The sequence below is a fragment of the Acinetobacter sp. YH12072 genome (assembly GCF_013419565.1).
Classification (GTDB): domain Bacteria; phylum Pseudomonadota; class Gammaproteobacteria; order Pseudomonadales; family Moraxellaceae; genus Acinetobacter.
The window spans coordinates 1-57,671 of the sequence record NZ_VOZV01000021.1 but is presented as its reverse complement, the minus strand read 5'-3'; the positions used below and the strand labels follow the sequence as shown (position 1 = coordinate 57,671).

The 57,671-nt window shown below is 41.6% G+C and carries 48 protein-coding genes and 1 tRNA gene (1 of these 49 running past the window's edge); 22 read left to right on the top strand and 27 right to left on the bottom strand.

Features of this window, described 5'->3' with window-relative positions; translation table 11 throughout:
• From FTU19_RS10360 to cysD, 3 genes are all read right to left on the bottom strand, one after another.
• A protein-coding gene (locus FTU19_RS10360) for a DEAD/DEAH box helicase (protein WP_373684953.1) crosses the window boundary here: on the bottom strand, window positions 1–1,204 show its 5' portion. It extends 917 nt beyond the left edge of the window; 1,204 of the gene's 2,121 nt are visible here — the first part of the coding sequence; its start codon is at window positions 1,202–1,204; its stop codon lies off the left edge, out of view.
• A 109-nt stretch (window positions 1,205–1,313) separates the two neighbouring features.
• Complete coding sequence (gene cysN, locus FTU19_RS10355) at window positions 1,314–2,927, bottom strand: sulfate adenylyltransferase subunit CysN (RefSeq protein ID WP_180131073.1); 1,614 nt, start codon at window positions 2,925–2,927, stop codon at window positions 1,314–1,316.
• A 169-nt stretch (window positions 2,928–3,096) separates the two neighbouring features.
• Window positions 3,097–4,011: a sulfate adenylyltransferase subunit CysD gene (cysD, locus tag FTU19_RS10350; protein ID WP_034170514.1), complete on the bottom strand. Its 915-nt coding sequence runs from the start codon at window positions 4,009–4,011 to the stop codon at window positions 3,097–3,099.
• A gap of 317 nt (window positions 4,012–4,328) precedes the next feature.
• On the opposite strand from cysD, the gene FTU19_RS10345 reads away from it, so the two are divergent.
• The 3 genes from FTU19_RS10345 to FTU19_RS10335 all read left to right on the top strand — a co-directional run bounded on the left by FTU19_RS10345 (window position 4,329) and on the right by FTU19_RS10335 (window position 7,547).
• Window positions 4,329–4,871, top strand: coding sequence for a hypothetical protein (locus tag FTU19_RS10345; RefSeq protein WP_180131071.1), 543 nt, complete (start codon window positions 4,329–4,331; stop codon window positions 4,869–4,871).
• A 270-nt stretch (window positions 4,872–5,141) separates the two neighbouring features.
• Window positions 5,142–5,777, top strand: a complete 636-nt coding sequence (locus FTU19_RS10340) for a YqiJ family protein (protein ID WP_004782965.1) — start codon at window positions 5,142–5,144, stop codon at window positions 5,775–5,777.
• A 51-nt stretch (window positions 5,778–5,828) separates the two neighbouring features.
• Complete coding sequence (locus FTU19_RS10335) at window positions 5,829–7,547, top strand: flotillin family protein (RefSeq protein WP_179992111.1); 1,719 nt, start codon at window positions 5,829–5,831, stop codon at window positions 7,545–7,547.
• Window positions 7,548–7,648: 101 nt separating this feature from the next.
• Here FTU19_RS10335 and sucD read toward each other — a convergent pair whose 3' ends face one another.
• The 9 genes from sucD to sdhC all read right to left on the bottom strand — a co-directional run bounded on the left by sucD (window position 7,649) and on the right by sdhC (window position 19,705).
• Window positions 7,649–8,539 carry a succinate--CoA ligase subunit alpha gene (gene sucD / locus FTU19_RS10330; protein ID WP_004782969.1) on the bottom strand — a complete coding sequence of 297 codons (891 nt, stop codon included), beginning with the start codon at window positions 8,537–8,539 and terminating at the stop codon, window positions 7,649–7,651.
• A gap of 11 nt (window positions 8,540–8,550) precedes the next feature.
• On the bottom strand, window positions 8,551–9,717 hold the full coding sequence (gene sucC, locus FTU19_RS10325) for an ADP-forming succinate--CoA ligase subunit beta (protein ID WP_004782971.1): 1,167 nt from the start codon (window positions 9,715–9,717) through the stop codon (window positions 8,551–8,553).
• Between the two features lie 184 nt (window positions 9,718–9,901).
• The gene (gene lpdA / locus FTU19_RS10320; protein ID WP_180131069.1) at window positions 9,902–11,332 is read right to left on the bottom strand and encodes a dihydrolipoyl dehydrogenase; all 1,431 of its coding nucleotides are present in this window, start codon (window positions 11,330–11,332) and stop codon (window positions 9,902–9,904) included.
• Window positions 11,333–11,427: 95 nt separating this feature from the next.
• Complete coding sequence (gene odhB / locus FTU19_RS10315) at window positions 11,428–12,642, bottom strand: 2-oxoglutarate dehydrogenase complex dihydrolipoyllysine-residue succinyltransferase (RefSeq protein WP_179992113.1); 1,215 nt, start codon at window positions 12,640–12,642, stop codon at window positions 11,428–11,430.
• Between the two features lie 18 nt (window positions 12,643–12,660).
• Window positions 12,661–15,483: a 2-oxoglutarate dehydrogenase E1 component gene (locus tag FTU19_RS10310; RefSeq protein ID WP_005234618.1), complete on the bottom strand. Its 2,823-nt coding sequence runs from the start codon at window positions 15,481–15,483 to the stop codon at window positions 12,661–12,663.
• 822 nt (window positions 15,484–16,305) lie between these two features.
• Entirely contained in the window at window positions 16,306–17,016 is a 711-nt protein-coding gene (locus tag FTU19_RS10305; protein WP_004782977.1) for a succinate dehydrogenase iron-sulfur subunit, read from the bottom strand.
• Between the two features lie 14 nt (window positions 17,017–17,030).
• Window positions 17,031–18,929, bottom strand: a complete 1,899-nt coding sequence (locus FTU19_RS10300; protein ID WP_004782979.1) for an FAD-binding protein — start codon at window positions 18,927–18,929, stop codon at window positions 17,031–17,033.
• A gap of 12 nt (window positions 18,930–18,941) precedes the next feature.
• Window positions 18,942–19,307 carry a succinate dehydrogenase, hydrophobic membrane anchor protein gene (sdhD, locus tag FTU19_RS10295; RefSeq protein ID WP_004782980.1) on the bottom strand — a complete coding sequence of 122 codons (366 nt, stop codon included), beginning with the start codon at window positions 19,305–19,307 and terminating at the stop codon, window positions 18,942–18,944.
• A complete protein-coding gene (gene sdhC / locus FTU19_RS10290) occupies window positions 19,307–19,705 on the bottom strand; it encodes a succinate dehydrogenase, cytochrome b556 subunit (protein WP_034705238.1) in 399 nt (132 codons plus the stop codon). The genes sdhD and sdhC overlap by 1 nt, the downstream gene beginning before the upstream one ends.
• Window positions 19,706–20,709: 1,004 nt before the next feature.
• On the opposite strand from sdhC, the gene gltA reads away from it, so the two are divergent.
• The 3 genes from gltA to FTU19_RS10275 all read left to right on the top strand — a co-directional run bounded on the left by gltA (window position 20,710) and on the right by FTU19_RS10275 (window position 24,656).
• Window positions 20,710–21,984: a citrate synthase gene (gene gltA / locus FTU19_RS10285; RefSeq protein WP_004782984.1), complete on the top strand. Its 1,275-nt coding sequence runs from the start codon at window positions 20,710–20,712 to the stop codon at window positions 21,982–21,984.
• A gap of 169 nt (window positions 21,985–22,153) precedes the next feature.
• A complete protein-coding gene (locus tag FTU19_RS10280; RefSeq protein WP_180131067.1) occupies window positions 22,154–22,657 on the top strand; it encodes a hypothetical protein in 504 nt (167 codons plus the stop codon).
• A gap of 373 nt (window positions 22,658–23,030) precedes the next feature.
• A complete protein-coding gene (locus tag FTU19_RS10275) occupies window positions 23,031–24,656 on the top strand; it encodes an NAD+ synthase (RefSeq protein WP_180131065.1) in 1,626 nt (541 codons plus the stop codon).
• A gap of 204 nt (window positions 24,657–24,860) precedes the next feature.
• Here FTU19_RS10275 and FTU19_RS10270 read toward each other — a convergent pair.
• A tRNA-Met gene (locus FTU19_RS10270) sits at window positions 24,861–24,937 on the bottom strand.
• 325 nt (window positions 24,938–25,262) lie between these two features.
• Between FTU19_RS10270 and FTU19_RS10265 the strand changes: the two genes are divergently transcribed.
• The gene (locus FTU19_RS10265) at window positions 25,263–25,676 is read left to right on the top strand and encodes a hypothetical protein (protein WP_218955203.1); all 414 of its coding nucleotides are present in this window, start codon (window positions 25,263–25,265) and stop codon (window positions 25,674–25,676) included.
• Window positions 25,677–26,093: 417 nt separating this feature from the next.
• Window positions 26,094–26,534: a universal stress protein gene (locus FTU19_RS10260; protein WP_004782991.1), complete on the top strand. Its 441-nt coding sequence runs from the start codon at window positions 26,094–26,096 to the stop codon at window positions 26,532–26,534.
• 38 nt (window positions 26,535–26,572) lie between these two features.
• Here FTU19_RS10260 and FTU19_RS10255 read toward each other — a convergent pair whose 3' ends face one another.
• Window positions 26,573–26,869, bottom strand: a complete 297-nt coding sequence (locus FTU19_RS10255; protein ID WP_125278749.1) for an MGMT family protein — start codon at window positions 26,867–26,869, stop codon at window positions 26,573–26,575.
• 65 nt (window positions 26,870–26,934) lie between these two features.
• On the bottom strand, window positions 26,935–28,434 hold the full coding sequence (locus tag FTU19_RS10250; RefSeq protein ID WP_179992115.1) for a sodium:proton antiporter: 1,500 nt from the start codon (window positions 28,432–28,434) through the stop codon (window positions 26,935–26,937).
• A gap of 216 nt (window positions 28,435–28,650) precedes the next feature.
• Here FTU19_RS10250 and FTU19_RS10245 point away from each other — a divergent pair, with 216 nt between their 5' ends.
• The gene (locus FTU19_RS10245) at window positions 28,651–29,205 is read left to right on the top strand and encodes a hypothetical protein (protein ID WP_180131063.1); all 555 of its coding nucleotides are present in this window, start codon (window positions 28,651–28,653) and stop codon (window positions 29,203–29,205) included.
• A 49-nt stretch (window positions 29,206–29,254) separates the two neighbouring features.
• Here FTU19_RS10245 and FTU19_RS10240 read toward each other — a convergent pair whose 3' ends face one another.
• Complete coding sequence (locus FTU19_RS10240; RefSeq protein ID WP_179992117.1) at window positions 29,255–30,157, bottom strand: neutral zinc metallopeptidase; 903 nt, start codon at window positions 30,155–30,157, stop codon at window positions 29,255–29,257.
• Between the two features lie 48 nt (window positions 30,158–30,205).
• Window positions 30,206–31,132, bottom strand: a complete 927-nt coding sequence (locus FTU19_RS10235) for a DUF808 domain-containing protein (protein ID WP_180053110.1) — start codon at window positions 31,130–31,132, stop codon at window positions 30,206–30,208.
• A 190-nt stretch (window positions 31,133–31,322) separates the two neighbouring features.
• Between FTU19_RS10235 and trpS the strand changes: the two genes are divergently transcribed.
• A complete protein-coding gene (gene trpS / locus FTU19_RS10230) occupies window positions 31,323–32,336 on the top strand; it encodes a tryptophan--tRNA ligase (protein WP_005234596.1) in 1,014 nt (337 codons plus the stop codon).
• Between the two features lie 344 nt (window positions 32,337–32,680).
• On the opposite strand, the gene FTU19_RS10225 is transcribed toward trpS, so the two are convergent.
• Both FTU19_RS10225 and lysS read right to left on the bottom strand, forming a co-directional pair.
• The gene (locus FTU19_RS10225) at window positions 32,681–34,132 is read right to left on the bottom strand and encodes a capsule assembly Wzi family protein (protein WP_159122821.1); all 1,452 of its coding nucleotides are present in this window, start codon (window positions 34,130–34,132) and stop codon (window positions 32,681–32,683) included.
• A 271-nt stretch (window positions 34,133–34,403) separates the two neighbouring features.
• Entirely contained in the window at window positions 34,404–35,930 is a 1,527-nt protein-coding gene (gene lysS / locus FTU19_RS10220; protein WP_034704199.1) for a lysine--tRNA ligase, read from the bottom strand.
• 386 nt (window positions 35,931–36,316) lie between these two features.
• On the opposite strand from lysS, the gene FTU19_RS10215 reads away from it, so the two are divergent.
• Complete coding sequence (locus tag FTU19_RS10215; protein WP_034704192.1) at window positions 36,317–36,811, top strand: YqiA/YcfP family alpha/beta fold hydrolase; 495 nt, start codon at window positions 36,317–36,319, stop codon at window positions 36,809–36,811.
• Between the two features lie 39 nt (window positions 36,812–36,850).
• Here FTU19_RS10215 and FTU19_RS10210 read toward each other — a convergent pair whose 3' ends face one another.
• Window positions 36,851–37,393 (bottom strand): adenine phosphoribosyltransferase, encoded by a 543-nt coding sequence (locus FTU19_RS10210; protein ID WP_004783009.1) that lies wholly within the window; start codon window positions 37,391–37,393, stop codon window positions 36,851–36,853.
• Between the two features lie 476 nt (window positions 37,394–37,869).
• Between FTU19_RS10210 and rubA the strand changes: the two genes are divergently transcribed.
• The 5 genes from rubA (at window position 37,870) to FTU19_RS10185 (ending at window position 42,046) form a co-directional block, all read left to right on the top strand.
• On the top strand, window positions 37,870–38,034 hold the full coding sequence (gene rubA, locus FTU19_RS10205) for a rubredoxin RubA (protein WP_004783011.1): 165 nt from the start codon (window positions 37,870–37,872) through the stop codon (window positions 38,032–38,034).
• 88 nt (window positions 38,035–38,122) lie between these two features.
• Window positions 38,123–39,301, top strand: coding sequence for a rubredoxin reductase RubB (gene rubB / locus FTU19_RS10200; RefSeq protein WP_175967056.1), 1,179 nt, complete (start codon window positions 38,123–38,125; stop codon window positions 39,299–39,301).
• 57 nt (window positions 39,302–39,358) lie between these two features.
• Window positions 39,359–40,297 (top strand): esterase EstB, encoded by a 939-nt coding sequence (estB, locus tag FTU19_RS10195; protein WP_034704187.1) that lies wholly within the window; start codon window positions 39,359–39,361, stop codon window positions 40,295–40,297.
• Window positions 40,298–40,310: 13 nt separating this feature from the next.
• Window positions 40,311–41,219 (top strand): LysR family transcriptional regulator OxyR, encoded by a 909-nt coding sequence (gene oxyR / locus FTU19_RS10190; protein WP_005234587.1) that lies wholly within the window; start codon window positions 40,311–40,313, stop codon window positions 41,217–41,219.
• A 230-nt stretch (window positions 41,220–41,449) separates the two neighbouring features.
• Window positions 41,450–42,046: a helix-turn-helix transcriptional regulator gene (locus FTU19_RS10185; protein ID WP_180131060.1), complete on the top strand. Its 597-nt coding sequence runs from the start codon at window positions 41,450–41,452 to the stop codon at window positions 42,044–42,046.
• Window positions 42,047–42,093: 47 nt separating this feature from the next.
• On the opposite strand, the gene ppk1 is transcribed toward FTU19_RS10185, so the two are convergent.
• Window positions 42,094–44,175, bottom strand: coding sequence for a polyphosphate kinase 1 (gene ppk1, locus FTU19_RS10180; protein WP_034704182.1), 2,082 nt, complete (start codon window positions 44,173–44,175; stop codon window positions 42,094–42,096).
• Window positions 44,176–44,286: 111 nt separating this feature from the next.
• Window positions 44,287–44,961 (bottom strand): monofunctional biosynthetic peptidoglycan transglycosylase, encoded by a 675-nt coding sequence (gene mtgA / locus FTU19_RS10175; RefSeq protein ID WP_004783023.1) that lies wholly within the window; start codon window positions 44,959–44,961, stop codon window positions 44,287–44,289.
• A 77-nt stretch (window positions 44,962–45,038) separates the two neighbouring features.
• On the opposite strand from mtgA, the gene FTU19_RS10170 reads away from it, so the two are divergent.
• Entirely contained in the window at window positions 45,039–45,869 is an 831-nt protein-coding gene (locus FTU19_RS10170) for a rhomboid family intramembrane serine protease (RefSeq protein WP_180053149.1), read from the top strand.
• Window positions 45,870–45,872: 3 nt separating this feature from the next.
• Here the strand turns inward: FTU19_RS10170 and FTU19_RS10165 are convergent, their stop codons facing one another.
• Both FTU19_RS10165 and FTU19_RS10160 read right to left on the bottom strand, forming a co-directional pair.
• Window positions 45,873–48,368, bottom strand: a complete 2,496-nt coding sequence (locus FTU19_RS10165) for an ABC transporter permease (protein WP_180131058.1) — start codon at window positions 48,366–48,368, stop codon at window positions 45,873–45,875.
• Between the two features lies 1 nt (window position 48,369).
• Entirely contained in the window at window positions 48,370–49,095 is a 726-nt protein-coding gene (locus tag FTU19_RS10160; RefSeq protein WP_034170433.1) for an ABC transporter ATP-binding protein, read from the bottom strand.
• Window positions 49,096–49,106: 11 nt separating this feature from the next.
• On the opposite strand from FTU19_RS10160, the gene FTU19_RS10155 reads away from it, so the two are divergent.
• Window positions 49,107–49,736 carry an arylesterase gene (locus tag FTU19_RS10155; RefSeq protein WP_179992124.1) on the top strand — a complete coding sequence of 210 codons (630 nt, stop codon included), beginning with the start codon at window positions 49,107–49,109 and terminating at the stop codon, window positions 49,734–49,736.
• Between the two features lie 34 nt (window positions 49,737–49,770).
• On the opposite strand, the gene FTU19_RS10150 is transcribed toward FTU19_RS10155, so the two are convergent.
• A complete protein-coding gene (locus FTU19_RS10150) occupies window positions 49,771–50,385 on the bottom strand; it encodes a carbonic anhydrase (protein ID WP_004783034.1) in 615 nt (204 codons plus the stop codon).
• A gap of 308 nt (window positions 50,386–50,693) precedes the next feature.
• Here FTU19_RS10150 and FTU19_RS10145 point away from each other — a divergent pair, with 308 nt between their 5' ends.
• Both FTU19_RS10145 and FTU19_RS10140 read left to right on the top strand, forming a co-directional pair.
• Window positions 50,694–51,731 carry an alpha/beta fold hydrolase gene (locus tag FTU19_RS10145; RefSeq protein WP_180033964.1) on the top strand — a complete coding sequence of 346 codons (1,038 nt, stop codon included), beginning with the start codon at window positions 50,694–50,696 and terminating at the stop codon, window positions 51,729–51,731.
• A gap of 14 nt (window positions 51,732–51,745) precedes the next feature.
• Window positions 51,746–52,753 (top strand): hypothetical protein, encoded by a 1,008-nt coding sequence (locus FTU19_RS10140; protein WP_180053146.1) that lies wholly within the window; start codon window positions 51,746–51,748, stop codon window positions 52,751–52,753.
• Between the two features lie 38 nt (window positions 52,754–52,791).
• On the opposite strand, the gene FTU19_RS10135 is transcribed toward FTU19_RS10140, so the two are convergent.
• Window positions 52,792–54,846 carry a TonB-dependent receptor domain-containing protein gene (locus FTU19_RS10135; protein WP_257219732.1) on the bottom strand — a complete coding sequence of 685 codons (2,055 nt, stop codon included), beginning with the start codon at window positions 54,844–54,846 and terminating at the stop codon, window positions 52,792–52,794.
• A gap of 191 nt (window positions 54,847–55,037) precedes the next feature.
• Window positions 55,038–55,676 carry a Fe-S biogenesis protein NfuA gene (gene nfuA, locus FTU19_RS10130; RefSeq protein WP_004783039.1) on the bottom strand — a complete coding sequence of 213 codons (639 nt, stop codon included), beginning with the start codon at window positions 55,674–55,676 and terminating at the stop codon, window positions 55,038–55,040.
• 158 nt (window positions 55,677–55,834) lie between these two features.
• Here nfuA and FTU19_RS10125 point away from each other — a divergent pair, with 158 nt between their 5' ends.
• On the top strand, window positions 55,835–56,452 hold the full coding sequence (locus FTU19_RS10125; RefSeq protein ID WP_004783040.1) for a rhomboid family intramembrane serine protease: 618 nt from the start codon (window positions 55,835–55,837) through the stop codon (window positions 56,450–56,452).
• Window positions 56,453–56,565: 113 nt separating this feature from the next.
• Window positions 56,566–57,510: an ABC transporter substrate-binding protein gene (locus FTU19_RS10120; RefSeq protein WP_180131054.1), complete on the top strand. Its 945-nt coding sequence runs from the start codon at window positions 56,566–56,568 to the stop codon at window positions 57,508–57,510.
• Window positions 57,511–57,671: the final 161 nt, after the last annotated feature.

The window sequence follows — 57,671 nt, the reverse complement described above, 5'->3', positions numbered from 1 at the left end:
TTAAATCTATTAATGCTTTTCCTTGAGTATCAGTTCCAAAAAGTTCTTTTGGCGTTCTTGTATAAATATTAAAAATAGTTTGCAAATCATCGTAAGCCCATACAATATTTTTTTCCGCTGCGGTATTTCCTTTTAATAATTTATAACATAGTCTAAAGAACTCATCTGGCAAATCTTGTGCCTCATCAATTAATATATAATCATATTTTTGTTTAATATCATTATTAATTATTTGGCTACAAACATATTTAAAGGGATCATAATTATTAAAGCTTTTTGCTTTATCTAATGAGATCGGAAGAGTATCATTTTCAATTGCACTATTAAAATAAACTCCATCAACTTTATACCCACCCCAAGCATGGAGAATATCAATATTGCTCCAATCCGGATCACTACTAGCAAAATGTCTATAGAATTTACCTATCACCTCTTTAATCAAGACATATAAGCTTTTTGTATAAAATGTAAATAATATTTTTTTATTTGGATATTGTAGATGAATATAGGCAGCTTTCATTGCTAAAATAATTGTTTTACCAGATCCAGCCAATCCTCTAATTCGCTGTGGTCCATTAATCAAATTTATCGCTACTTTTCTTTGCTCAGCATCAAAATTTATAATTTCATCTTCTAATTTAATTAATATATTAAGTTTATTTTTTTCATCTTCAACAATAGCGGTTCTTTTTGAAGGCTTTGATAGAGCTTTTGCACCTTCCAAAATTGAGCGTATTTCATTCAAATGCTCATCTGTTAATTCTTCATTTTTTTCTTTTATAAAATCGCTTAAATTTTCTAATGAATTAAGCACATCTTGTGAACCCGAATATCCCTCACATAACACTTGTGCATCTATTTCAAAAACTAATTTACGGCCTTTCTTACCATTTCTAGTTCGAAGTGTGGCACTTTTAACTAACATACTATCCACATGGCTAAAGGTTTCTTCTAAAGCTTCATACTTTTCTTCAATTTGATGGTCTGTCGATGTAGATAATAGTAGGACACCTATTTTTTTTGATACCAATAAAAAATTTGTTTTTATTATTTGCTCTTCATAATTTTTAAAAACCGGAAATCCGTAGTATAAAACGCCATCTTCCAATCCTAACTCTTTATCATAAGAGTTGATGTAGTCAATCAAAGCATTATCTAAACCTGAAGGATTCAATTCTGTTGCTATTATTGTTTCTATTGTCACTAGAAAATCCTAAAAAATATAAATTTAATTTGGTATCTTACAATATTAACTGATTAAAAAAAAAGAAAAACCCGCTGATAAGCGGGTCTTTCTAGGAATCAATCTAGTCTTATAGACGAATCAATTCCACAATTTTCTCAGCAAGTTCTTCAACTGCTTCTTGTGCGTAAGTCACATCTGTACCTTCTGCAAGGTCAGTAATCACCACCACACCAGTTTCACGTACAAGTGCAACCTGTTCAGCAGTTAGACCCGCTTTCGCAATTGCAACCACACCTTGTTGAATCAACAGGCTTTCAAGTGCTTGAGCATTTTCCAGTGCTTTTGCAGTTACTGTCACCGCAGCAGGTTTTTGACCCAAACGTGCAGCACGTGCTTCAGCAGTTACAGGTTCATTGTGTGCAGTCCATTCCACTGCAGCTTCAACCATACCCGCACCAACAGTCACGTTGCTTAGACGGTCGATGAAAATGAATGAACCGGTGTAACGGCTGTCTTGATAACGGTCAAATACCACTGGCGCATCAAATTCGATGGTCACATCAGCAATTGCATTCAGATCCAGCTGCTCTACTTGTAGTTTTTCCAATGTATTGACATTGGTACGGTAGTTAATTTTCGCAACTTTCGCTGGAATAGTTTGAGTACCAAACTTCACATTATAAAGTTTGCCAACCACGAGCGGTTGATCGTTCATCCACACTACAGACGCACGTGCAGAACGTGAAATCAGTGGTTGTTCGCCAGCTTTCACCAACACGTTACCACGTGAAATATCAATTTCATCGTTCAGTGTTAATGTAATCGCCTGACCTGCAACAGCATGATCCAGATTACCGTCAAAAGTCACGATTTCTTTTACTGTTGATTTCTTGCCAGATGGCAGCGCAACAATTTCATCGCCAACTTTCACTTCACCCAGTGCGATGGTACCGCAGAAACCACGGAAGTCGAGGTTAGGACGGTTAACGTACTGAACTGGGAAACGGAATTCGTCTTTGCTGGTATTACGTGTAATTTCTACAGTTTCCAAAGTCTCCATTAAGGTCTGACCTTGGTACCACGGCGTATTTGGTGATTTGTTTACAACATTATCACCGTTCAATGCAGAAATTGGCGTGAATACAATATTTTCAGGTTTACGATCGCTCAGCTGATCCACGAACTTGTTGTACTCAGCCTGAATTTCATTGAAGCGTGCTTCAGAGAATTCAACCAAGTCCATTTTGTTCACTGCAACCACAATATTACGAATACCTAGAAGGCTCGCAATAAATGAGTGACGACGTGTTTGAGTCTGAACACCGTAACGCGCATCGATCAGGATAATTGCAAGATCCGCAGTAGACGCACCAGTTGCCATGTTACGAGTGTACTGTTCGTGCCCTGGGGTGTCGGCAATGATGAACTTACGTTTTTCAGTAGAGAAATAACGGTAAGCCACGTCAATCGTAATACCTTGCTCACGTTCAGCTTGCAGACCATCTACAAGAAGCGCCAAGTCAGGTGCATCGCCAGTAGTACCCACTTTTTTAGAGTCACGAGTCACGGCTTGCAGCTGATCTTCATAAATCAGTTTTGAATCATAAAGCAGACGGCCGATCAGGGTTGATTTACCATCATCCACATTACCGCAAGTCAGGAAACGCAATAAGTCTTTATTTTCGTGCTGTTTCAAATAAGCCAAAATATCTTGGCTAATAAGTTCTGATTGGTGAGACATCGCTCATAGCTCCACAAATACGTTGAAATCGTTTCTAATCTTCAAATCCACCTAAATCCTCCTTTACTAAAGGAGGACTTTCCTCCGCTTTTTTAAGCCCCTCTTTGGTAAAGAGGGTGAGCAGCACTGCTGCGCAAGGAGATTCTTAGGAGGAGATTTCTTAAGATTCTTAGAAGTAACCTTCCTGCTTTTTCTTTTCCATCGAACCTGCTTCGTCATGATCGATCATACGGCCTTGACGTTCAGATGTGGTCGCTAAAAGCATTTCCTGGATAATTTCCGGTAAAGTTGTTGCAGTTGATTCAACCGCACCCGTTAATGGGTAACAACCTAAAGTACGGAAACGAACCGATTTCATTTGTGGCACTTCGCCTGGATTCAGGCGCATACGCTCATCATCAACCATGATCAGTGTACCATTACGCTCAACGACTGGACGTTCAGCAGCTAAGTACAATGGAACAAGTTTGATATTTTCTAGGTAGATATATTGCCAGATGTCTAGCTCAGTCCAGTTAGACAATGGAAATACACGAATACTTTCGCCTTTGTTCACTTTACCATTGTAAAGGTTCCAAAGTTCTGGACGCTGGTTTTTAGGGTCCCAACGGTGTTTAGAGTCACGGAATGAATAAACACGTTCTTTGGCACGTGATTTTTCTTCGTCACGACGTGCACCACCGAAAGCAGCATCAAACTGATATTTATCCAGTGCCTGTTTCAAGCCTTGGGTTTTCATAATGTCAGTATATTTAGAGCTACCATAGTCGAATGGGTTTACGCCCGCATCACGACCTTCTTTGTTCTGATGCACGATCAGATCAAAGCCATGTTCTTTGGCCATGTTGTCACGGAACTTGATCATGTCTTTGAATTTCCAGCCGGTATCTACATGAAGTAGCGGGAATGGAAGTTTTGCAGGATAAAACGCTTTCAGTGCTAAATGCAGCATGACTGCTGAATCTTTACCGATTGAATAAAGCATAACCGGATTTTCAAACTCGGCAGCAACTTCGCGAATGATGTGAATACTCTCAGCTTCAAGCTGTTTAAGATGAGTAAGTCTTTCCTCATTTAATGACATGGACAACCTGCGTATTACACGTGTACTTATTACACTTTATAAAATTTATATTCATTATAGTGATTAACTTTTCATAACGATTGCTTGTTTTGTGATATTCATATATTAAAACGTCATATAAAAATTCACTAATATCAACTATCAGTTTTTATGAATCTGATAGCTTAGCTAAATAAAGACAATTGATTGTTTAGTCAAAGCACTCTGGAAGATTACTTTTAGCAATGAAATGATATATTAATCATCTAAACGGACAGTTCACATCGTGGTGAAAAAAAATTAGAGTAGGATTAGTTCTTCCAATTTATAAACTATGTATGCCTTATAACGAATTTGATTTAGATACTTTAAAATCCTGTCTGGAACAGGCAAAACTTGCCGGTTTTATTTACCAGCACCAGCAACATATTTTGGTTCTTCAGGAACCCTATACTGAAGATGGCAGTCCTTTAAACATTTATATCCAGCATGAATTGACCGCGGATCAGATTGGCATGCAGTTTGGCCTGCGTAAGCTGAACGGTCAATGGGAATACCTGCTCGGTATGACTTATAGCAACCAGCAGGCAGGTTACGAAATAGGTGCCGGCAATCTGAGAAGTGATCAAAAAGCTTTCAATCTGCTTTATGCTTTCTATAACTATCCTAAAGCCTTTTTCTTGGTGGCCCTTCCTTTGTCTGCAAATACTCAGGCATTGGAACAGGCTCTCGATGAACAACTATTTAATCAGCCTGAACTTAAATTTCTGGAGACTGCAGTAAAAACCAATCCAATGGGCGAACAGGTGCAATGGATGAAGAACTATATCCTGCAACAAGCCCTAGAAATGAAAGTCCGTATCCAGACCGCCATCCTTTAATGCTTTTATACATCTACATAGGAATAGAAAAGCAGACGTATATCAATTGCTTTTCTATTCTTGAGATAAAACCTCAGATTCGCCCACCTATAAAATAGTCGACATTTATTTGCAGCTAAGAAAAACGCATCACATATTGTTAAATTTTGGATTTTATCAAGCTATCCCGATTGGGATTTTTGTTGTTTTTTGCTTACAATTTTATTAATAACTGTTATCTTTAACAGGGTCATAAAATTTCTATAAAACCATAATTAGAGACAGAAACTCATGTGGGAACTGTTCATTCATCCTTCCAACATTGTATTTAGTATCAGTTTAAGCCTGATGCTGATGTTTGCTGCCTTGGAATGTGTCTTGCTGATGCTGGGAGGTGGTTCCCAGAATATGTTCGAACAATTTCTGCCTGAAGAACCGCTTCATCCGGAAGTAGGTATTGATCAGCAGACCGGCCTGTTCAATAAAGTATTCGACTGGCTTTATCTGGGTCGCCTGCCTCTCTTTATCTGGCTCATTATTTTCCTGACCAGTTATGGTCTGAGCGGTTTATTGATCCAAGGCCTGTTCGAACGATTTACCAGTCAGCTTTTAAATGCATGGATTATTTCCCCTGCCTGTTTATTTTTATGCATGCCGATTGTACGTGGGCTGTCCGTGCTTGCTGCCAAAATTCTGCCTCAGGATGAAACCATCGCGATCTATAGCGATGAACTGATCGGACGAACCGCCACGATTATTCTGGGAGATGCCAAAGCTAACTCCCCTGCTCAGGCCAAAGTTCAGGATCAGCATGGTAAGACCCATTATGTGCTGGTCGAACCTGAACGCAATGAAATATTTAATCAAGGTCAGACAGTGGTTTTGACTCAAAAAACTAAAAATGGCTTTCAGGCTATTGAACTTTAATTAAACCAATTTCCTATAAAAATTAAGCTTGCCCAAAGAGACTTTATAACAATGCTAAATTTTGATTTATATAATGTTTTGATTATTGCGGGGATTATATTCGTTGGCCTAGTCACCTTCGGATTAATCATTGCGCGTTTATACCGTCGTTCCAGTAAAGAGATTTCCTTTGTACGTACCGGTTGGGGTGGTGAAAAAGTGATTTTAGGCGGCGGGGCTTTGGTGCTACCGGTGCTACATGAAATCATTCCAGTCAATATGAATACCTTGCGTCTGGAAGTCCGTCGTGCCGATGATCAGGCGCTGATTACCCGTGATCGCATGCGTGTCGATGTCATGGCTGAATTCTATGTACGTGTGAAACCAACGGCTGATTCGATTGCTACGGCAGCACAAACTCTTGGTCAAAAGACCATGTCGCCAAATGAATTAAAGAATCTGGTTGAAGGGAAATTTGTCGACTCTTTACGCGCCGTTGCCGCTGAAATGGCCATGGAAGAATTACATGAAAAACGGGTCGACTTCGTACAAAAAGTACAGCAAGTGGTATCTGAAGATCTGCACAAAAATGGTCTGGAACTGGAAACTGTTTCTTTAACTGGCTTAGATCAAACTGGCTTTAAATATTTCAATCCACAAAATGCGTTCGATGCTGAAGGTTTGACCAAACTCACTGAAACGATTGAAGATCGTCGCCGTAAGCGTAATCATATTGAACAGGATACAGATCTGGCCATTAAAGCCAAAAATCTGGAAGCCGAGCAAGCACGTCTACAAATTATCCGTGAAGAAGAATATGCCAAGCTGCAACAGGAACGTGAAATTTCGATTCGCCGCGCTGAACAGTTAGCTGAAATTGCAGCTCAGGAAGCTGCAAAAAAACGTGAAGCGGAAGAAGCTCGTATTGCTGCTGAACGTGAAGTAGAACTGAAACGCATTTTGGCGGCTCGTGATGTTGAAAATGAAAACATTCAGAAAGCCCAGCTTATTCAAAAAGCCCAAGTTGAACAGAAGAAAACGATTGAACTGGCTGAACAGGATCGTGCAATTGCGATTGCAGAAAAATCACGTGCTGAATCTGAAGCCAAAGCTTTAGCTGATCAGGCACGTGCTCAAGCGGTTAAAGCGGAAGAAGAAGTCGTTACCGTCCGTCAGATCCAGCAAGCTGAACGTCAAAAAGCAGTTGAACTGGTTGCAGCCAAAGAACAGGCTGAGAAAGATGCAATTGCCATTACCGTTGCAGCTGAAGCTGGCAAACAGGCAGCAGCTGATGATGCAGAAGCGGTTCGTATTGCCGCTGAAGCCGAAGCTGAAAAAGTTCGCCTGAAAGCTAAAGGTGAAGCGGATGCCAAAGTATTACTTGCTCAAGCGATGGAGAAACAGTATCAAGTCGATGCTGAAGGTACTCGCGCAGTGAATGAAGCAAATAATGTACTGTCATCTGAACAGGTGGAAATGCAAATCCGGCTAGCCATGCTGAAATACTTACCTGAAATCATTCGTGAAAGTGTTAAGCCGATGGAAAACATTGATGACATCAAGATTCTGCAAGTGAATGGTTTACATGGCACACATGCGGGCTCTTGTCAGGCAGATGCCCATCATGAAGGTAGCAATGTTGCCCTCTCCGATCAGGTGGTGAATAGTGCTTTGCGTTATCGTAGCCAGGCACCTTTGATTGATAGCCTGATGAATGAATTAGGCATTCAGGGTGGTGACATCAATGGGATGACTCAAAGCCTGAAAGCTAAAGCTGGTATAGATAACTAAATACTCAATTTTCGAATTATCATTTAGTTAGACTTTAATCTCCTTTTGCAGCAATTATAAAAAAGCCCTCAATATTGAGGGCTTTTTATCAGCTTAATAAATTAAGCCAAACCTTTTTCTTTCAAAACCTCAAGCATGGTTGAACCCAATTCTGCAGGACTACGTGTATACGCCATTCCCGCGCGTTCAAAGGCTGCAAACTTCTCTTCAGCAGTTCCTTTACCGCCAGAAATGATGGCACCTGCGTGACCCATACGCTTACCTTTCGGTGCTGTTACACCGGCGATATATCCTACCACTGGCTTGGTCACATGCGATTGAATATACTCAGCCGCTTCTTCTTCCGCAGTACCGCCAATTTCACCAATCATGATAATGGCTTCAGTTTGCGGGTCTTCCTGGAACAGTTTCAAGCAATCAATCTGGTTCATGCCTGGAATCGGATCACCACCGATTCCGATACAGGTTGACTGTCCAAGACCTAATTTAGTGGTTTGTGCAACCGCTTCATAAGTCAAAGTACCTGAACGTGAGATAATGCCGATCTTACCTGGCTGATGAATATGACCCGGCATAATCCCGATCTTACACTCGCCTGGCGTAATGATACCCGGACAGTTTGGACCGATCAGACGCGTACCATTACCATTGGTTTCCAGATAACGTTTAGCTTTTAGCATATCCAGTGTTGGTACGCCTTCAGTAATCACAACAATCAGCTCAATACCTGAGTCAACAGCTTCTACAATAGAATCGAGGACAAAAGGTGCAGGCACATAAATCACAGAAGCATCAGCTTGAGTTTCTTGCACCGCTTCACGCATAGTATTAAATACTGGCAGATCCAGATGTGATTGACCACCTTTACCCGGTGTTACTCCACCAACAACTTTAGTGCCGTAGGCAATAGCCTGTTCAGAGTGGAATGTACCGTTCTTGCCTGTAAAGCCTTGGACTAAAACTTTGGTGTCTTTATTAATTAATACGCTCATTGTGATACTCCTTAAGCTTTTACTGCAGCAACAATTTTTTCTGCAGCATCGGCCAAGCCATTTGCAGAAATCAATTTCAAACCAGATTCATCCAGTAACTTGGCACCAAGCTCTGCATTGTTCCCTTCAAGACGAACGACTACAGGTACAGTGACATTTACCTCCTGAACCGCTGCAATAATTGCCTCAGCAATCATGTCACAACGTACAATTCCACCAAAAATATTAATCAAGACACCTTGTACAGAAGAATCTGCCAAGATAATTTTAAATGCTTCGATGACACGCTCTTTGGTTGCACCACCACCTACATCCAGGAAGTTAGCTGGTTGACCACCATAAAGCTTGATAATGTCCATAGTTGCCATCGCAAGACCGGCACCATTGACCATACAACCAATATTGCCCTCTAAAGCAACGTAGTTCAGGTCAAATTCAGATGCTTTCAGTTCACGCTCATTTTCTTGTGATTTATCACGTAAAGCAGCAACTTCAGGCAGGCGGTACAGTGCATTCGAATCAATACCGACTTTGGCATCGACACAGAGAATGTCACCATTTTCACGTACAGAGAGTGGGTTAATTTCAAATAAAGCAAAATCATTTTCAACAAAAGCTTGATAAGCAGCTGTCATGACTTTAACAAATTGATTGATCTGGCTATCTTTTAACTTAAGTGCAAATGCCACTTCACGTGCTTGGAATGGCAATAAACCCACCAAAGGATCAACTTCTACTTTAATGATTTTTTCAGGATTTTCTTCTGCAACTTTTTCAATTTCGACACCGCCTTCTGTGGATGCCATAAAGGTAATACGACGGCTAGAACGGTCAACCACCGCACCCAAATACAATTCACGCTCAACCGGATACACATCTTCAGACACCAGAATGCTATTGACTGGCTGACCGTTTGCATCGGTTTGATAGGTCACTAAACGTGAACCAATAATCTGATTGGCATATTCAGCTGCTTCTTCAGCCGACTTTACCACTTTTACCCCACCCGCTTTGCCACGACCACCTGCGTGAACCTGCGCTTTTAATACCGCAAACTTCCCACCAAGCTGCTCAAAAGCATGTACTGTTTCCTCAGCATTGGTAGCAAGAATACCTTCTTGTACAGGCATCCCATATTTTTTTAATAACGCTTTTGCTTGATACTCATGTAAATTCATTGATTAACCTTTTACTACTTATTTGACTTTGTTATTACACGTATTCCCAATATTTCTTGGTTCACATCAATCAATATTGGTATTTTTGGATCTTAAATTTTACTTATCTTTATTTTTAGATGATTATTCATTCAAAAACAACCACCAAATGTAAAAAGAGCGGCCGGAGCCGCTCTTCGAAGAATTACTTACGCTTACGTTGGATCGCGTGAATCGCACGACCATCAACTGCAAGAGCAGCTTCATGTACGACTTCAGAGAACGTTGGGTGACCGAAAGTCATCAACTGTAGGTCCTCTACTGAAGAAACAAATTCAAGAGCGATCATACCTTGGTGTACGATATCAGACGCAGCAGGTCCAATCACGTGCATACCCAGTAGACGGTCAGTTTTTGCATCAGCAACAAACTTCACGAAACCAGCATTTTCGCCCGCAGCCATTGCACGACCATTCGCAGCGAAACCGAATTGACCCGTTTTAACTTCGTGGCCTTTTTCTTTCGCCTGCTCTTCTGTTAAACCTACCCACGCCGCTTCTGGGTGTGTATAAATTACAGAAATGATCGTATCGTAGTTGACTTGTGCAGCATGACCGTGAATACGTTCAACTGCCATTACACCTTCTTCCATTGCTTTATGGGCAAGCATTGGACCACGTACCAAGTCACCAATTGCGTATACGCCTTCAACAGAAGTTGCACACCAATCGTTTACTTCAACCAGACCACGTTCAGTGAGTTTAATGCCTGAATCTTCAGCCAATAGGCCTTCAGCATAAGCACGACGACCAACACAAACGATCAACTTGTCGAAAGTTTGAGTTTTGTCTTCACCACCTTGAGTGTACTGAACAGTAACTTCACGACCGTTCACTTCAGTACCAGATACTTTCGCACCAACGCGGATATCCAGACCTTGTTTAGTCAATACTTTTTGGTAGTCTTTCGCCAATGCCTTATCAGCCATTGGTAAGAATGCGTCCATTGCTTCAAATACAACAACTTCAGCACCAAGACGACGCCATACTGAACCAAGTTCAAGACCGATTACACCAGCACCGATCACACCAAGACGTTTAGGCACTTCTGGGAATTCAAGCGCACCTGTTGAGTCAACAATGATGTCTTGATCTACAGGAGCAACAGGAATATTTACAGGTACAGAACCAGTCGCAAGAATCACGTATTTAGGTTCTAAAACTTGAGTTTCGCCTTCGTGTGAAACGAACTCAACTTTTTTACCAGCAAGCAATTTACCAGTACCTTTTAACCATTCAACGCCATTACCTTTCAGCAGGCCGTCGATACCCATGGTCAATTGGTTTACGATTTTGTCTTTACGTGCAAGAAGTTTTGCAAGATCAAACTTCACTTCACCAGTCGTAATACCGTGATCATCTAAATGCTTAACAGTATCTTCATAACGGTGAGAAGAATCTAGAAGTGCTTTAGAAGGGATACAACCCACGTTTAGGCAAGTACCGCCTAAAGATGGTTTACCTTTATGAATACGTTTTTCGATACAAGCAACTTTGAAACCAAGTTGCGCAGCACGAATTGCAGCTTCGTAGCCACCTGGGCCACCACCAATTACAACTAAATCGAATTGAGACATTTTTATCTCCAAAGAATCCCCCTACATCCCCCTTTAACACAGGGGGACAGCCCCTCTTTAGAAAGAGGGGTTTGGGGAGATTTTAAATGTATAAATTATAGGTCAAGGATCAGACGAGCTGGTTCTTCTAACAATTCTTTGATTGTTACCAGGAAGCCAACTGCTTCTTTACCATCGATTAAACGGTGGTCATAAGAAAGCGCTAAGTACATCATTGGTAAGATTTCTACTTGACCATTCACTGCCATAGGACGTTCTTGGATTTTGTGCATACCCAGAATCGCAGTTTGTGGTGTGTTTAGAATTGGCGTTGAAAGTAATGAACCGAAAGTACCACCGTTGGTAATTGTGAAAGTACCACCAGTCATGTCTTCAATCGCAAGTTTACCTTCACGCGCTTTACCAGCGTATGCACGGATACCGTTTTCAACTTCAGCATAGTTCATGCGGTCTGTATCACGAAGAACAGGAACCACCAGACCACGGTCAGAAGAAACCGCTACACCGATGTCATAGTAACCATGGTAAACGATATCGTCGCCATCGATAGACGCATTCACTGCTGGATAGCGTTTCAGCGCTTCAGTCGCCGCTTTAACAAAGAATGACATGAAGCCTAGACGCGCACCATGACGTTTTTCAAACGCCTCTTTGTACTGGTTACGCATTTCCATGATCGGTTTCATGTTTACTTCGTTGAACGTCGTCAACATTGCTGTTTCTTGAGTTGCAGCAAGTAGACGTTCAGCAACACGTTTACGCAGACGAGTCATTGGAACGCGTTTTTCGATACGTTCACCGACTGCAACGCTAAGCGGTGCAGCAGCAGGCGCTGCAGGTTTAGATTGATGGTTCGCAACATCTTCTTTAGTGATGCGACCGCCACGGCCTGTACCGGATACGTCAGCAGCATTAATTCCAGATTCAGTCAATGCTTTACGTACTGCTGGAGCCTGGTCTTGAACCTGGCTACGCTCAACGATTGGTGAATTGCCCGCTTCAGTTTGTGCAGCTGCTTGTTCAACTTTCTCTTCAGATTGAACTGCTTGAGTTTGGCTCGCGCCAGATACTGCACCTTCTTCGAATTGAGCAATCACTTCAGCAGAAAGCACTGTATCGCCTTCATTTTTAACGATTGATGCAATTGTACCGTCTGCAGGAGCAACAACTTCTAAAACAACTTTATCAGTTTCAATATCACAGATCACTTCATCACGTGATACTGCTTCACCTGGTTGTTTGTGCCAAGTTGCGATCGTACCGTCCGCAACTGACTCTGGAAATACCGGTGCTTTAATTTCGGTTGCCATTATTTAGAATCTCCTGGATTATTCAGCATCGATCGCTAGAGCGTCGTTAACGAGCTGAGCTTGTTGTTTTGCATGCAAGTATGGTGAACCACACGCCGGTGCAGCTGAAGCTTCACGGCCTGCGTAACTAATACGGATTTGTTTGCCCGCTTTCATCACATCGTCATATAAACGAGGCGCGATGAACAACCAAGCACCTTGGTTTTTCGGCTCTTCTTGTGCCCAAACTAGTTCTTTCACGTTTGGATACTGAGCAAGAACTTCTGCAAGACGTGCTTCTGGGTACGGATACAATTGTTCAATACGTACAATTGCAGTGTTGTTCAATTCTTTTTCACGACGTTTTTCAACCAGATCGTAGTAAACCTTACCACCACACAGTACCAGACGGGTTACGTCTGCTTTGTTGATGTTATCTACTTCGTCGATCACAGTCTGGAATGTACCGTTAGCCAGTTCTTCCAGATTAGACACCGCTAATTTGTGACGAAGCAATGATTTAGGTGACATAATGATCATTGGCTTACGGATCGGGCGGATTGCCTGACGACGTAACGCGTGGAAGATCTGTGCAGGTGTAGTTGGAGTCATTACTTGCATGTTGTCTTCAGCACATAGTTGCAAGAAACGTTCCAGACGTGCAGATGAGTGCTCAGGACCTTGACCTTCAAAACCGTGTGGCAGAAGCATAGTCAGACCACATACACGTTCCCATTTGGTTTCACCAGATGAGATGAACTGGTCGATCACCACCTGTGCACAGTTTGCAAAGTCACCAAACTGAGCTTCCCAAATGATCAGGCTCTTAGGAAGAGTAGTCGCATAACCGTATTCAAATGCCAGTACTGCCATTTCAGACAATAAAGAGTCATAGATCGCAACACGCGGTTGGTTTTCTTTGATATGGCAAAGTGGAATATAAGTTGAGCCATCTACCTGGTTATGCAGTTTTGCATGACGGTGTGAGAATGTACCACGACCCACGTCTTCACCAGTTAAACGAACCAGATAACCATCATCTAGCAGTGATGCATAGGCTAGAGTTTCAGCAGCACCCCAGTTCAGCGGCATTTCACCAGTTTGCATTTTCAGACGGTCGTCAATCACTTTAGATACCTGACGCTGCATCACGAAGCCTTCTGGAAGCTCACGCATTTTGCGGCCAAGCTCTTTAAGACGTTCTAGATCACAAGTAGTATCCCACTCATCTGTGTATTCATGACCCAGGTACGGTGTCCAGTCTACGAACATTTTTTTGTTCGGCTCTAGAACCAATGCATTGGCAACATGTTTACCTGCTTCAAGATCAGAACGGTATTGTTCAACCATTTGATCTGCAGTTGCGCGATCAAGCACACCTTCTTGAACCAGTTTGTCAGCATAAAGCGTACGAGTGGTCGCTTTTTTGTTGATCACTTGGTACATCATTGGCTGAGTTGCCGCTGGTTCGTCCGCTTCATTATGACCACGACGACGGTAACAGAACATATCAATCACAACGTCTTTACGGAAAGTATGACGGAAGTCATGTGCAAGCTGAGCAACAAACAACACAGCTTCAGGATCGTCACCATTTACATGGAAGATCGGTGCCTGAATCATTTTCGCGATGTCAGTACAGTATTCTGTAGAACGTGCATCACGTGGATCAGATGTGGTGAAACCAACCTGGTTGTTCACTACGATATGAACTGTACCACCTACTGTGTAACCACGAGTCTGTGACATCTGGAAAGTTTCTTGGTTTACGCCCTGACCTGCAAATGCAGCATCACCGTGAACAATCACTGGTAACACGTCATCACCGCCAATGTCTTTACGACGTACTTGACGTGCACGTACAGAACCTTCAACTACAGGTCCAACGATTTCAAGGTGAGATGGGTTAAACGCCAATGCCAAGTGAACTTCACCACCTGGAGTCATTACGTTAGAAGAGAAACCTTGGTGATACTTAACGTCACCAGAACCTTTCTTGTGTAGTGATTTGCCTTCGAACTCACCAAACAGGTCAGCCGGGTTTTTACCCATGATGTTAACCAGAAGGTTCAGACGACCACGGTGTGGCATACCGATCACCACTTCTTTACAGCCTACAGAACCGGCACGCTGGATCAATTCATTCACCATAGGAATGAAAGACTCACCACCTTCAACACCAAAACGTTTTGCACCTACGAATTTATTACCGAGGTATTTTTCCAGACCTTCAGCCGCAGTTAAACGTTCAAGAACATGTTTTTTCTGATCAGCACTCAGGCCATATTGACCACGTGCGCTTTCAAGACGTTGCTGGATCCAGCGTTTTTCTTTGGTATCCACGATGTGCATGTATTCAGCACCGATAGAGCTACAGTAAGTCGCTTCCATCGCTTGGACCATTTCGCCCAAAGTCGCTGCTTCCTTACCAATCGCAAGGTTACCGGTATTGAATATAGTGTCTAGATCAGACTGAGTTAAACCGTGCGCAGAAAGATCAAGATCTGGCACAACTTCACGCTTAGCCAGACCTAATGGATCCAATTTTGCTTTTTGGTGGCCACGGTTACGGTACGCAGCAATCAGCTGTAAAACGCCAATTTGACGACGTTCATGCTCTGAACTTACTGTCGATTGGATAACAGGCTGAATACGGCTTGAATTGCGACCTAAAAGTAGGAATTGCTCACGTACATTGCTGTGTGGTTGATCACCTTTTGGGAATTTATCGAAGTACGCTCTCCAGTCAGCACCCACTGAGTCTGGAGCAGTGAGGTACTGCTCATAAAGTTCTTCAATATACGCTGCACTATCAGCGGAAAGTTCAGTGTCAAGACGCAGAGCGTCAGCAACTTCTTGCATTTGTGGACCCATTTCCTATTGCAAAAACATTTTCAGGATGCTTTTTAAGCAAAACCCAGGATTAGTAATGTCAAATTGATAATTCAACATTAGTCCCCCATAAGGCATAAGCCATGAGGCGTTATCACCACACCAAGAAAATTCTTGATATGTTTAATGAACAATAACGCCCCTCAGCGGCATCATCACTCATTGAATACCCGATCGTGACCGAGCAATTTTTTGCAAATCGACTTAGAAAAAACAAAGATTTAAACTATATTTTTTCTAAAGCGACTTTGACTTACATTTATATACCAGTCTCAACTTCTTTCGTGTTTAAAAAATGTACATCGGCCCACACATTTTTTAAATATAGTCTTGTGCTAAATGCTATCACGATCTCGACTAATCAATTGATTTTTTTGACGAGGAACGCATGTTTTTTAGTCAAATACTTCCGTCAGAAATTACTCTAACATAGGGAGCTTTAAATGAAAAACACATTCAGCGTAGACCAAAGTCCTACATCTTTTTGATAAACAAAAAGAGAGTAAATCTTCCAATCCACTCCCTTTGCAACTTTGCGTTATATAATAACATTATTGAAAACCTTTTTCAGTCCAGAATTACATCTAAAAATCATAAATACCTCAAACAACATCATAATAGTGCATAAATCCGACCAAAATGTTCTGCAATGATTCATCACCCGATTTGATCATATGAGATACAGCACCAATAACAGCAGTTTTCACGACCACTGTTCGTTTATGGAGCCCTATAAAGCAAAAAGCACACCAAGTGGTGTGCTTTTTGAAAAACTGTTGATTGCAGTCTAAATTAGCCAGCCATATCTAGAAGCATGTTACGGATGTGACCGATTGCTTTAGTAGGGTTCAAGCCTTTAGGACATACAGATACACAGTTCATGATACCTTTACAACGGAACAGAGAGAACGGATCGTCAAGACGAGCCAGACGCTCTTGAGTACCTGTATCACGCGAATCGATGATGAAACGGTATGCATTCAATAATGCTGAAGGACCCAAGAACTTGTCTGGGTTCCACCAGAATGATGGGCATGAAGTTGAACAACATGCACAAAGAATACATTCATACAGACCATTCAAGTGTTCACGTTCTTCAGGAGACTGCAGACGCTCTTTAGGAGGTGCAGGCTGGTTGTTGATCAAGAACGGATGAATCTTGTTGTACTGGTCGTAGAACTGGTTCATGTCAACTACAAGGTCTTTGATTACTGGAAGACCAGGTAGTGGACGAATCGTGATTTCATTTGGTAAATCGTTCAGGTTCCAAAGACACGCCAAACCGTTTTTACCATTAATGTTCACACCATCAGAACCACAGATCCCTTCACGGCATGAACGACGGAATGTCAAAGATTCGTCCTGTACTTTTAATGCAAGAAGCGCATCAAGCAACATACGGTGCTTATCAGTCAGTTCAAGCTTAAAAGTTTGCATATACGGTGCTTTATCCTTATCAGGATCGTAGCGGTAGATATGAAATGTACGAGTACCTCTACTCATCTTAAATCTCCTGATTAGAATGTACGTGGTTTCGGTGGAATTGCATCAACCGAAAGTGGTTTGTAACGCACTGGCTTGTACTCAAGACGATTATCAGCAGAGAACCACAAGGTGTGTTTCATCCACTCGTCGTCACGACGGCCATATGGATACTCTGGGTGATCTGGTGGTAATTCGAAATCTACCACAGTGTGAGCACCACGACATTCTTTACGTGCAGCAGCTGAAATCAAGGTCGCTTTAGCAACTTCATACAGGTTTTCAACTTCTAGAGCTTCAATACGTGCAGTATTGAATACTTTAGATTTGTCTTTCAAGTGAATGTTGCGAACACGCGGCTCAATTGCAAGAATTTGTTTTACACCTTCTTCAAGCAGCGCAGTTGTACGGAATACACCCGCGTGGTCTTGAACGATGTCACGGATTGCATCAGCAACTTCTTGAGCATTCTCACCAGTTGTTGATTCATCCAGCTTACGAACACGCTTAATTGTGTTTTCAAGCACAGTTGTAGGAAGCGGTTCATACTCATCACCGTGGTGTTTAGTCACGTAGTCGATGATGTGCTGGCCAGCAGCCTTACCAAATACAACCAAATCAAGCAGTGAATTTGTACCTAAACGGTTTGCACCGTGTACAGATACACATGAACATTCACCGATCGCATAGAAGCCTTTCACTGGTTTCGTGAAGTTGCGACCTTCTTGGTTAGTAGAATAGGTATCAGTATTCTTGTCGTAGTTCGTTACTAGAGCTTCAGATTCTGGAGACTCAGGAACAACTACCTGACCATGAATATTTGTAGGAATACCACCCATTTGGTAATGGATTGTAGGTACTACAGGAATTGGCTCTTTAGTAATGTCAACGTTCGCGAATTTCTTACCAATCTCGAATACAGATGGCAGACGTTTCATGATGGTGTCAGCACCCAAGTGAGTCATATCAAGAAGGATATAATCACCTTTAGGACCACAACCACGACCTTCTTTGATTTCCTGGTCCATAGAACGTGATACGAAGTCACGAGGAGCCAAGTCTTTCAGAGTCGGTGCATAACGTTCCATGAACGGTTCGCCGTCTTTATTACGAAGGATTGCACCTTCACCACGACAACCTTCAGTCAACAGTACGCCTGCGCCCGCAACACCTGTAGGGTGGAATTGCCAGAATTCCATATCTTGTAATGGAATACCTGCACGAGCTGCCATACCAAGACCGTCACCAGTGTTGATATATGCGTTAGTAGATGCACGATAAACACGACCAGCACCACCTGTAGCGAACAATGTAGCTTTCGCCTGGAATACGGCAATTTTACCAGTTTCCTGATCGATTGCTGTCACACCCAGTACATCACCAGCTTCGTTACGGATCAGGTCAAGCGCGATCCATTCAACGAAGAACTGAGTACCCATTTTCACATTGCTTTGATAAAGAGTATGAAGAAGCGCGTGACCTGTACGGTCGGCTGCAGCACATGCACGTGGAACTGCTTTTTCACCGTAGTTTGCAGAGTGACCACCAAATGGACGTTGGTAAATCGTACCGTCTGCGTTACGGTCAAATGGCATACCTAAATGTTCTAATTCGTATACCACTTGCGGTGCTTCGCGAGTCATGAACTCGATCGCGTCTTGGTCACCTAACCAGTCAGAACCTTTAACTGTGTCGTAGAAGTGGTAATGCCAGTTATCTTCTTGCATGTTACCAAGAGATGCACCGATACCACCCTGCGCTGCTACAGTGTGAGAACGTGTTGGGAATACTTTAGTCAGTACCGCAACTTTCAAACCTGCTTGAGCAAGTTGGTAAGAAGCGCGCATACCAGAACCACCACCACCAACGATAACTGCATCGAAAGTTTCGTGTGGAATATTTGTGTAATCTTCTTTAGGGGTTATAGCGCCCATGATTGTTTCCTATCAATTCGCCCAAAAAATCTGGATTGCCCAGATCGCATATGCAAATACAGCAATAATCACTGCTGAAGTCAGTACAAGGCGTAAACCTGATGCTGATGGACCCATTTGACGAGTAGTCACATAGTCAGTGAATACCTGCCACATACCGATCCATGCATGCGCAACAAGAGATAAGACTGCCAACAAAGACATGATCTTCATTGGAACTGTCATCATAAAGCCGTACCATTGCTCGTAGTTGAAGCCACCATTCAGTAGGATCCAACCAAACACCACAACGGTATAAACAGCTAGAACTACAGCACTGATGCGTTGGACAAACCAATCACGAGAACCTGAACCTGTTAAACCAGTAGCACTTTTCATTAGAGTACGATCCATACAAATGCTGCAACAATACCGATTGCAGACAAGATTAATGAAATAGTAGCTGCAGTACGACCGCTTTGCAGTTCTTCTGCAACGCCGATATCTGCAAGTAAGTGCTTAATACCAGTGAACAAATGATAAATTAAGCCGGCTACAAATACCCATACGATAAAGCGGACAAAGAAACCGTTAAAGATTTCCTGCACTTCAGCAAAACCTTCTGCTGAAGACAATGATTTATCCAACAGCCACAAAAGGACCGGTACGAGTAAAAATACGATGACACCTGAAAGACGGTGTAGAATTGATGCAATAGCCACGGGTGATTTTAAGTTTACTTCTAAAACTTGACCCATGGACAAATTGACAGGTCTGTTGCTTTTCACAGCGGGCATCCTGTAGTTAAAAACTCCATCCGGAGTTTGTTGGAATTAATTCGAAGGAAAGCTGGCATTATCAGGCAAATACATGCCTAAACATAAAACGACACTGAATTATAAAACGTGAACTATTAAAATACAAACAACTGTATTTGGCTTTTTGAACAAAAAACCTTTAAATAAGAATCATTAACAATAACTTTAAGTTCTCCCCCACTTACTTTATCTTCATATTCTCATTCTAGATATTTGTTTTTTAATAATTAACTTGATTAATTTAGTCTGTTATCTAGCCAAGCTTCGACTAAGTAGATTTAGACTAAAGATGAACAGCAAAAATATAATTTCGATCCTAAATCCTTATTAATCCCAAGTAAAATCATAAGGATATATTTCACAAATAAATAATGACTATTTATATAAAGGCATCTCAATTTAGAATTTTTATACTAAAACCTACTTATCTCTTTGTAGATCATAGTTTTTTTGATGTTTTTAGACATTTTATATTCAAAAAAACACTTATTTATTTTTGTTTAAGTTGTATTAAACAAAGTGAAGTAAATTTACGAGCTATTTTTTAGCCGATTAAACAGAGCCAAAAAGAAAATTTATTGCTTTTATTTATAATTCAAGTTTGAAGTAAAAACTTAAGGAAATCGATGTAAGTTACGAGATTTATATAATTTTAAGTTGCAGTCTTAGAATATTTTCTCAATTTCTCCTTTATTTTTTGCTAGGAAAAAACGCTTACAAATACGGCAAAGACTATATTTTTTTCTGCACCTTCTGTTCAATTTGACTTATTATAGAGGTTTGGTACTGTGATTTTATTAAACTTTTTATACCAAGATAAATGACTAAACCACTGTGAGAATGTCATTTTTCATCCATAAGTATAATTGACAAAATTTCAGTAGCCACTAATCTTATAGCAAATTTTTGATCCGTCCGTTTTGTGCATTAAAAGATTGATAGGCAACTCGGATATACATTCACCAGGACAGGAGATCTATTGAATGTCTGAAGCAACTGGCAAGAAAGCCGTTTTACAGCTTGATGGCAAAGAAATTGAATTACCAATTTACAGCGGCACATTGGGCCCAGATGTAATCGACGTTAAAGATGTGTTGGCTGCAGGTCACTTTACTTTTGATCCTGGTTTTATGGCAACAGCTGCATGCGAGTCTAAAATCACTTTCATCGATGGTAATAAAGGTGTTCTTTTACACCGTGGCTACCCAATTGACCAGTTAGCAACTAAAGCTGATTACCTAGAAACTTGCTACTTACTTCTTAATGGCGAGCTTCCAACAGCTGAGCAAAAAGAAGAATTCGACGCTAAAGTTCGTAACCACACTATGGTTCACGATCAAGTAAGCCGCTTCTATAACGGTTTCCGTCGTGATGCTCACCCTATGGCAATCATGGTTGGTGTTGTTGGTGCGTTGTCTGCGTTCTATCACAACAATCTGGACATCGAAGATGTTAACCATCGTGAAATCACTGCGATTCGTTTAATCGCTAAGATTCCTACTTTGGCAGCTTGGAGCTACAAATACACTGTTGGTCAACCATTCGTTTACCCACGTAACGATTTGACTTACGCTGAAAACTTCCTGTACATGATGTTTGCAACTCCTGCAGACCGTGACTACAAAGTAGATCCAATCCTTGCGAAAGCAATGGACCGTATCTTCACGCTTCACGCTGACCACGAACAAAATGCTTCTACGTCTACAGTACGTTTAGCTGGTTCTACTGGCGCTAACCCATATGCATGTATCGCTGCTGGTATCTCTGCACTTTGGGGTCCTGCTCACGGTGGTGCGAACGAAGCTGTTCTTAAGATGCTTGATGAAATCGGCACTGTAGAAAACGTTGCTGGCTTCATGGAAAAAGTGAAAACTAAAGAAGTTAAACTCATGGGCTTCGGTCACCGTGTGTACAAAAACTTCGATCCACGTGCGAAAGTAATGAAAGAAACTTGTGACGAAGTTCTTGGTGCTCTTGGCATCAACGATCCACAGCTTGCTCTTGCTATGGAACTTGAGCGTATCGCGCTTTCTGACGAATACTTCATCAAACGTAACCTTTACCCTAACGTAGACTTCTACTCAGGTATCATCCTTAAAGCGATTGGTATCCCAACAGAAATGTTTACTGTGATCTTCGCGCTTGCACGTACAGTTGGTTGGATCAGCCACTGGTTAGAAATGCACAGCGGTCCTTACAAGATCGGTCGTCCTCGTCAGCTTTACACTGGTGAAGTTCAACGCGACATCAACCGTTAATTCGGTTAGCGTTGAAAGACGTAAAAACCACCCTTCTGGGTGGTTTTTTTATGACTGACAAAAACCAACACAACCAAGATGTGAAAAACTTAAAATAGTAAACCTAAAGAATTTTCAATTTCTACAAATTTCTAGAAATTACTCTTATATCGTTAAGGATTGAGTTTTAATGCTGTTTTACCTGCTTCCCTTCATCCTGAGAATGATTCGTTTTGATCAGTTTAAAAGCCGGAACTTAACTTCAGGGGAAATCAAGCTTTGCCAGCAAGTCTTTGCTGACCGGATTGACTATTCAGCAGTCCGTGTCATGAATCACCCTTTCCTGCCTTGGCAATCCAAGCATGTGATTATGGCACCAAGTGGTTATATTCACGTCCGCAACCTGAATTATCGGGACGATTATTCTAAAGAAAGCCGTTCTTATCAGGCGCTTTTCATTCATGAAATGGCGCATATTTATCAATATCAACAGAATATTAATGTGTTGTTTAAGGGCGCTTTTTTACAAGCCGCTTATTTTTTAAGTATGGGAAAATATAATCCTTACAAATATCAATTTAATCCCAACAAATCCTTTTTAGACTATAACATTGAACAACAGGGAGATATTGCACGCGATATTTTTCTAAAAAAAATTCCCAATATTATTTTAAAAAATCAGTTAAGCAGATGATATTGAATATTTTTCACTCAAGTATTCTGTTGATTTATATTTTTGGAAAATAAACTCATTTAAATCCAATTGAGTATTTTTGTGCATTTACCAGAATAAAAAAGCACCATAATAAGTCATTTCTGATCATAACTTTGTGTATCTGTTTCAATTCTCCTGAAACAGCTCTAGCATCTGCCTCAAATTTCGATAAAATAAGCCAAGTATGATATTTTTAGCTCGCAAATCAAGATTTAATGATCATGCGGTCATGACTTTTTTAATTTTGGCCATTTGGCATTTTGTTCGTATCAAACTGCACTCAGCTGGATAATTAGAATTTTAAAAATCAGTGATTTAGTGTATTCACCTATAGGAATAGGACTTAATTGGAATGAAAAGTTTTAAAATTGCGATTGCTCAATTCTCTCCACATGTGGGCAATTTAGATGCAAATACGCAGACAATGATAGATTTGGCAAATCAGGCCAAAAAAGATAATGCTGATCTTATTATTTTCCCTGAACTTTCAACTTTAGGTTATCCGGCTGAAGATTTATTAATTCGTCCAAGTCTGGCTAAACGTACAAAACTGGCGTTTGAGAAACTGACTGAAGTAAAAGATATCGTCATGGTCTTCGGTTTTGTCAATCAGACTGAAGATGGTGAACGTTATAACTCAGCAGCCGTCATGAAAGATGGTGAAGTTTTAGGGGTTTATAATAAGCAGACTCTGCCAAACTATGGTGTATTTGATGAGAAACGCTATTTTGGTGAAGGACATCAGCATCTGGTCTTCGAATATCTGGGACACAAGTTTGGTGTTCTGATCTGTGAAGATGTCTGGTCATTATCTACGGTTCAACAGCTGGCTCAATTGAATATTGATACTGCACTGGTTCTGAATGCTTCTCCATATGAAGTCGGCAAACCGCAACACCGTATCTATGCCATGGCTGCGCTGGTCAAACAGTTGAATATCAATCTAGTGTACTGTAACCAGGTAGGTGGCCAAGATGATCTAATCTTTGATGGTACCAGCTTTGTACTCAATAAATCAGGCGAAGTGGCTCTGCAAGCACCTAGCTTTGAAAAAGGCCTGTATATCGCTGAATATGATGCAGAAAAATTAGAGTTCAGCAAAGGCACGATTACTCCAGCCCTAGAAACTATGGCCGAGATTTATCAAAGTCTGGTGATGGCAACCCGTGATTATGTACAGCGTTCAGGTTTTCCAGGCGTGATTCTGGGTCTGTCTGGTGGTATTGACTCTGCCCTGACTCTTGCCATCGCAGCAGATGCGATTGGCCCTGACAAAGTTCAAGCAGTGATGATGCCTTATACCTATACTGCTCAGATCAGTGTAGAAGATGCCACTGAACAGGCAAAAACCATGGGTGTAACTTTCGGTATTGCCGAGATTAACCCGATTGTAAGTGGCTTCTTGCAAACCCTGTATCCCTTCTTTGGCAATGCCCCTGTAGATGCCACTGAAGAAAACCTGCAAGCACGTGCACGCGGTACGCTATTAATGGCGCTGTCTAACAAGTTCGGCAATCTGGTTCTGGCAACCGGTAATAAATCCGAACTTGCCGTTGGCTACTGTACGCTATACGGCGATATGGTCGGCGGCTTCGCGGTATTAAAAGATGTTTATAAAACCATTGTGTTTGAACTGGCAAAATACCGTAATAGCATCGCCGAAACTCCAGTGATTCCTGAGCGTGTAATTACCCGTCCACCATCTGCAGAACTTCGTCCAGATCAGGTCGATCAGGATTCATTACCAGCTTATGAAGTACTTGATGCGATTCTTTATGCTTATATTGAAGAAGATCTGAGTCAAGATGACATCATTGCCAAAGGCTTTGAAGCTGAAGTTGTGAAAAAAGTGATTCGTTTGGTGGATATTAACGAATACAAACGTCGTCAGGGTGCGATTGGTCCACGTATCAGCTCGCGTTCTTATGGTCGTGAACGTCGCTATCCGGTCGTTAATGGTTGGAAAGCAGGTATCTAAGTTTTAACAAAACTAGATTAGCTATAATGCCCAAGTAAATGCTTGGGCATTTTTTTATCTTTAAGCAATAAATAGAGTTAAGAAATTAAAAGAAGATTCAAAAATTTAAACAGACAGATATTTAGAAGAACTTTCTCTTAATTTTTTATTGATATTTTTATGGCACAAAAAAAGAGACCAAGCTGAGAGCTTGGTCTTTTAAAATGGTGGCTATGACGGGACTTGAACCTGTGACCCCCGCATTATGAGTGCGGTGCTCTAACCAACTGAGCTACATAGCCGTAAACTGTGTGCGCATTATCGTAATTTCAGGTTGTATCGTCAAGCATTTTAAACCACAAATGTTCAGTCTTTATGCAAATTAATCATAAACTATTAAACTTTGTACAAATCATGATTTAATTCGAAATCCAATAACAGAATCTACAAAAATTGGTACCAACTTTTAAAGCCAAATCTGAATCGAAGTCGTATCAAATAATATTTAATTTTAAGAATAACTTGCTGAAGAAACAAAATAAAAAGTGAATCTACTACCTTTTCCTATCGCTATAATGCTTTTCCAAATATGGCCAATAGTATCTCTGGATTAAAGCAAAACTGAAGATGACGAAATTCAAAATATACCTAAGCCTGCTCCTATTGAGTGTTATAAGTTTAGCCAATGCAACTGTTATTCATCCAAGCAGCAGATTTTCAGGATGTGATGATGTGAAGAGTCTGGCTCAAGAAGTCATGTTCTTTAGATTTAAAGGTGCACCTCAGAAATGGCTGATTCAACAAATGAAGCAGCGCTACGATACAGCGAATAATATCCATGCTCTGATTAGTATAAAACTTACTGAAAAAGCGTTTGAATATGAAATACCACAAGATCAGTCTGAACGTTCAGCCTTAATTAAAAACTTTGCAATTGATCACTACAATGAATGTGAGAAATCCATTTCAGATCGTGATCAATCTAAACAAGGAAATAACGGTATTACCGCACCCTTGGAAAGGGAAGTTTTAGAACACTAAAATTATGCTGATAGAAGCTTACTATTAGAAATAGCAGGCTATCTTTATGCAGTTTGATAGATTTTTCATTATCAAAATCTCAATTTTAACCTGTCCCTATAGTTTTATATAACAGGGATTTTTTGAATCTAAAATTACAGGTAATAATACATTATTAAAATCAGATGGCTTTTTTAAGTTAGTTTATCAATATTCTAAAATCATATTATTTTTAATATTAAAATATAATTATAAATCAACGATTTATAAAATATACCAACCATTAAAAATTATTAATTTGTTAAACATAATACTGAGGTATTTACTTGGTTTTATTTTTATAAAATACGCGTTATGATCAAAGTATAAACAACAATTCGTACACGATTTTAACGCGTCATATTTTTATAAAACTTATTTCCGACAAGGAGAATTCTAATGTCATTTGAACATATTTTAGTACCTGTTGACGGTTCAGAAACTTCCTACGCTGCAGTCGATAAAGCCGTCGAAATTGCCAAAGCATTTAACAGTAAAGTAACAGTGGTTCAGGTGCTGGCACTTGATCCCTATATCGCAGCTGAATACATCACAGCAGCTCAAACCAATGACCTGGTTGAACGTGCCCGTACTGCGATTCTGAAGACACTTGACGAAGCAAAAGCAAAATTTGCTGCGGCAGGTATTGATGCAGAAACTCAATTACTCGAAGGTCAGGTGATTTATAGTGAAATTGTCAAGGCGGCAGAATCCTTGAATACTGATCTGATTGTGATTGGTTCACATGGCCGCACTGGCTTCAAGAAACTGTTCCTAGGAAGTGTTGCGCAAAGCATCTTGGGACAGGCCAATGTTCCTGTAATGGTCATCCGTAAGTAATAAAAAATCCCCACTTCAATCAAGTGGGGATTTCTCTTTCAAACAAATCCATCCCATTGATACTGCTTTAAACTGACCCGATTTCCAGCACATAGAATCCCTTCTGCGCCTAACTTTTGCTGTTGAATATTATGTCCATATTCATCCAGTTTATTGAGACTGATCTTACCTTGAGCATTCAGGACACGATGCCAGGGCAAATCAGTTTCTGTATCAAGCTGACTTAAAACCCTACCCACCAGACGCGCATGTTTGGGTAAGCCAGCCAGTTTAGCGATCTGTCCATAGGTCGCTACCTTCGCATAAGGAATCTGGCTGACCACACTCAGAATCATTTGTGCCATTTCCTGGCTTGCACTTGATGTCATAGGCTTTCAGTCTTGATAGAAAATTCTAATAATTAGAAATTCTCCGGATTCTCTAAACGTTTCACTTCTTGTACTTTGTCAGGATGATGTACCGTTGCTACACCATCGGCATCTTTCTTATCAATCAGCATTTCCGGCTGGAAGATGGTGATGGTTTCATTTCCATTTGCATCCTCGCCTACAATATACTGAAAACCGCGACGGTTCATCTTGTGGCACATGCGCTGATACCAGCCTTTAAAGCCTTGGGTTTCTTCATTCGGGTTGTAATAAAAGGCATTCATTACGGCTGGCAAACCTAGGCCACAAACCACCCCGGAAAGAAGTACCACAATGAAGGTATATCCAATCAGAATACTGCTATACGCTTCCAGTTGTGGAATATTGGCCACTGCCAGAATCAGGGCTAAGGAAATCCCGCCACGTACCCCACCCCAAGACAGAATGGTTAAACTGCCGTTATAACTCTTCTTACGCATTCTAGGGAATAATGCAAAAGACAGATGGTTGGCCAGGAAGCGTGCCAAATGCAGAATTATGAAAGCGACAATCCCGCCTAGGACCAGACTGGTGCTTAGATCAATAATGAACAATTCCAGACCAATCAAGGTGAACAGGAAGGAATTGATAATCCCCTCTACCGTATGCCAGAAATGGTTTACATCACCGATGTCTGCATCAGCCAGAATTTCTTTCCATTTATTACCGACGATCAAGCCGCCAATTACACAGGCAATTGGTGCAGAAGCATGCGCCAGTAAAGCAATCAGATATGAACCACAAGCCAACAGTGCAGTAGTTAATATCAGTGATTCCATTTCATGTTTACCGCGCAGAATACGTAGAATCGCCAGACCAAAACCGATCCCGATCAAGACTGCCACGACAATTTCATAAAGCAATGTTTGCAGGACGGCGAGTACGGTAAAGTTTTCACCTTGCAGTACATTCAGTAAGGTCATAAATAATGCAATACACATCGCATCATTAAACAGCGACTCACCTTCCAGCTTCACGATCAAATGATGGGGTGCGCGTACCGAACTGAGTACACCTTTAATCCCAATTGGATCCGTTGCTCCGAGCGCAGCACCCAGCAATAGTAGGACCAATATATCGACGTGGTTACCAATCAGGAACTGATAACCGTATAGCGCAATACCAAAGAAAACTGCACAGAAAACTAATGCCAGACTGGCCAGAATACCAATCGGCCGCCAGTGATTGCGTAAATCTGAAACCTTAAACTTCAATGCGGATGATGTCAGAATGAAACAGATCACCCCATTAATCAGGAAGTCATAAAAATCGACATGGCGGACTGCTTTCTCAATATTATCAATATTGATGCTAAAAAATGGATTACCCTGTAGCAGACTTGCACACCATTGCAGGATAAAAACAAAAATAGCGGAAACAATCGGCACACCAATGGCTTGAGGAAAACTTAGAACACGTTTGTTGAACATGGTAGTGGCAATTGACAGAGCAAAGACCACTGTCAACAGTTGTAAAAAAAAGAAACTTCCCATTAGGTTTCCTAAGATTTGGCAATTTGCAGCCGTGAGCTGAAAGATTTACTTGAAATATAAATTTAAAAAAACAGTATATTTTAGCGGATCAAGTTTAATCCCATTTTTTTTCAAATTAAGTTAAGTTTCTTTTCAATATTCACAACTGATGATTTAACATACAGCCTTAAAGCACTTTATTGCTCACTCCTCCTTTCTATTTAGAAATTTTCTTCCATGCATCAAACTGTCAAAACTATATTCCGTCTGTGTCTCGCTGCTGTCATTTTTCTGGTCACACTTTCCTTGATGTTCACCTGTGTTACCAAAATTCAGGAAATCCTGAAAGCAGACCAACATTATCAGCAGGCCGTGAACATTCCTTTAAAGAGCAGTGCCAAAGCGCAATATGTACTGGTGTCTAATAATCAACGTCCAGACAACGCGCTGTTTATCCTGATTGCCGGAAATGGTTATGTAGCGAAAATCAGCTGTGAGCATTATGCGGCCCTATGTACTGATGACTATAACCAGTCACATACCCGGCAGATTCAAAATGTTAATTTAGTAAAAGTGAGAAATTATTTTTATATTGAAAATATTCAGTTCCAAGATAGTCGAACTGGTCAGATCACTAAACTCAGCTATTCCAGAAATGAATTGAAGCAATTTTATAATAATGACATCAGCAATTTAAAATATATTCTCTTTGCGATTTCGCTATTTGCCCTGGCTGCCTTGTTTGTCAGTATCAAGATTTTGAAAAACTTCCGTCGTTTTCTGGAAAAATAACTATTCAATCATTAGGGGAACATTTGCTCCCCTTTTTTGATCTTTATTTCTAGATATTTTGATTAAAGGTATCGCAAGCAGACATTTGTCCCGATTTCAAACCGGTATTAAACCATTTTACCCGCTGTGCACTGGTACCATGCGTAAAGCTGTCCGGAACGACATGGCCTTGGGCCTTTTTCTGCAGATAGTCATCACCGATCTTGTGTGCCGCATCCATGGCTTCCTGTACATCACCCTGCTCCAGGAATTGCGTACGCTCATGGTTATGATAAGCCCATACCCCAGCCAGACAATCCGCCTGTAGTTCTTGACGTACAGAAAGCTGATTACCCTGCGCTTGAGTGGCTTGTTGACGTGCCTGCTGTACCTGTGAAGAAATACCTAAAATGGTCTGGATATGATGACCCACCTCATGTGCTACCACATAGGCTTGAGCAAAATCGCCTGCCTGATCATTGCGAGATAACTCGGTTGAGTTCTGTTCCCCGCTAATTCCCATCTGAGTACGCATATCTTTAAAGAATGCCGTATCAATATAAACTTTCTGGTCTGCCGGACAGTAAAAAGGTCCCATGGCCGATTGCGCTGTACCACAACCAGAATTTACTACCCCACTAAATAGAACCAGTTTAGGCGGAGTATATTGCTGGTTCAGCTGCTGCTGAAATACTTGAGACCAGGTATCTTCTGTATCGGCAAGCACAGTTCCTACAAAATCGATTGCTTCTTGCTGCTCTGGCGTTGGATTTTCCAGACCTCGTGTTTCTGCACTAGAAACACCTTGCGTAACTTGCTTGGTGGTTTGATAGGCTTGCTGTGGATCAACGCCAAAAAACTTCCAGGCCACGAAAGCAATAATTAACCCGAGAATACTGATTCCACCGGCTTTGGCACCACCGCCACGACGGTCTTCTACATTGCTACTAACACGACGTCCTTTCCAGCGCATAGTGAGATTCCTTATAGTTTAAATTCAGCTTATTTTAACGGGCCTGATTTATACTTGCTTTGGTTTCGATCTGATTTTTTGAATAAAGCCAATCAAGATAAATACAATTAACCCTGCCACAAAACCAATCACCAGATTAATCAGTGTAGGCGTAACAGCCCCTACAATACTTCCTAGGCTAGGCATATGCTCTACATACTCAACCGAATCTTCAGTAAAATGATGAAACCATGGAATGGTATGGGCAATAATCCCGCCTCCGACCAGGAACATCGCAATCGTACCTACAATCGTGAGGGTTTTCATCAATTTAGGAGCAAAAGCCAGTAATCCACGGCCTATACTTTGCTTGAAGCTGGATGCCTGCTTAGTCAGGTACAAACCTAAATCATCAATTTTAACAATCATGGCGACGAAGCCGTACACCCCGACTGTCATTAATATGGCAATTCCTGCCAGTACGATGACCTTGGTGGTAAAAGCTGCGGCTGCCACCGTGCCCAAAGAAATCACTACAATTTCCGCAGATAAAATAAAGTCAGTTCGGATCGCACCCTTAATTTTCTCTTTTTCAAATGTGGCCAAATCGGTTTCGATCGTAGTGAATTCAGCCTCAGCATCTTCTTCAGTCTTGGCTTTCTTATGCTTTAAACTATGTAGAACTTTTTCTACGCCTTCATAACAGAGAAATAAACCGCCAATCATCAGTAAAGGATTGATTAACCAAGGCGCAACCACACTAATAAGTAAAGCCAAAGGAACAAGAATCAGCTTATTAATAAAAGAACCTTTCGCTACCCCCCACACCACAGGAAGTTCACGTTCTGCCCGTACACCGCTGACTTGCTGGGCATTTAATGCCAAGTCATCCCCCAAGACACCTGCCGTCTTTTTTGCAGCCATCTTGCTCATCACGGCAACATCGTCTAAAACAGTCGCAATATCATCCAATAATATTAATAAGCTGCTCGCCATTCTTGTTATCCTTATCATCTTTAGACATATTTTAATGAAAATATTTAAAAAATATTGTATTCACTTGTTTAATTAATAAGATTTTTTTACTGCGGCTTTTTTTCTGGCTGACATTCAAAAACAGAATGCCGTACAATGTGGCCATTCGTTAAAATATAGATGTAGTACAGACTACTTTTTGGAATAGATAATGAGTAATCAAGATAATCGTCCAGTAATCTTGACTGGCGACCGTCCTACCGGACAGCTTCACCTTGGCCATTTTGTCGGTTCATTACGCTCTCGCGTAGGTTTACAAGATTCTCACCATCAACATTTGTTACTCGCTGATGCTCAAGCCCTGACAGATAATGCAGACAACTTTGAAAAAGTACGTCGCAATATTATTGAAGTAGCAACAGATTATCTGGCTGTCGGTATTGATCCAACCAAAACTACTATCTGTGTTCAGTCTTGCCTGCCAGCCTTAAACGAACTGACTATGCTCTATCTGAACTTTGTGACAGTTTCACGTCTAGAGCGCAACCCGACCATTAAATCAGAAATTCAGATGCGTGGTTTTGAGCGTGATATTCCTGCAGGTTTCTTATGCTATCCAGTGGCTCAAGCAGCAGATATCACAGCCTTTAAAGCAACTGTAGTTCCGGTGGGCGAAGACCAGATTCCAATGATCGAACAGACCAATGAGATTGTACGTCGCCTTAACCGTCAGATTGGCCGTGAATTACTGCCTGAATGTAAGGCGCTGCTTTCTAATGTGGGACGCTTACCAGGTTTTGACGGTAAAGCGAAAATGTCTAAATCATTAGGTAATACTATTGTTCTAGATGCCTCTGACAAAGACATCAAAAAAGCTGTCAATGCGATGTATACCGATCCGAATCACCTGCGCATCGAAGATCCAGGCCAAGTTGAAGGCAATGTGGTATTTACTTACCTGGATGCATTCGACACCAATAAAGAAGAACTGGAAGAACTGAAAGCACATTATCGCCGTGGTGGTTTAGGTGATGGTACAGTAAAAAAACGTCTGGAAGGTATTCTGAAAGAGCTGATCGGTCCGATTCGTGAACGTCGTATGGAACTGGCTAAAGACCCGGATTACATCATGGATATTTTGAAAACGGGTACAGATAAATGCCGTGACATTACACAGGCCACTTTAGATGAAGTGAAAACAGGCTTAGGTGTTTTCCATTTCTAAGCTAGACAATATTTAAAAAAGCCCTTTATAAAGGGCTTTTTTTATTTAAGGCCAAAATGCGCAAAAATAAGGCAAGTTTCCACACAGATTCTTCATAGTTTTAACCTTACTTAACATCTATTAACATGAATACTGATGAGTCACATGAGAATGAGTCCTAATATACTTACATACAGTAAGGAATCAAATTTAACTCTCTCCACAGTTAATCTTGATTTAGTTTTGAAAGAAACTTCCTTTTTCTACGCAATGACAACCCCAATCATTGCGTTTTTTTTGTCTGTAATTTTTGAAAATATAAAAAAATCCTGCCAGATGAGCAGGATTTTGTTGTGTCTTGAATATTAATATTTGAACAAGCCTTTTTCTAATGGAATTTCAATTCCAATAGAGGCACCGCCATCCTGACCATTTACATCTGAGTCACTTATCCAGGCATTAATTTTAAGTGGCATTTCTGGACGAATATAATGCGACCAGGTGACATCTAGTGCTTTAATTTCATCATCAAAAGCAAAAGCAGCATTATTTACACTTGCACGCTCAGACTGATTGACTTCAGCAAACAATACCCGCCCAGATAAACGGTTCATCGGATCAAAACGGATATCACCACCTACTGAAACCATCTGTGCATCACCACCTAAAGCATGTGCCAGCGGATAACCATGCTGATAAAAACCATCAGTATAATTGGTATGGTTATAAGAAATACCTCGCACCTTGCCGTTAGTACGTGTATCTGCCCATTCTGTATAAAGTTGATATGGCATATTTCTTACAGTCGAAGAATAGTCTATTCCAGCCAGATACATTTTCTTCGCAGGCAGACCACCCGCTTCATCTTCACCTACATATTGCCCATAGAAGCCCATAGGTACCTGTGTCAAAGGAAACAGGTTCAGGCGTGCATCGAAACCCGCGATCTGGTTCGATGGGTCAGGTTCACCCGTACCACCATTATCTTTATTCCCGACAAAAGCATCCCATAATGAACTTAAGCTTTCAGGACGTCCTTCCCCACCCCATTGAATCGCACGAGAAGCACCTAGCTCCAGGTAAGATAAAGGTTGTGCTGTTACACGAAGACCAATTAGTTTGGCATCTGGAACGGCAGTATAATCATCCAATTGTCCTGCAAAAGCCTGATATTGCCACGGTCCAATCCAGGACAGCCATTTAGTTTCAAAAGCTGTTTGTTCTGCACGTTGTGCCATAAATCCATATACTGGGCGGCTAGCATCGCCGCGAATCAAGCTGCCATCATGTCCCGGACCCCAATAGGTCGGAATTTGGCCGGCAATCAGCCATTGATTCCAGAGTTTCCCTGCTAGATAAGATCCTTCCAGATTTACATCCTGATCATTCTCAATTTGTCGATCTTTTTCGGCATTAACCCGGAGTTTGGCATCCCAGTTTTCGCCACCTGCATTAAACTCTAAAGCTGCCTGAAATTGTGCCTTTTGCTGATCGCCAAAGGCTTGAGGAATATCTTTTGGATCACTTTCCGCAAATAAGCCTACTTTGAGCTGCTGATTGTCTGCTGTTAATTTTGCCAGAACTGAATCAATAACACGTTGTTGTACTTTGTTACTCACTTGTGCATTGGATAGAGCACGTTGAATTTCATCACCACTGAGCGGCCAGGTCGAGGTACTGATCTGGATCACCCCTTGCTGGTTTAACCAGTTCAAGTCAGTACGAAGATTTGCATCATTCAGAACCAGCCCTTGAGCAAAAACAGGAAGTGAAAGTGTCGTAAGAAGTACACTTAATAATGGTTTTTTTAGAAACATGGGATCAATATTCTCAAGTTTATTTTTGCCTAACCATAGATATTTCAAAAACAATATTCAATGGCGAAACTGTATCAGTATAATATGAAACCCTAGATTTAATTGACTTTCAAAATAATAAATCGCTTCGAGAAATGAGATAGAAATACAAAAATGAAATTACAAATGTAAAAAATAGAATTAAATAATGCTGGGTTTTAATTTTATTTAAAATAAATACTGAACACATAAAAAAGGCAGTTTTAAAAACTGCCTTTTTTCGAATAAGTCATTAGTGTTTATGACGCATATGCGGGAATAAGATTACATCACGGATACTTGGTGCATTCGCAAAGATCATCACCAGACGGTCAATACCGATCCCTTCACCTGCTGTAGGAGGCAGACCATATTCCAGAGCTTCAATGAAGTCAGCATCATAGTGCATTGCTTCATCATCACCCGCATCTTTCTCAGCAACCTGTGCCTGGAAGCGTTCAGCCTGATCAATCGGGTCATTTAATTCTGAGAAGCCATTTGCCAGTTCACGACCACCGATAAAGAATTCAAAACGGTCTGTAATATGCGGATTTTGATCATTACGGCGAGCTAGTGGAGAAGTTTCCGCTGGATATTCAGTCACGAATGTAGGCTGACGTAGTTGAGTTTCTACCGTTTCTTCAAATACGATTGTTTGCAGTTTACCCAGACCAAAACCTGGTTTTACCTGTTCTTTCAGTTCTTCCTGAATGAATTTCGCCAGGAACTCACGGTCATTGACATTTTCTGGAGTGAACTGTGGATTGTGCTCAAGAATGGCGTCAAACATTGAGATCTTTTTAAATGGTCCTTTGAAGCTAAAGACTTCATCGCCATAAGGCACATCAGTGGTACCCAGAATATCAATTGCCAGTTTTTCCAGCATTTGCTCTGTCAATTCCATCAGGTCTTTGTAATCTGCATACGCCTGGTAGAATTCGATCATAGTGAATTCAGGGTTATGACGAGTAGAAACACCTTCATTACGGAAGTTACGGTTAATTTCGAATACGCGCTCGAAACCACCCACAACCAGACGTTTCAAATAAAGCTCAGGTGCAATACGCAGGAACAACGGCATATCCAGTGCATTATGATGCGTTTCAAATGGACGCGCAGATGCTCCACCAGGAATTACGTGCATCATCGGGGTTTCAACTTCCATAAAACGTTTGTCGTTCAGGAAGCTACGAATACCGGCAACAACTTTGGCACGAACTTCAAAAGTTTTACGGGTTTCTTCATTTACGATCAGATCAAGATAACGCTTACGATACTTCACTTCAGTATCAGTCAAACCATGGAACTTGTCTGGAAGTGGACGTAATGATTTTGTCAGTAATTCAAAATGTTCGATATGAACATACAGGTCACCTTTACCAGAACGACCGATATAACCTTCAACTGCAATGATATCGCCCAGATCCAGGCCTTTGATCGTTGCAAGTACTTCTGGCTCAAGTTCTTTACGTGGAACATAAAGCTGAATACGACCGGTCATATCCTGAATCACGATGAATGAACCGCGGTTCAACATCACACGACCTGCTACTTTTACATGAACGTGTTCGCCAGCTTCAATTTCTTCTTTAGATTTATCAGCAAACTGGTCTTGTAAGTCTTGCGCATAATGTTCACGTTTAAATGTGTTTGGCCATGGGCTAACACCAGTTTCTTTTGCGTGGTCTTGAATCTGCTTTAACTTGGCATGACGCTGTGCAATTAAATCGTTTTCGGAAATGATTTGTTCAGAAGTCGATTGAGCGTTATTTTGCGTCATCTCTGCCTCGGATAAGATTAGTTAAAAAATAGAAGTTGCATAGAATAGCAGAAATCTGCATCAAATCGTAGCGTAAAGACTTCCCACACGCGGCTTTTCTTGAGAAAAATTTCTGGATATATGAAATTTTTAAAAACAAATGATTTGCATTATTTTCAGTTTCGAATTTTATGATTGGTTTTTTAAAATATTGCCCAACTTTTGTTAGATGAAAGTCCAAGACCTCAACCCTCTGCACAAATTATGCCTTTATATCCCATATCAGCTTAGACCAATAGCTAACTGCTTCCTCGAAATAGACGTTTTACAATAATGACCATATTAAAAGGTGGTGTCTTAACACCCTGACCACGACTTTGCCATGTCCGATAAAAATGAGTAAAAATATGTCTAAAATATTGTTTTTTCATGGCTTGGATTCGTCAAAACAGTCCACGAAATTTCATGCAATTGATGCAATGCATAAATATTGTATAGATGTGGATTATCGCAATCTGAGCTACCAGTCGGTAGCCGATTTCTACCACGAAATGGTTGAAACCATTAAACCGGATATTCTGGTCGGACACAGTCTGGGCGGTTATTGGGCGCTAAAAATGTCACAAGCTCATCAGATCCCTTGTGTGATCGCGAATCCTAGCTTGCAACCGAATTTCCGCGATGATTATCCTGCGATTTGTGACAGTGATTTGCAGCATGATATTCCGCAAATGGCCTATCTGGAATTAGGCGATGAAATTCTGGATATGCATGCAGCACAGGCACAGCTTGAAGATTATATGCAAATTCATGCCATTGAAGGTGGTCATCATCGTCTGGAACATCCCGAACAGATTAACGACCTGATTCAGGAAATTGAATATCATTTTATCCGGCAATAAAAAAGCCCCAATAGTTGGGGCTTTTTTGATCATTCAGACTTAAGCAACTGCAGCTTCAGGCTGGGATTTATCATCAAGTACTGACCAGATGTCCAGGCCTAATTCACCGTGTAAATCTGGCAGATCAAGAAAGATGCTCGCACCTAGAACCTGATGCTGACATTTTTCAGCCAATTCATGAACTGCTTTCAATGTACCGCCAGTTGCCAGTACATCATCCACAATAATCACTTTTTGTCCCTGAACTTCTGCAGACATTTCCAGACGGTCCAGGCCATATTCAAGGCTATAACCTACACCTACCACTGGAGGCGGCAATTTACCTGCTTTACGAACCAGCAATAAGCCTTTGCCAGTACGCTGCGCCAACAGACTTGCCAGCACAAAACCACGTGCTTCCACTGCCACAAAGCTGTCTACTTCAGCAAGCTTTTCTTCAGGAATGCTGGCAATCAGAGCATCAGTTAATGGACCCAGATTATTCATGAATAATGGAGTCAAATCGAAGAAACAAATGCCTGGTTTTGGGAAATTCTGGACAGTACGAATGTGAGACCACAGAGAAGTAGACAAATTGCTCATGGGAGATCTTTAAACAAGGAAAGGAATAGGTGAATTTTAAACTAAATTAACAATGTGTAACAACAACGACTGTGCAACATTAAAGCAGAAAATAATAATAACCAATTGATTTAAATATATAAATTTATTTTAAAAAATATTTAATAAAGACTTTGCTGACTCTAAGTTAACTGATTTTAATCATTTTTTCTGCCCGACTTTGGTCTACAGCTTAATCTAAGTCAGAAGAGTATTTTATAAAACTAAAAATACAACTCTTTGCCTAACCTTAAATATATTTCTAGTAGTGAAATATCTAGGGACTGACCTTTCTGCTGTTAATTTCACTGATTAAACTTTTATTCGCTTTACTTTATGAATAGAACTGCGTAAAAATTTAGCCAAATATGTTTACTATTAAAAGTCATATTCTTTAGGGTCTTGCCATTTGTGGATTTTAAGCTGACAGCTACAGTTGGTCAGTTTTGGAGAGTTATATGAAAAAATATCAATGCATCGTTTGTGGATGGATTTATGACGAGGCAGAAGGTTGGCCTCAGGACGGAATCGTTCCTGGAACCAAATGGGAAGATATTCCTGATGACTGGACTTGTCCGGATTGTGGTGTTTCTAAAGTCGATTTTGAAATGATTGAAATCTAATCATGTTCTTTTAAAGACCATATTGAATGGTCTTTTTTATGTCCTTTATACCTGAAAAAAACTAATTTAAAAAAGCATGGAGAATCGTATGCATCCTATCGTCATCATTGGTTCGGGCATGGCGGGTTATGCTGTTGCCCGTGAGTTTCGCAAACTCAACCCAGACCATGAACTTGTCATGATTTGTGCTGATGATGCGACTAATTATGCAAAACCTACGCTTTCTAATGCTTTAGCAGGAAACAAAGCGCCAGAACACATCCCTTTGGGTGATGCAGAAAAAATGTCAGCACAGCTGAAAATGCGCATCGAAAAAAACACCTGGGTCAAAGTGATTCATCCTGAACAACATCAGCTAACTTTAGAAAAAGACGGTCAGGAAAGCACACAGGATTATTCTAAACTGGTGCTAGCTGTAGGTGCCAATCCAGTACGCCTAGCCATTGCCGGTGATGCCAGCGACGATATTCATATGGTCAATAACCTGACTGACTATAAAGCTTTCCGTCATAATCTGGCAGCACGTGAGGATAAACGCGTGGTGATTCTAGGCGCAGGCCTGATCGGCTGTGAATTTGCCAATGACTTGCAGCATACCAATCATCAGGTCACTGTGATTGATCTGGCACCCCAGCCTTTAGGTCGCTTATTACCAGCTCATGTCGCAGATGCTTTTCAGCAAAATCTTGAAGAGACGGGCATTCATTTTGTATTAGGAACAACAGTTGAAAAAGTCTCTAAAGTTGAAAATGGTGACTATCTGGTCACACTTGCCAATGGCCAGTCGGTAGTTGCCGACGTGGTGCTCTCTGCTGTGGGCTTACAACCGAATATTTCTGTCGCAAAAGAAGCCGATATTCATACCAGTCGCGGGATTCTGACCAATACAAAACTAGAAACCAATCAACCGGACATTTATGCAGTAGGCGACTGTGCGGAAGTAAATGGAATGCTTTTGCCATATGTCATGCCAATCATGCAGCAGGCTCGTGCCCTGTCTAAAACATTGAATGGCGAACATACTGCAGTCCATTATCCAGCAATGCCAGTTGCTGTAAAAACACCAGCTGCGCCATTGACTGTCCTTCCCGCTCCGGTAGATGTCGAAGTAACTTGGGAAAATGAAGAGTTTGATGACGGTATGCTGGCCAAAGCCTTTGATGCTAGTGGCACTTTACGTGGTTTTGTCCTGCTCGGTGCCACTGCTGCCAAACAACGCCTAGCATTGACCAAGCAGGTTCCTGACTTGATTCCAGCTACAGTTTAGATGTTTAATACAAAGGACATTTTTTAAGCGAAATGTCCTTTAATCAGGAAATACATCATGCATAGTGCCTTGCAGTTCAATCATTCTCCGTATACCGCTTTCATGCGTGAAACCAAGGTCGATCTTGGCAATGGCATCGAATTGCACGTGGAAGTCGGAGGAAATCCTGAACACCCGACCATTCTGCTGATTATGGGACTTGGGGCACAGATGCTGTACTGGCCGGACTTCTTCTGTAAATCCCTCATTGATCAGGGCTATCATCTGGTGCGTTTTGACAACCGGGATATTGGTTTATCTTCCAAAATTCACCATAAAGGGCCTCGCTTAAACACTTTAAAAATGATGAGCCGTTTTGTACTGGGTTTAGGCAATCAGGGCGCGCCTTATACGCTGTACGATATGGCAGATGATGTACATCTTCTGATTGAAAAAATGGGACTGGGTCAGGTCTATGTGCTCGGTGCCTCTATGGGCGGCATGATTGCCCAGATTCTGGCCGCACGTTATCCTGACAAAGTTAAAAAAATGGGTTTACTGTTTACCAGTAATAACCAGCCACTGTTACCTCCGCCTTTTCCAAAGCAACTCTTTAGTTTAATTGACAAACCCGCTTCCACAGATGAAGATGGCATTGTCGATCATAGCTTGAAGCTGTTTAATATTATTGGCTCGCCGGGTTATGTGAATCATCTGGAAGCGATTCAGACCGCCCGTAAGTTATATAAGCGAAGTTACCATCCAGCGGGTGTACTTCAACAGTTTTTAGCAATATTATGTACGGGTTCATTGCTGCAACTGGACAAGCAAATCCAACAAGAGACCCTGGTGGTTCATGGTGCTCGTGACAGATTGCTGCCTCCTAGTCATGGTAAGGCTGTTGCAAAAGCAATTTCAGGGGCTAAATTTGAATTAATTGATGGAATGGGGCATGATATCCCTCCGCATTTTATTCCATATCTTAGCGAATTATTTGCTGATCATTTTAAATCATAAACATTAGGACACTATGGCTGCATTACCATCCCTAAGACAGCTGTCATACCTCGTAACACTGTCTGAGACGCTGCATTTTACAGAAGCTGCTCGCCGCTCATTTGTTACCCAGTCAACTTTGTCTGGCGGTATTATGGAGCTGGAGCGTTTACTCGGTGGCGTTCTTGTTGAACGCGATCGCCAGAATGTACGTTTAACGCCGCTTGGTGAACAAGTGGTTGCACGTGCCCGTGTTCTACTGGCTGATGCTCAGGACTTAATGCGTTTAAGTCGTGAAATGAGTGAACCATTAACCGGTGATCTGCATCTTGGCGTTATTCCAACCATTGCCCCTTTCATCCTGTCGCAATTTCTGGATGAAGTGCATCAGCAGCTACCGAAAATCCAGCTACATTTACATGAAGCTCAAAGTGAGAAAATTGTAGAGAAACTGGAGCATGGTAATCTGGATATGGTGGTGCTCGCTCTACCTTTCGATACCCGTAGCTTGAAAGTTGCTGAAATTGCCAAAGAGAATCTGTATCTGGTACATCACAAATCTGACCAGAATGCGGCTCAAGCCAAATCTCTGGAAGATCTGGACCTGTCTCGCCTGATGCTGCTTGAAGAAGGTCATTGCTTGCGTGATCATGCATTGAGTGCCTGCCCGATTGGTGAGCGTAAAAATGATCACCGCCTGAAAGCAAGTTCATTACCGACGTTAATTGAAATGGTGTCTGCTGATCTTGGTTTCACCCTGTTGCCAGAAATTGCGCTGCATACCAATATGATCAAAGCCAATCCGGATCTGCGCATCAATCCAATTAATGCTGCACCAAGCCGTACTCTGGCGCTGGTCACTCGTAAGAGCACACCGCTACAAAGCGAATTCGATGTGTTATTACAAATTTTGCAAAAAATTACTGCTCACGATGCAGCTTAATTAAGCCCTAATAAAAAAGGAGCACTTAGATTGCTCCTTTTTTATTGCCTGTGTCTTCTGATAAAGTAAATTTTTATAAATTCAGTCAATTAAAATGATTCAAAACCAATTTTTAAACTTTAACTATTTATAATATATAAAAATTAAATCCCTATTTCTGGGGATTGGCATTGAAACCAATTTAAGCCAAAATACATCTGTATATTAATTACTCTCAGGATAAGATTTCTTTGGCCTCATTTTTGCCCGCACCGGTATTATTGGTGCAACCTTATCCACCACCGCTCTCTTCCAATCTTGATCTTGTATTGCTACAGCTCGGTTATCAACCGGATATGCTGTCCTATACCAATCATCTGTCTGCTCAATCCCATATTGAACAGTATCTTCCCAATCTCGTGTTATATGAGATTCATGAGAAAGTACAGCTTAAGAATTTTAATGTAATTCAAGCACGAATCCAGATTCCTCATCTGATTGTAGTTTTAGCTGATGATTCAGCTGAAATGATTAATTTATTCTTGTCATCTGGCGTGGATCGATATCTGATTGCATCGCATCCTGTTTCAAAAGTAGTAGCAGGCCTGAAAATCATCCTACGTGGCGGTTCCTATTTACATCCTGAATTAGCCCGTTATTTAGTGAGTCAGGAAACAAAGATACATCTTTTAAATCAGACTGAAGTACAGATGTTAAAGTATTTCAGCCAAGACCTGACTTTGGCCGAAATTCAAAACAGATTAAGTCTGCACGATTACCAGATTTATGCTGCTATTCGCAGAATCTATCAAAAGCTCGTGAAGCCATTAACTGGTTTCCAAACCTAATAGGGTATAAAAAAGGCTGAATCATCAGCCTTTTTAGTTTTTTTGAGTTATTTAAAGGTTTCCAGCAAGGTACGCTGTGCATTATGTGGTTGTTCACCTTCAGCGACTTGGGCACGCACCCAGGTTCCATCTCCCTGTAACAACCAGGCCTGCTGATTGTCTTTCAGGTAATTTAATAAGCCTTGCTGGTAAATGCGTTTCTTTAATGCTTCATCTTCAATCGGAAAACAGGCTTCTACACGATTAAACAGGTTACGATCCATCCAGTCTGCGCTTGAGCAATAAATGCGGGAATTGCCATTATTGCTAAAATAAAATACGCGCGTATGTTCCAGGAAACGGCCGACGATTGAACGTACCCGAATATTCTCTGAAAGTCCCGGCAAGCCTGGACGTAGACAACAAATCGAGCGGATAATCAGATCAATCTGTACACCTGCTTGAGAAGCTTCATAAAGTTTGTTGATGAGTTGCAGTTCAGTTAAAGCATTGACTTTCACGATAATCTGGGCTTTCTTGCCCGCTTTAGCATTGGCAATTTCATTATCAATATAGTTGATGAGCTGGGCATGCAAGGTAAATGGTGCATGGAGCAGCTTTTTCAGCTTGGCCATTTTCCCCATTCCGGTCAATTCCTGGAAGATACGATGCACATCTTCACACAGATCTTTGTCCGTGGTTAACAAACCATAGTCGGTATAAATCCGTGCATTGCCCGCATGATAGTTCCCGGTACCCAGATGTACATAACGCACCAACTTGTTATTTTCTCGGCGTACAACGAGAATCATTTTGGCATGGGTTTTATAGCCAACAATGCCATAGACCACGACAGCACCCGCTTCTTGCAGCACATTGGCAACTGCAATATTAGATTCTTCATCAAAACGTGCACGCAGCTCGATGACTGCAGTCACTTCCTTACCGTTACGGGCCGCTTCTGCCAGCACCTGCACGATCTCGGAATCTGGACCACTACGATACAATGTCTGCTTGATTGCCAGTACCTGAGGGTCACGTGCCGCTTCACGTAACAGCGTAATCACTGGTGCAAAAGATTCAAATGGATGATGTAGCAAAATATCCTGCTTCTGCATGGCACTGAAAACATTTTCAGATTTCTTCAGTACTTTAGGCAGAATTGGCGTATGTGAATCATAACGTAGATGTGGACGTTTGAAGTTGGACAGTAACCGCGCCAGATTAACCGGTCCTGCCACTTTATAGAGCTGTTCTTCATCCAGATCAAATTCTTCCAGCAGATATTCATAAATATGCTGCGGACAATTTTCAGTCACTTCCAGACGGACTGCACGACCAAAACGGCGCGAACTTAGCTCGCCTTTTAAGGCTTTGGCCAGGTCTTCAACATCTTCATTTAAGGCCAGATCGGCATTCCGGGTAACACGGAACTGATAGCAGCCAGTCGCGGTCATGCCCGGGAACAGGTCAGACACATGTTCATGAATGATGGCGGATAACATCACATGATGTTCTTTACCATCAGTCAGTTCATCCGGTAAACGCACAACACGTGGCAATGAACGTGGCGCAGGAACAACCGCAAGATCAATCTGACGGCCAAAGGCATCTTTCCCTTCGAGCGTCACAATAAAATTCAGGGATTTATTCACCAGACGTGGGAATGGATGTGCCGGATCAAGGCTAATAGGCGTAAGAACTGGAGCAACCTGTTCCTGAAAATATTTTTTCACCCAGGCCGATTGTGCCGGTGTTAGCTCTCCACGGCGCAAGAAGCAGATATCTTCCTCACGCAGTTTAGGCAAAATCTCTTCATTTAAAATACGGTACTGACGTTCAATGGCGGCATGTGCAGTTTCGGCAATCTGCTCTAATACTTGTTTTGGCGTCAAACCATCCGGACTGCGGCTTTCATTGCCCAAATCCAGTTGTTCCATGACGCCAGCCACACGAATTTCAAAAAACTCATCTAAATTACGTGAAAAGATCAGTAGAAAATTCATGCGTTCCAGCAAAGGATGCAGAGGATCAACCGCCTGTTCCAGCACTCGCAAATGGAAATCCAGAATAGACAGTTCACGATTAATGTAACGATCATTATAAGTATATTCGGTTGGTGCCGAAGTCGTACTGGCTGCCGTATTCATATTAAACCTACGCTATTTTCAAGTCTTGCTTATTGCTTTTAGTATGCTTCAAATTAATGACATTTTCATAAAAAAAGCCCAAATATTTGGGCTTTATCTTGATATTTTTATTTAAGGGATTTCAGCATAGCGCATATAACGCTGAATCATACGTTTACGTGCTTTTAGGGCTGATGCATTACGATGATCTTCAAAATATTTTGGATTGGTGAGAATCGCTGCCAGGAAGATGGCCTGATCACGAGTCAGGCTCTCTGCAGTCTTACCAAAATAATGTTTGGCTGCCGCTTCTGCTCCATAGATATTGTCTCCAAACTCAATCGAGTTTAAATATACTTCCAGAATACGCTCTTTAGACCACATGCGCTCCATCATCCAAGTCGCAACAGCTTCCTGACCTTTACGGAGGAATGAACGCTTGTTGACAAGGAACAGGTTTTTAGCCAGCTGCTGGGAAATGGTTGACCCCCCTGCCACGACACGACCTTCATTCTTGTTACGGCTGAGCGCAGTCTGAATACCATCCCAGTCAAAGCCATGATGGTGCATGAATTTTCCATCTTCTGCCGTAACAACTGCCCGCTTCAGATTGGTACTGATTTCATCATAAGGGCGCCACTGATGTTGAATGGGCTTGGAGGGTTCAGTCCAATAATCGATCCGCATCATCATGGTGGTATTCACCGGATTGGTTCGCCACCAGGCTAAACTTGCAAAAATCCACAGTTGAACAAGTAGAATCACACTGACAATCACGAGAAGGGTGCGGGTCAGAAAGGCTTTCATGTCAGTGCGTTACTCCTGAAAATTCAATTTTTCGTGTTAAGCTTATTCGAAATATACAATCACAGCAAAAAAATAGCATGCCTGAATATTCTCCCCCAACAACACATCGCAAACTGGAAATGCAGCTCTGGTGGATGACCGCACTCCTGATCTGTATCAATGTCGGCCTGTTTGGCTGGCAGGTTCTGAATGGAATGGACATCACACAGCCAAGTTCTCCAGATGCCATTCGCTGGGGAGCAGATTATGCACCTTTAACGTATTTAGCGGAACCCATACGCCTGTTTAGTAGCATGTTTTTTCATTTTGGCTTAATTCACCTGATGTTGAATATGTGGGCACTGTATATTTTTGGTAGTGTCGCTGAACAAATTTTTGGCCGGATCTATTTTACAGGTCTTTATATTTGTGCCGGCCTGATGGGTAGTTTGCTCAGTGGCTATATGAGTATCCAGGACAGTTATGCCTTAATCGAAGGCGGTGTAGCCAATCCTGGCTTATTGCCGGGTGTTAGTGCGGGTGCTTCGGGTGCAGTCATGGGTCTCGGTGCCTCCCTGACTGTTCTATCTTTACTGCCAATGTTGCCCCGTCAGCCTTTTATTCTGGATAAAAAAACGCTCGTAATGATCATGGGCCTTAACCTGGCGATGGGCTTTATGATCAGCGGAATTAACAATGCCGCACATATTGGCGGCATGATCATGGGGGCCGGACTAACAGCGCTCTGGTATCTTGGTCAGAAAATGCAGCGTGGCCGTTTGGTCAGTCTGGTTGCCTTACTGCTCGGCGTCGCTGCCTGTATCGTGCTGTATCAATATAATCTGGCTTTGCTTGAACCGATCCGCCCACTCTGGCAAGAGATTTTACAAATGCTACAACAGCAGTTGGCCGATCAACCTGCGAAATGAATCTTATTGATTCATCTCACGCAGGCTTTGTAAAGGTGGAATTTCGGAAAGATAACTCAGACGATAACGCCCGATCAGGGTACATAATACAGTCATAAACACAGGCAGGATAATCCAGATTTCCCAATGAGGCTGGATGATCAGATCCATCTTATAGCTGGCAATGGCGCTGATCACTTCTGCAAACAGACATGAAACAATACCGGCGAATAGTCCGATAAAACCGATTTCCAGACTCATCATGGTTTTCAGCTTCTGTTTGGAACTACCAAAAGACCGGAGCAAAGCCACTTCACGTTTACGTTCATCCATGAGCAGGTTTAGACAGGCCATCAGTACCAGAAAACCGGATACACTGACCAGCACAGCCAGAATGGTAATGATCTGTACCAGCACATTCACAATTCGTTTGATTTCTTCCAGAATCAGGCTGACATCAATAAATACCGTATTCGAAAAACGCTGAACCAGATTCACCAGTTTATCTTTGTCTGTTTCCGGTACATAGAAGCTGCCCAGATAACTGCCCGCATTGGCACCCATAGTATTTGGTGCAAAGATAAAGAAGAAGTTTGGACTAAAACTCTCCCACTCTACCGTTCTGAGATTCACCACTTTGGCTTCGAGTATGCCTTCAGGCAGGCTAAAGTTGAGCTTATCTCCCAGTTTGATGCCCAGCTCTTGTGCAGTATTGGCTTCGACCGAAACCTCACCCGGCTGTTTCAATCCTGCCTCCCCCTGAACAATCACATTATCCTGAGGATAGCGATCCGACTGGGTCAGATTCAGTTCACGTCTTAAGGTATTACTCTTTTTGACCAGTTCAGCAGCAAAAGGATGATCATTTTTCGCTACCAGACGCCCGCGAATATTGGGATAAAGCGGCGTGCTTTTCCAGCCATTCTGTTCTAACTGAGCTTTTAAGTCAGGCATATCAAAAGGCGGCAGACCATAAACAAACTGGTTGGGTGTCCCTTCCGGCAACTGTTGCTGCCATCGATCAAGTAAATCTGTACGCAGTACAGCCAGCACACTAATCAAACTGAGTCCTAAAGCTAAGGCAGTAATCTGTAAAGCGGTCTGATACGGTGTCCGTACATAGGCAGACAGATTGAATTTCAGATTACGCAGCAGTTTTAAAATACTCCAGACCGTAAAATACAGAACAGCACAAAGCAGAATAATGGCCCCAATCACCCAAGCTGTCAGCACGATATTTTCCGTTAAAATCACACTGAAAATAATCAGACTTAAGGTTCCGGTCAGTAACATCCACAACATCGAATGGACGGATTTTTCCTGCTGACGAATGACCCGAATCGGAGGAGTATTTAAGAGTTGAAACAGACTGGGCATGACAAAGCCCAGTAACACCACTGCACTGGTCAGCATGGCAATTGGCAAGGGCCCCAGCAGCATCGCCGTAGCAGAGAACTCAAGCTGCAAGTTTGGAATCAGCTGTAGCATGAGCTGCAGCAAGCCATAACCCAATGCAACACCTATCACGCTACCAATCAACATGGCGATTAAAAGCACTAAACCCAGCAAAGCCAGATAAGCGGCTAGAATCTGATTTTTGGTCGCGCCAATACAACGCATCAGGGCAATATGATCCTGGTTCTGCTGTACATAACGTTGTGCGGTTAAAGCAATGGCAATCCCGCATAATAAAATGGTGAGAATATTCGCCAGTTGCAGAAAAGTATCCAGATTAGCAATTGGTTTCATTAAACGGGTATTGCCTTCGCTGGCATTACGCAAGCGTAGACTGCCCTGCTGTTCCAGTTCTTGTCCCTCAACCTCAGCATCTGCTTCATCTGAAGTCCCATTTTCAGATTTTATCTTCTGCTTGAACCAGGTTTCATATTGCCGGGTATCGGCTGGATTGCCTGCCATTAATAAACGGTAATCAATCCGGCTACCGACCTGAATCGCATTGGTGCGCGCCACTTCTGACTGAGCAATAATCACAGTCGGCGAAAAGCCAGAAAAACCCAGCTCCTGATTAGAATCCTGCTCAATTTTTGCAGTAACCTTAAATTTGGCATCGGCGATATTCAGTTCATCACCCAGTTTGACCTTGAGCAGATCCATGGCCCGTGAACTCAGCCAGATTTCCCCCGCTTGGATTTTATCTGCTGCAGGCTGAACCCGTAGCTCTCCTCGTAAAGGAAAAGCCTGATCAATAGCCTTAACATTGACCATGACAAACTGATCATTGGTATAAGCCATCGTACTGAAAAATGTGACTTCGGATTGCTGTAAATCGAGCTGCCTGGCCTGATCACGCCATTCCTGAGCTAGCGGCTCATTATCAGAAAGTACCAAATCTCCCGCCAGCATTTCAGCTGCCTGTAAAGCAACGGCGTTCTGAATCTGTTCATTACTGAACTTTAGTGCCGTTGTGGCACTAATCGCTAAGGTCAGCGCGATGATTAGCAGATAAATCCCTGTCGTATTAAAACTTTGTCTGAGTAAAGGACGAAAAAGATGCTGCATATCAGCCTCCACTCGCATGTTCAATCAGCTGACCATTGACCAGTTCAAAATGACGCTGGCATTGTTGGGCCAGATCAGGATCATGGGTAACCAGAACCAGCGTGGTGCCTAATTCGCGATTTAACTGAAAGAGCAGCTGTTCAATTTCCTGAGCGGTTTCCCCATCCAGATTACCTGTCGGTTCATCAGCAAATATGATTTTGGGTTCACTGACCAATGCGCGGGCAATAGCGACACGTTGCTGCTCCCCACCCGACAGTACTTTTGGTGTTTGCTGAGCCTGACGGTCTAATCCGACCTTTTGTAGCAATGCCAGCGCCTTTTGTTCGGCATCACTATATTTAAAATCTAGCTGTAAACGTAAAGGCAGCATGACATTTTCAAGTGCCGTAAGATGAGGTAAAAGCTGGAAAGACTGAAATACAAAGCCAATATTTTTTAGCCGGACTAAAGCACGCTGTTCTTCATTCAAGTTCGATACCAGCTCTCCACAAACCGTTAACTGCCCGGAACTAGCCTGATCCAAAGTGGCCAAAATGCCCAGTAAAGTTGACTTTCCTGAACCGGAACGCCCAGTAATGGCGACCTGTTCTCCAGTCAAAATTTCCAGCGAAAGATCTTCAAAAATAGTCAGTTGTTTTTGTGAAAGTTGTATCTTTTGTGTCAATTTCTGGGCAGAAATAATCGCTTGTGGCATGATGGTCGAATCGTTGCTGCTTTGAATCATACGTGTCCTATATGAAAGATCTAAATCAGAAAAATCGTGTATTGCCTTGCCTGGTATTCTTTGGACTATGCCTGATTCCTTTTAGTCTGTCGGCAAAGACCATTATGATTGTGGGTGACAGTATAAGTGCTGGTTATGGCATGCAACCACAGCAAGGTTGGGTACATTTATTACAAAAGCGTTTGGACCAACACTATCCGAAACAGCATAAAGTGGTCAATGCAAGTGTGAGCGGTGAAACCACTAGCGGTGCCTTGGCAAGGCTGCCGAAACTGCTACAGACTCACCGTCCAGATATTGTGGTGATTGAGCTTGGCGGGAATGATGGCCTGCGTGGGCAGCCACCCCAAATGATTCAAAAGAATTTAGCAGCTCTGGTACAACAAAGTCAGAAAGCCAAGGCGAATGTGGTTGTTTTTGGAATGAAAATGCCACCAAATTATGGCCAGGCATATAGTAAGGCTTTTGAAAATAACTATAAGGTGGTCAGTCAGCAGTATAAGGTCAAACTACTACCCTTCTTTATGCAAGGCGTCGCTGGTAATAAAAGTCTGATGCAACAGGATCAGATTCATCCCAACACCAAAGCCCAGACTATTTTATTAAATAATGCTTATCCTTATATTAAAGGCGCCCTCTAAGGCGCCTTTAACTGAATTAAATCTTAAAATTTTCTTAGAAGTCAAAGAAAGTTACTTCACCGGTTTCAAGTGAATATTCTGCACCAATCACCTGTAACTTACCTTTAGCAATCAGGCTTTCTAGAACTGCAGAACCATGACGTAATTGATTTACTGAAGCAAATACATTGGAACGGACTGCATGTTTAGATAGTTTATTCAGGTCATCTTTCAGTTCAGTCTGCATTAGAATTTCAACTGATGGACGTACACGGTTCACGATTGACATTAGATTTGCAGATGGCGGTGTTGCCGGATTGGTTAATGCTTCAATTGTTGAATGAATAGCGCCACAATGCGTATGACCCAAGACAATCACAATCGGACAGCCAAAGCTTTCTGCTGCGAACTCGACACTGCCGACCTGAGACGGTGCAACAATATTACCTGCTACCCGAATGACAAACAGATCACCCAGACCCTGGTCAAAGACCATTTCTGCAGGTACACGTGAATCTGAACATCCTAAAACAATAGCAAATGGTTCCTGACTTTCTGCCATTTCAGCACGTTGCTGATGCGATAATAATTTTAAATGCTGCGTTTCACCATTGACAAAGCGCTGGTTACCCTTTTTAAGACGATCTATAGCTTCCTGAGCTGTGAGCATTCTTTTTTACCATCGATGTTTTTAGTGGGAATATCTTACTGCTAGATTTTTTGAATGTCACTTGCAAAAAAAATTAGCTGTAAAATTTTTAGCGCTTTGATGATTTCTTGTTCTGGGAATTTTTCTGTGAAATTCATCACGTTTTTTGAGCAGTTTTTCTGCTCAAGCTAATAATTAACAGATGTACAATATTAAGGAATGCTTTAAAATAAGTGAAAGATTACGATTTGATTCATCTATAAATTGCAAATCGATAACACGGAAGTATTTTGAGCGTTTTTGCTCAGTTTTTTCAGGGGACAGTGCTAATGAAGAAAATAATAAAATTGCGCTCAAAAATTATCTATTCCACTTTAGTCGCTCTGGGTCTTAGCCTATCTAGCCTGAGCCATAGCCAATATCTGTTTACGCCACCGAAAGCCAAATCTGCCGAAGTTTTACAGCTTTACCTGAGCCAGCAACGCATCCAGGCGGGTCTACAATCCAAAACCTTGAAAGTCGGGGATGTGACTTGGAGTTATAGCGAAGGCGGTGCAAAAAACAAACCCTCGATTATCCTGATTCATGGCCTAGCAGGCACACGCGACAATTGGAATCGTGTCGCCCAGTTTTTGACTCCGTATTATCATGTCATCATTCCGGATTTGCCGAGCAATGGCGATACCCGGATTCCAGCAGATTTTGACTTGTCTGTACCCAATGTCACTTCGCAATTACGTGCTTTTGTCGAAACCCTGAAGATTGAAAAGAATCTGCATGTGGCCGGTCATTCTTTGGGCGGCTCAATTGCGACAGTTTATGCATCCCAATACCCTTTCGATACCCAAAGCCTGTTTCTAGTAAATAGTGCCGGCATCTATAAAATGGGCAATACGCCTTATACCAAAGACCCACATGCGCTCAAAGATCTGATTGTCAGTAAACCGGGCGATCTGGAAGATGTCTCCAAACAGCTGATGCAGAATCCACCAGCGATGCCTTACCAGTTAAGACATGCGCAGGAAAAACTGTTGATTGCCCGTTCGGAACAAACCAGCAAATCGATTGATCAGGTGGTAATGCTCAACCGGCTGTATACGCCTGATACCTTTGCCCGTCTGACCCGTACAGTGGAAGCCCCGACTTTAATTTTATGGGGAAAACAGGATCGAATTATTAATGTCGAAGTGGTGAAAGAGCTATATTCTTTATTGAAACGTGCTGAAACTCCGGTGATTTTAAATAATGTTGGTCATATGCCGATTCTGGAAGCAGAAAAACAGGTTGCCCAACATTATTTGCCTTTCCTGGCCAAGACACAGACCCTAAAAAATCCACTAGCTGATAAACTCATTCCTTTCAATTAAGTTTCAGAGAAGTTATGCAGAAACACCCGATGATTGAGCAGTTGATTGATGCTCAACTTGATTTTCTTGATCAGGTATTTTCTCAATCTGAAACCATTCAAAGCGAGTTTCATGAGTTTTATCTCTGGTTGCGCAAGCAGTCGCTTAAAGATCTGTGGAGCTGTGAACTGATCAATCAGCTACTACAAAAGCAGATTCTGGATACTGCTGCCAGTTCTTTTCTGATTGAGCAGATTGCCGAACATATCCGGTTCGCATTGGTTCATCCAGCCAATGATACAACCAAAATTGCAGATGTCATTCCGGTACTGACCATTGATAAAATTGCACAATATGTGGCCAGCAAAAGTGGTCATCGTCAGCGCCTAATCAAAGCGGTGGTGAATAACCCTGCTTTCTCGGCCATGATTACGCAACTGATCCAGCATTCGATTCAGGATTATCTGGATAATTCTGTGATTGCCAAGAGTGTGCCGGGTGTTTCCCGTTTTATGAAAATGGGCAAATCTGTTCTGGAAAATGTCACGGATTCCAGTCTGGACAACACGGTCTCCCGTTATCTGCAAAAAAATATTTTAAAACTCAGCCAGATGAGTGAGCATGTCCTGAACCAGCACTTTGATGATGACAAGCTGTACCATTTTCAGGCCAATCTTTGGCATAAGATCAAAGACATGCCGCTTTCCGTACTCAAGAACTATATTGAAACCCAGGATCTGAACCAGACGGTGAGTTTAGGGCACGAGATCTGGGATCATATGCGCCAGACGGAATATATGCAGCAGCAACTGCATGACGGGATTTATACTTGGTATGTACGTAATCAGGAACATACTTTTGATCAGTTATTACGAGATCTGAATATTGATGAAGCATTGATTCAACATGAACTGAATGAATTGCTGACACCGATTATTCAGCAGATGATTCATCAGGGCTATTTGCGTGAACGTGCCCGTGCCTATCTGGCAAAATTCTATTATACTGAAAATACCTTAAAAATTTTAAAGATTGAAGACTAAAAAAAGCCGCTAGAAAGCGGCTTTTTCATATCTATGAATTAGAATTTGATATTCATACCCACGGTGTATCTACGACCATCAAGTACAATGTCATAATCGCCATTGGTAATTTCTTTATTTGCAATGTTATAAATACCAGCGGTCAACCTTAAGTTATCTGTCGCTTTAAAGACTGCACCGGCATCAAAAGTACCATATCCCGGTGTCCCATTATCCATAGAAGTACGGCTTAAATAATCACTGGTTTTGCCACGGTAATTATAGTCCATCCAGGTCGTCCAGGTATCTGAAACATCATAATCCAGACCGACATTCAGCATATGTTTTGGCATTTTATTTAAAGGCTGGCCTTTAAATTCGCCACTTTTTTGCTCAGTTTTTGTATAAGTATAACTTGTACTCGCGTGAAGATTATCCAGTACATCATAGTCTAATGTGAATTCAGCACCTTTCATTTCTGCATCGGAAACGTTTTTCATTTGGCTAACAAATCGATATGGCTTGCCATTTGCCGAACATTTCCATTCTTCTACAGGAGAACTATTTGTTGTTCCTGGCGTGTCACATAAACGATCTTCAACAATTTTATCTTTAAAATCAGATTTAAAGACCATTAAACTGCTTGTTAAACCAAGTTCAGGAGCCGAATAGTTAAATCCGAATTCATAGCTCGTACTTTTTTCTGGAGACAAATCAGGGTTACCAATGATGACAGCACTGCCTTTTCCTGTTCTGCTACCAAAACCTTCTGAAATTTGGCTAATCGTTGGTTGTTTATAGCCTGTACTTACACCACCTTTCAAAGTTAAAGCATCAGTTAAATGATAAACACCATAGACGCGCGGTGTAATTTCACCACCAAAGTATTCATCTTTATTGTAGCGGGCGCCCACAGTTAAAGCGAAATCATCGGTAATGCTCCACTCATTTTCTGCATATAAGGCAAATAACCAACGGTCGAGTGAAGTGACCCCAGTAATATCGGCTAGACCATTTGTGGTATCAGTGATTTTTTCTTTTTGATATTGACCACCCACTGTTAATGCATGGTTACCCAAAAAGAATGAGCCTTGTGTATTAAAGACTTTTAATTCTTCATTTTTTTCGTCAGCAACGACACCACTATAAACTTTTCTAGTTGTCTCATCTTGATAGTATGAATCAAGGGTAAAATTATCGTAACGTGCTTTATGCGTTAAGGTATATAGATTTTTCTCATTTTCATTGATAGAGGCTTGAGTGGCAACATCCACACTTTTACCCAGTGTTGTAGTGTACTGCTGCCCTGTAAAATCATATCTCAAACCAATATCGTTATGTTCATCGACATTCCAAACCAGTTCAGTACCGAGCTTTCTCACTTTCTTCTCAGACTCACTTGAACCAGATTTTTGCCCTTCTCCACCGACAAAGTCACTTTCGTCATTCCCCTGGAAGTTACCATCTATACTTAAAGATAATTTATCTTGAATTAATGGGCCTGTGACATACATGCTGACGCCATAACTATCATTTGCATAATCATTATCAGACTTCGTATATTCAGGAGAAATACTTCCATACCAATTACTAGCAGACGCTTTTTTAGTAATAATATTAATTACACCACCCATAGCATCTGAACCATAAAGTGATGACATTGGACCACGTACGACTTCGATCCGTTCAATCATGTTAATTGGTGGTAAATATGCACCAATTTTCCCACCGTCTGTACCATTACCATTCACTGCCCTACCGGCGCTAATTGGTCTGCCATCAACAAGGTATTTCGTATAGGTTGCACCCATACCTCGGATTGTAATCTCTTTATTATTGCCGCCACCTTGCACAGAGACGCCTGGCATATTTTTTACAGCATCAATTACATCTGTATATGATTTTTTTTGTAATTCTTCCGCGGTAATGACTGAAATAGAAGCGGGTGCATCTGCAATATTTTGTTCAAAACCGCCCGCTGTGGTTACCACAATGGTCTGCAATTTAGTAGTTTCAGTCTGTAATGTTGCTTTTTGTTCTTCAGTTACCTGGTCTTGTGCTTGTACTGAAACAGCTAATGCTGAAAGCACTGCAAAGGCCAAAGTCGATTTCATAAACAGCTTACTCATATTCGAAGGTGCCCCAAAAGTTGATTTATGAAGAAATATTGCTGGAATTGTGACGCATTGTATCAAATGTAACTATAAATACAATTAGTATTGATAATTATTATCATTATTAAATCTAGATAAAAAAATACCCCGAGCATTCGAGGTATTTCTTACAAGCTAATTTTATTAGAGACTTATTTGAAATAAGCACCTTCAGCTTGGGTATGGTCAGTTTGGTCAACCACACGTGCCAATTCAGGAATATGCTGTTTCAAGGTTGTTTCAACGCCTTGTTTTAAAGTCACATCAATTGCTGAACAGCCCTGGCAACCACCACCAAACTTAAGAACTGCAGTTAAGCCATGCTCAGGATCTTCAACCACTTCAACCAGTGCACAGTTACCACCGTGACCTGCCAGACCCGGGTTAATTTCTGACTGAAGCACATAGGTAATACGCTCTTCTACAGAGGCATCAGGACCGACGCGTGGCACTTTAGAGTTTGGTGCACGGAAAGTCAGCTGACCACCAAAACGGTCTTTATTGTAGTCAATAACTGCATCTAGCAAGTATGGAATTGACGGAGAGTCAATATAGGCCGGAAAATCTGGATATTCCTGCTTATAGTCTGTAGGTACAACCTCATCAGGTGCACTATAAGCCATGCAACATTCAGCGCGCGGTGTACCCGGATTTTCTACAAACACGCGTACGCCAATACCTGGTGTATTCTGTTTGTCCAATAGATCCTTTAAATACTCTTGTGCTGTCGGTGTAATCAAAAGATTTGGAATTTCTTCTGCAACCGGAGTGTTGCTGTTCTCAGTCGACATAACAATAATTTCCTCAAGCTGAAGCTACTATTTTAACTGAAGATGCGGGGTAATTATAAAAATTCAACCAAAATTGTCGGATTTATTATAAAAGTCGCACTTTAGATTTGTTTTAATGGCATGATCATTGTCAAATAGATAGAAACAGAATTACTTATATGCTTGATTTACCTTTTAATCATACCGTCACTATTATTCTGATCACCTGTATTGTTTCTTTTATTGCTTTTTCAAAAGAAACGGTAATGAATCGTCTGATTTTCTGGCCGCCTGCCATGCAACGTGGTCAATATGACCGTTTCATTACCCATGGTTTTATCCATGCAGATGGCACGCATTTACTATTCAATATGATCACGCTGTTCTTTTTCGGCAGCATTATTGAAAGTTTTTATCGCCAGTATTTATATGATCTGGGCTTTATCCTGTTTTATCTAGGTGGTCTGGTTGCAGCGATTCTGCCAAGTTATCTGAAACATAAAAATGATGCGCGCTGGGCCAGCTTGGGTGCTTCCGGTGCAGTATCCGCGGTTCTGTTCGCTTATATTCTGTTTGAACCATGGAAGCTGATTTTCGTATTCTTTATTCCCGTACCTGCGATTATTTTTGCTGTTTTATATGTGGCCTATAGCATTTGGTCGGGCAAACGTGGCAACAGCAATATTAATCACAGTGCCCATCTTTGGGGTGCAGCTTATGGTGTGGTGATGACGATTATTCTGGAGCCACGACTTATTCCGCATTTCCTGAATAAATTGACTCAAATCCCCTTCTAAAGTTTTGAATGATTAAGGGATAGCAAATATCCCTTTTTTAATCATTCACATATGAAAATGATTTTCATTTCTACCAATTATGCTAATCTTGTCGCGAATTTAGAGGAATAAACATGAAATTTAAGACTTTAGCATTTGCCACAATATTAGGACTGACGACTTCCTTTACAGTTTCTGCACAGGTCACTTTCGACTATAAAGACCAAAATATTCAACTCAAAAAAAACCCGAAAAAGATCGCAGTATATGACCTTTCGGCACTGGATATCTTGAATACACTAGGGCTTGAAGCTCAGCTGGTGCCTTCTGCAAGCTTTGCAGGCAACTTAAGCAAATACCAGCAGGACAAATTCACCAAAGCTGGTTCTCTGTTTGAACCGGATCTCAATGTACTAAAAGCTGCTAAACCCGACCTGATTATTGTCGGTGGCCGTTCGGCTTCTAAAGCCGAGGCTGTTAAAGGTATTGCTCCGACTTTAGACCTTTCTCCAGATACTAGCCAATATATTGTCGATCTGACGGAACGTACCCATGTCTTGGCTCGTGCATTTGGTAAAGAGAAAATTGCTACTGAAAAGCTCGGTAAAATTGCAACGCTGCAGCAACAGCTTAAAAAGCAAACTGAAGACAAAACTGCACTGATGTTGTTTGCGGTTGGTGAAAACTTTATGCCACATGCAGAAAATGACCGTTTTGGCTTTGTTTATGAATTAGCAGGTTTTAAACCAGTCTTGGATCCATCTGAACAGTCTAATGCACCCCGTCCAGAAGCCGGCTCTCCGGAAGCATTGAAAGCAGCGGAGAAAAATGTTCAGCGTATTACAGCAGCCGTTGAGAAGAATCCGGATTACATCATTATCCTGGATCGTGGTGCGGTGAATACCCAGAAATACACCGCTCAGGATAATATTCAGAAACACCTTGCCCTAAAAAATGCCAAAGCCTTGGCAGAGAAAAAAGTGAGCTATGTGAATGCTGATGCCTGGTACATCACTGGTGCAGGTTTGGACAATACCGCTTTCATGCTGGAAGAACTCATTAAAGGCACAGCGAATTAATTTTTAACCCATTACTAAAAAGGAAGCTTCAAGCTCACTGCTGTCCCATAGTTTGCTTTAAATAAAAAAACCTGAGTCCTAACAGTTAAAATATGAGTGCAAACAAACACTTTAACGACCAGGATTCAGGTTTTGTCCCATCAGAATACCGTATTTCATGA

Coding starts and splice junctions, on each gene's coding strand:
- cysN (WP_180131073.1), bottom strand. CDS start 2,927: ATGTCTCACCAATCAGAACTTATTAGCCAAGATATTTTGGCTTATTTG.
- cysD (WP_034170514.1), bottom strand. CDS start 4,011: ATGTCATTAAATGAGGAAAGACTTACTCATCTTAAACAGCTTGAAGCT.
- FTU19_RS10345 (WP_180131071.1), top strand. CDS start 4,329: ATGCCTTATAACGAATTTGATTTAGATACTTTAAAATCCTGTCTGGAA.
- FTU19_RS10340 (WP_004782965.1), top strand. CDS start 5,142: ATGTGGGAACTGTTCATTCATCCTTCCAACATTGTATTTAGTATCAGT.
- FTU19_RS10335 (WP_179992111.1), top strand. CDS start 5,829: ATGCTAAATTTTGATTTATATAATGTTTTGATTATTGCGGGGATTATA.
- sucD (WP_004782969.1), bottom strand. CDS start 8,539: ATGAGCGTATTAATTAATAAAGACACCAAAGTTTTAGTCCAAGGCTTT.
- sucC (WP_004782971.1), bottom strand. CDS start 9,717: ATGAATTTACATGAGTATCAAGCAAAAGCGTTATTAAAAAAATATGGG.
- lpdA (WP_180131069.1), bottom strand. CDS start 11,332: ATGTCTCAATTCGATTTAGTTGTAATTGGTGGTGGCCCAGGTGGCTAC.
- odhB (WP_179992113.1), bottom strand. CDS start 12,642: ATGGCAACCGAAATTAAAGCACCGGTATTTCCAGAGTCAGTTGCGGAC.
- FTU19_RS10310 (WP_005234618.1), bottom strand. CDS start 15,483: ATGCAAGAAGTTGCTGACGCTCTGCGTCTTGACACTGAACTTTCCGCT.
- FTU19_RS10305 (WP_004782977.1), bottom strand. CDS start 17,016: ATGAGTAGAGGTACTCGTACATTTCATATCTACCGCTACGATCCTGAT.
- FTU19_RS10300 (WP_004782979.1), bottom strand. CDS start 18,929: ATGGGCGCTATAACCCCTAAAGAAGATTACACAAATATTCCACACGAA.
- sdhD (WP_004782980.1), bottom strand. CDS start 19,307: ATGAAAAGTGCTACTGGTTTAACAGGTTCAGGTTCTCGTGATTGGTTT.
- sdhC (WP_034705238.1), bottom strand. CDS start 19,705: ATGCCCGCTGTGAAAAGCAACAGACCTGTCAATTTGTCCATGGGTCAA.
- gltA (WP_004782984.1), top strand. CDS start 20,710: ATGTCTGAAGCAACTGGCAAGAAAGCCGTTTTACAGCTTGATGGCAAA.
- FTU19_RS10280 (WP_180131067.1), top strand. CDS start 22,154: ATGCTGTTTTACCTGCTTCCCTTCATCCTGAGAATGATTCGTTTTGAT.
- FTU19_RS10275 (WP_180131065.1), top strand. CDS start 23,031: ATGAAAAGTTTTAAAATTGCGATTGCTCAATTCTCTCCACATGTGGGC.
- FTU19_RS10265 (WP_218955203.1), top strand. CDS start 25,263: ATGACGAAATTCAAAATATACCTAAGCCTGCTCCTATTGAGTGTTATA.
- FTU19_RS10260 (WP_004782991.1), top strand. CDS start 26,094: ATGTCATTTGAACATATTTTAGTACCTGTTGACGGTTCAGAAACTTCC.
- FTU19_RS10255 (WP_125278749.1), bottom strand. CDS start 26,869: ATGATTCTGAGTGTGGTCAGCCAGATTCCTTATGCGAAGGTAGCGACC.
- FTU19_RS10250 (WP_179992115.1), bottom strand. CDS start 28,434: ATGGGAAGTTTCTTTTTTTTACAACTGTTGACAGTGGTCTTTGCTCTG.
- FTU19_RS10245 (WP_180131063.1), top strand. CDS start 28,651: ATGCATCAAACTGTCAAAACTATATTCCGTCTGTGTCTCGCTGCTGTC.
- FTU19_RS10240 (WP_179992117.1), bottom strand. CDS start 30,157: ATGCGCTGGAAAGGACGTCGTGTTAGTAGCAATGTAGAAGACCGTCGT.
- FTU19_RS10235 (WP_180053110.1), bottom strand. CDS start 31,132: ATGGCGAGCAGCTTATTAATATTATTGGATGATATTGCGACTGTTTTA.
- trpS (WP_005234596.1), top strand. CDS start 31,323: ATGAGTAATCAAGATAATCGTCCAGTAATCTTGACTGGCGACCGTCCT.
- FTU19_RS10225 (WP_159122821.1), bottom strand. CDS start 34,132: ATGTTTCTAAAAAAACCATTATTAAGTGTACTTCTTACGACACTTTCA.
- lysS (WP_034704199.1), bottom strand. CDS start 35,930: ATGACGCAAAATAACGCTCAATCGACTTCTGAACAAATCATTTCCGAA.
- FTU19_RS10215 (WP_034704192.1), top strand. CDS start 36,317: ATGTCTAAAATATTGTTTTTTCATGGCTTGGATTCGTCAAAACAGTCC.
- FTU19_RS10210 (WP_004783009.1), bottom strand. CDS start 37,393: ATGAGCAATTTGTCTACTTCTCTGTGGTCTCACATTCGTACTGTCCAG.
- rubA (WP_004783011.1), top strand. CDS start 37,870: ATGAAAAAATATCAATGCATCGTTTGTGGATGGATTTATGACGAGGCA.
- rubB (WP_175967056.1), top strand. CDS start 38,123: ATGCATCCTATCGTCATCATTGGTTCGGGCATGGCGGGTTATGCTGTT.
- estB (WP_034704187.1), top strand. CDS start 39,359: ATGCATAGTGCCTTGCAGTTCAATCATTCTCCGTATACCGCTTTCATG.
- oxyR (WP_005234587.1), top strand. CDS start 40,311: ATGGCTGCATTACCATCCCTAAGACAGCTGTCATACCTCGTAACACTG.
- ppk1 (WP_034704182.1), bottom strand. CDS start 44,175: ATGAATACGGCAGCCAGTACGACTTCGGCACCAACCGAATATACTTAT.
- mtgA (WP_004783023.1), bottom strand. CDS start 44,961: ATGAAAGCCTTTCTGACCCGCACCCTTCTCGTGATTGTCAGTGTGATT.
- FTU19_RS10170 (WP_180053149.1), top strand. CDS start 45,039: ATGCCTGAATATTCTCCCCCAACAACACATCGCAAACTGGAAATGCAG.
- FTU19_RS10165 (WP_180131058.1), bottom strand. CDS start 48,368: ATGCAGCATCTTTTTCGTCCTTTACTCAGACAAAGTTTTAATACGACA.
- FTU19_RS10160 (WP_034170433.1), bottom strand. CDS start 49,095: ATGATTCAAAGCAGCAACGATTCGACCATCATGCCACAAGCGATTATT.
- FTU19_RS10155 (WP_179992124.1), top strand. CDS start 49,107: ATGAAAGATCTAAATCAGAAAAATCGTGTATTGCCTTGCCTGGTATTC.
- FTU19_RS10150 (WP_004783034.1), bottom strand. CDS start 50,385: ATGCTCACAGCTCAGGAAGCTATAGATCGTCTTAAAAAGGGTAACCAG.
- FTU19_RS10145 (WP_180033964.1), top strand. CDS start 50,694: ATGAAGAAAATAATAAAATTGCGCTCAAAAATTATCTATTCCACTTTA.
- FTU19_RS10140 (WP_180053146.1), top strand. CDS start 51,746: ATGCAGAAACACCCGATGATTGAGCAGTTGATTGATGCTCAACTTGAT.
- FTU19_RS10135 (WP_257219732.1), bottom strand. CDS start 54,846: ATGAAATCGACTTTGGCCTTTGCAGTGCTTTCAGCATTAGCTGTTTCA.
- nfuA (WP_004783039.1), bottom strand. CDS start 55,676: ATGTCGACTGAGAACAGCAACACTCCGGTTGCAGAAGAAATTCCAAAT.
- FTU19_RS10125 (WP_004783040.1), top strand. CDS start 55,835: ATGCTTGATTTACCTTTTAATCATACCGTCACTATTATTCTGATCACC.
- FTU19_RS10120 (WP_180131054.1), top strand. CDS start 56,566: ATGAAATTTAAGACTTTAGCATTTGCCACAATATTAGGACTGACGACT.